The organism is Streptomyces sp. NPDC088350 (assembly GCF_044753545.1).
Lineage (GTDB): Bacteria > Actinomycetota > Actinomycetes > Streptomycetales > Streptomycetaceae > Streptomyces.
In genome coordinates this window covers 508,722-565,701 of sequence record NZ_JBIVNL010000003.1, presented here as the reverse complement: position 1 = coordinate 565,701, position 56,980 = coordinate 508,722, and the positions used below count along the sequence as shown (strand labels likewise).

50 protein-coding genes and 1 tRNA gene (2 of these 51 only partly in view) are annotated in these 56,980 nt (G+C 69.9%); 32 read left to right on the top strand and 19 right to left on the bottom strand.

Annotation, left to right across the window (positions count from 1 at the left end):
* The 4 genes in view from iolD to iolC are tightly spaced (at most 40 nt apart) and all read right to left on the bottom strand, a layout consistent with a single transcriptional unit that may run on beyond the window.
* Positions 1-354 carry the beginning of a 3D-(3,5/4)-trihydroxycyclohexane-1,2-dione acylhydrolase (decyclizing) gene (gene iolD, locus ACIQBL_RS12430; protein WP_401940037.1) on the bottom strand. 1,524 nt of this gene lie to the left of the window's left edge, so the window shows 354 of its 1,878 coding nt (coding positions 1-354); it begins with the start codon at positions 352-354; its stop codon lies beyond the left edge, outside the window.
* Positions 354-1,250 carry a 5-deoxy-glucuronate isomerase gene (iolB, locus tag ACIQBL_RS12425; protein WP_401940034.1) on the bottom strand — a complete coding sequence of 299 codons (897 nt, stop codon included), beginning with the start codon at positions 1,248-1,250 and terminating at the stop codon, positions 354-356. The genes iolD and iolB overlap by 1 nt, the downstream gene beginning before the upstream one ends.
* 14 nt (positions 1,251-1,264) lie before the next feature.
* Positions 1,265-2,143, bottom strand: coding sequence for a deoxyribose-phosphate aldolase (locus ACIQBL_RS12420; protein ID WP_401940031.1), 879 nt, complete (start codon positions 2,141-2,143; stop codon positions 1,265-1,267).
* Positions 2,144-2,183: 40 nt separating this feature from the next.
* A complete protein-coding gene (gene iolC / locus ACIQBL_RS12415) occupies positions 2,184-3,152 on the bottom strand; it encodes a 5-dehydro-2-deoxygluconokinase (RefSeq protein WP_401940028.1) in 969 nt (322 codons plus the stop codon).
* Positions 3,153-3,441: 289 nt separating this feature from the next.
* Here iolC and ACIQBL_RS12410 point away from each other — a divergent pair, with 289 nt between their 5' ends.
* Genes ACIQBL_RS12410 through ACIQBL_RS12390 form a run of 5 tightly spaced genes read left to right on the top strand, consistent with a single transcriptional unit; the run spans position 3,442 to position 8,430 of the window.
* A complete protein-coding gene (locus ACIQBL_RS12410; RefSeq protein ID WP_401940025.1) occupies positions 3,442-4,461 on the top strand; it encodes a sugar ABC transporter substrate-binding protein in 1,020 nt (339 codons plus the stop codon).
* On the top strand, positions 4,461-5,537 hold the full coding sequence (locus ACIQBL_RS12405; RefSeq protein ID WP_401940713.1) for an ABC transporter permease: 1,077 nt from the start codon (positions 4,461-4,463) through the stop codon (positions 5,535-5,537). The genes ACIQBL_RS12410 and ACIQBL_RS12405 overlap by 1 nt, the downstream gene beginning before the upstream one ends.
* A 5-nt stretch (positions 5,538-5,542) precedes the next feature.
* A complete protein-coding gene (locus ACIQBL_RS12400) occupies positions 5,543-6,457 on the top strand; it encodes an ATP-binding cassette domain-containing protein (protein WP_401940022.1) in 915 nt (304 codons plus the stop codon).
* A gap of 1 nt (position 6,458) precedes the next feature.
* A complete protein-coding gene (locus tag ACIQBL_RS12395; RefSeq protein ID WP_401940019.1) occupies positions 6,459-7,367 on the top strand; it encodes a sugar phosphate isomerase/epimerase family protein in 909 nt (302 codons plus the stop codon).
* Positions 7,368-7,410: 43 nt separating this feature from the next.
* Positions 7,411-8,430: a Gfo/Idh/MocA family protein gene (locus ACIQBL_RS12390; protein WP_401940710.1), complete on the top strand. Its 1,020-nt coding sequence runs from the start codon at positions 7,411-7,413 to the stop codon at positions 8,428-8,430.
* 66 nt (positions 8,431-8,496) lie between these two features.
* Here the strand turns inward: ACIQBL_RS12390 and ACIQBL_RS12385 are convergent, their stop codons facing one another.
* Genes ACIQBL_RS12385 through ACIQBL_RS12370 form a run of 4 tightly spaced genes read right to left on the bottom strand, consistent with a single transcriptional unit; the run spans position 8,497 to position 12,543 of the window.
* Positions 8,497-9,519 carry a Gfo/Idh/MocA family protein gene (locus tag ACIQBL_RS12385; RefSeq protein WP_401940016.1) on the bottom strand — a complete coding sequence of 341 codons (1,023 nt, stop codon included), beginning with the start codon at positions 9,517-9,519 and terminating at the stop codon, positions 8,497-8,499.
* Positions 9,516-10,520, bottom strand: a complete 1,005-nt coding sequence (locus ACIQBL_RS12380) for a Gfo/Idh/MocA family oxidoreductase (protein ID WP_401940013.1) — start codon at positions 10,518-10,520, stop codon at positions 9,516-9,518. Before ACIQBL_RS12380 ends, ACIQBL_RS12385 begins: the two co-directional genes overlap by 4 nt.
* Before the next feature lie 50 nt (positions 10,521-10,570).
* Positions 10,571-11,338, bottom strand: coding sequence for an SDR family oxidoreductase (locus tag ACIQBL_RS12375; RefSeq protein ID WP_401940011.1), 768 nt, complete (start codon positions 11,336-11,338; stop codon positions 10,571-10,573).
* 29 nt (positions 11,339-11,367) lie between these two features.
* Positions 11,368-12,543 (bottom strand): phytanoyl-CoA dioxygenase family protein, encoded by a 1,176-nt coding sequence (locus ACIQBL_RS12370; RefSeq protein ID WP_401940009.1) that lies wholly within the window; start codon positions 12,541-12,543, stop codon positions 11,368-11,370.
* A gap of 107 nt (positions 12,544-12,650) precedes the next feature.
* On the opposite strand from ACIQBL_RS12370, the gene ACIQBL_RS12365 reads away from it, so the two are divergent.
* Positions 12,651-13,682 carry a LacI family DNA-binding transcriptional regulator gene (locus tag ACIQBL_RS12365; protein WP_401940006.1) on the top strand — a complete coding sequence of 344 codons (1,032 nt, stop codon included), beginning with the start codon at positions 12,651-12,653 and terminating at the stop codon, positions 13,680-13,682.
* A gap of 6 nt (positions 13,683-13,688) precedes the next feature.
* Here ACIQBL_RS12365 and ACIQBL_RS12360 read toward each other — a convergent pair whose 3' ends face one another.
* Positions 13,689-14,033, bottom strand: a complete 345-nt coding sequence (locus ACIQBL_RS12360) for a cupin domain-containing protein (protein WP_401940005.1) — start codon at positions 14,031-14,033, stop codon at positions 13,689-13,691.
* A 123-nt stretch (positions 14,034-14,156) separates the two neighbouring features.
* Here ACIQBL_RS12360 and ACIQBL_RS12355 point away from each other — a divergent pair, with 123 nt between their 5' ends.
* Positions 14,157-14,669, top strand: coding sequence for a hypothetical protein (locus ACIQBL_RS12355; RefSeq protein WP_401940002.1), 513 nt, complete (start codon positions 14,157-14,159; stop codon positions 14,667-14,669).
* A 13-nt stretch (positions 14,670-14,682) separates the two neighbouring features.
* Here the strand turns inward: ACIQBL_RS12355 and ACIQBL_RS12350 are convergent, their stop codons facing one another.
* Positions 14,683-16,374 carry a helix-turn-helix domain-containing protein gene (locus ACIQBL_RS12350; RefSeq protein WP_401939999.1) on the bottom strand — a complete coding sequence of 564 codons (1,692 nt, stop codon included), beginning with the start codon at positions 16,372-16,374 and terminating at the stop codon, positions 14,683-14,685.
* A 182-nt stretch (positions 16,375-16,556) separates the two neighbouring features.
* Between ACIQBL_RS12350 and ACIQBL_RS12345 the strand changes: the two genes are divergently transcribed.
* The 3 genes from ACIQBL_RS12345 to ACIQBL_RS12335 are packed head-to-tail and all read left to right on the top strand — an operon-like array spanning position 16,557 to position 20,265.
* On the top strand, positions 16,557-18,293 hold the full coding sequence (locus ACIQBL_RS12345) for an FAD-dependent oxidoreductase (protein ID WP_401939997.1): 1,737 nt from the start codon (positions 16,557-16,559) through the stop codon (positions 18,291-18,293).
* Between the two features lie 26 nt (positions 18,294-18,319).
* Complete coding sequence (locus ACIQBL_RS12340) at positions 18,320-19,189, top strand: intradiol ring-cleavage dioxygenase (RefSeq protein ID WP_401939994.1); 870 nt, start codon at positions 18,320-18,322, stop codon at positions 19,187-19,189.
* Entirely contained in the window at positions 19,186-20,265 is a 1,080-nt protein-coding gene (locus ACIQBL_RS12335) for a maleylacetate reductase (protein ID WP_401939992.1), read from the top strand. The genes ACIQBL_RS12340 and ACIQBL_RS12335 overlap by 4 nt, the downstream gene beginning before the upstream one ends.
* On the opposite strand, the gene ACIQBL_RS12330 is transcribed toward ACIQBL_RS12335, so the two are convergent.
* A complete protein-coding gene (locus ACIQBL_RS12330; RefSeq protein ID WP_401939989.1) occupies positions 20,266-20,844 on the bottom strand; it encodes a TetR/AcrR family transcriptional regulator in 579 nt (192 codons plus the stop codon).
* A 144-nt stretch (positions 20,845-20,988) separates the two neighbouring features.
* Here ACIQBL_RS12330 and ACIQBL_RS12325 point away from each other — a divergent pair, with 144 nt between their 5' ends.
* From ACIQBL_RS12325 to ACIQBL_RS12310, 4 genes are all read left to right on the top strand, one after another.
* Positions 20,989-22,452 carry an MFS transporter gene (locus ACIQBL_RS12325; RefSeq protein ID WP_401939987.1) on the top strand — a complete coding sequence of 488 codons (1,464 nt, stop codon included), beginning with the start codon at positions 20,989-20,991 and terminating at the stop codon, positions 22,450-22,452.
* A 26-nt stretch (positions 22,453-22,478) separates the two neighbouring features.
* Positions 22,479-23,243, top strand: coding sequence for an NUDIX domain-containing protein (locus ACIQBL_RS12320; RefSeq protein WP_401939985.1), 765 nt, complete (start codon positions 22,479-22,481; stop codon positions 23,241-23,243).
* A 69-nt stretch (positions 23,244-23,312) separates the two neighbouring features.
* Positions 23,313-24,227: a YceI family protein gene (locus ACIQBL_RS12315; protein ID WP_401939983.1), complete on the top strand. Its 915-nt coding sequence runs from the start codon at positions 23,313-23,315 to the stop codon at positions 24,225-24,227.
* A gap of 60 nt (positions 24,228-24,287) precedes the next feature.
* Positions 24,288-24,361 (top strand) — tRNA-Pro (locus ACIQBL_RS12310).
* A 100-nt stretch (positions 24,362-24,461) separates the two neighbouring features.
* On the opposite strand, the gene ACIQBL_RS12305 is transcribed toward ACIQBL_RS12310, so the two are convergent.
* The 4 genes from ACIQBL_RS12305 to ACIQBL_RS12290 all read right to left on the bottom strand — a co-directional run bounded on the left by ACIQBL_RS12305 (position 24,462) and on the right by ACIQBL_RS12290 (position 28,865).
* Positions 24,462-25,454 (bottom strand): tyrosine-type recombinase/integrase, encoded by a 993-nt coding sequence (locus ACIQBL_RS12305; RefSeq protein ID WP_401939982.1) that lies wholly within the window; start codon positions 25,452-25,454, stop codon positions 24,462-24,464.
* Between the two features lie 112 nt (positions 25,455-25,566).
* Positions 25,567-26,322 (bottom strand): transposase family protein, encoded by a 756-nt coding sequence (locus ACIQBL_RS12300; RefSeq protein ID WP_401939979.1) that lies wholly within the window; start codon positions 26,320-26,322, stop codon positions 25,567-25,569.
* A 220-nt stretch (positions 26,323-26,542) separates the two neighbouring features.
* Complete coding sequence (locus ACIQBL_RS12295; RefSeq protein WP_401939976.1) at positions 26,543-28,192, bottom strand: S1 family peptidase; 1,650 nt, start codon at positions 28,190-28,192, stop codon at positions 26,543-26,545.
* Positions 28,193-28,346: 154 nt separating this feature from the next.
* Positions 28,347-28,865 carry a hypothetical protein gene (locus ACIQBL_RS12290; RefSeq protein ID WP_401939975.1) on the bottom strand — a complete coding sequence of 173 codons (519 nt, stop codon included), beginning with the start codon at positions 28,863-28,865 and terminating at the stop codon, positions 28,347-28,349.
* A 476-nt stretch (positions 28,866-29,341) separates the two neighbouring features.
* Between ACIQBL_RS12290 and ACIQBL_RS12285 the strand changes: the two genes are divergently transcribed.
* The 3 genes from ACIQBL_RS12285 to ACIQBL_RS12275 all read left to right on the top strand — a co-directional run bounded on the left by ACIQBL_RS12285 (position 29,342) and on the right by ACIQBL_RS12275 (position 34,723).
* A complete protein-coding gene (locus tag ACIQBL_RS12285) occupies positions 29,342-33,112 on the top strand; it encodes a polymorphic toxin-type HINT domain-containing protein (RefSeq protein ID WP_401939972.1) in 3,771 nt (1,256 codons plus the stop codon).
* On the top strand, positions 33,109-33,627 hold the full coding sequence (locus tag ACIQBL_RS12280) for a hypothetical protein (protein ID WP_401939969.1): 519 nt from the start codon (positions 33,109-33,111) through the stop codon (positions 33,625-33,627). The genes ACIQBL_RS12285 and ACIQBL_RS12280 overlap by 4 nt, the downstream gene beginning before the upstream one ends.
* Positions 33,628-33,964: 337 nt before the next feature.
* A complete protein-coding gene (locus tag ACIQBL_RS12275) occupies positions 33,965-34,723 on the top strand; it encodes a transposase family protein (RefSeq protein ID WP_401940708.1) in 759 nt (252 codons plus the stop codon).
* Between the two features lie 509 nt (positions 34,724-35,232).
* On the opposite strand, the gene ACIQBL_RS12270 is transcribed toward ACIQBL_RS12275, so the two are convergent.
* From ACIQBL_RS12270 to ACIQBL_RS12260, 3 genes are all read right to left on the bottom strand, one after another.
* Positions 35,233-36,024, bottom strand: a complete 792-nt coding sequence (locus ACIQBL_RS12270; RefSeq protein ID WP_401939966.1) for an ATP-binding cassette domain-containing protein — start codon at positions 36,022-36,024, stop codon at positions 35,233-35,235.
* A 2-nt stretch (positions 36,025-36,026) separates the two neighbouring features.
* A complete protein-coding gene (locus ACIQBL_RS12265; protein WP_401939964.1) occupies positions 36,027-37,091 on the bottom strand; it encodes an ABC transporter permease in 1,065 nt (354 codons plus the stop codon).
* Between the two features lie 94 nt (positions 37,092-37,185).
* Complete coding sequence (locus ACIQBL_RS12260) at positions 37,186-38,277, bottom strand: sugar ABC transporter substrate-binding protein (protein WP_401939961.1); 1,092 nt, start codon at positions 38,275-38,277, stop codon at positions 37,186-37,188.
* Positions 38,278-38,830: 553 nt separating this feature from the next.
* Here ACIQBL_RS12260 and ACIQBL_RS12255 point away from each other — a divergent pair.
* Together ACIQBL_RS12255 and ACIQBL_RS12250 are read left to right on the top strand one after the other, a co-directional pair.
* Positions 38,831-38,989 (top strand): hypothetical protein, encoded by a 159-nt coding sequence (locus ACIQBL_RS12255; RefSeq protein ID WP_401939959.1) that lies wholly within the window; start codon positions 38,831-38,833, stop codon positions 38,987-38,989.
* 205 nt (positions 38,990-39,194) lie between these two features.
* Positions 39,195-39,515 (top strand): hypothetical protein, encoded by a 321-nt coding sequence (locus tag ACIQBL_RS12250; RefSeq protein ID WP_401939957.1) that lies wholly within the window; start codon positions 39,195-39,197, stop codon positions 39,513-39,515.
* A gap of 201 nt (positions 39,516-39,716) precedes the next feature.
* Here ACIQBL_RS12250 and ACIQBL_RS12245 read toward each other — a convergent pair whose 3' ends face one another.
* Positions 39,717-40,745, bottom strand: coding sequence for a glycoside hydrolase family 43 protein (locus tag ACIQBL_RS12245; RefSeq protein WP_401939954.1), 1,029 nt, complete (start codon positions 40,743-40,745; stop codon positions 39,717-39,719).
* Positions 40,746-40,887: 142 nt separating this feature from the next.
* On the opposite strand from ACIQBL_RS12245, the gene ACIQBL_RS12240 reads away from it, so the two are divergent.
* The 13 genes from ACIQBL_RS12240 to ACIQBL_RS12180 form a co-directional block, all read left to right on the top strand.
* A complete protein-coding gene (locus ACIQBL_RS12240) occupies positions 40,888-42,705 on the top strand; it encodes an ABC transporter ATP-binding protein (protein WP_401939951.1) in 1,818 nt (605 codons plus the stop codon).
* A gap of 320 nt (positions 42,706-43,025) precedes the next feature.
* Positions 43,026-44,552, top strand: coding sequence for a glycosyl hydrolase family 28 protein (locus ACIQBL_RS12235; RefSeq protein ID WP_401939949.1), 1,527 nt, complete (start codon positions 43,026-43,028; stop codon positions 44,550-44,552).
* A 230-nt stretch (positions 44,553-44,782) separates the two neighbouring features.
* On the top strand, positions 44,783-48,028 hold the full coding sequence (locus ACIQBL_RS12230) for an alginate lyase family protein (protein ID WP_401940706.1): 3,246 nt from the start codon (positions 44,783-44,785) through the stop codon (positions 48,026-48,028).
* A 27-nt stretch (positions 48,029-48,055) separates the two neighbouring features.
* The gene (locus ACIQBL_RS12225; protein ID WP_401939947.1) at positions 48,056-49,306 is read left to right on the top strand and encodes an alginate lyase family protein; all 1,251 of its coding nucleotides are present in this window, start codon (positions 48,056-48,058) and stop codon (positions 49,304-49,306) included.
* A 116-nt stretch (positions 49,307-49,422) separates the two neighbouring features.
* Positions 49,423-49,536, top strand: a complete 114-nt coding sequence (locus ACIQBL_RS12220; protein WP_401939944.1) for a putative leader peptide — start codon at positions 49,423-49,425, stop codon at positions 49,534-49,536.
* Between the two features lie 67 nt (positions 49,537-49,603).
* Positions 49,604-50,488 (top strand): glutathione S-transferase C-terminal domain-containing protein, encoded by an 885-nt coding sequence (locus ACIQBL_RS12215; RefSeq protein WP_401939942.1) that lies wholly within the window; start codon positions 49,604-49,606, stop codon positions 50,486-50,488.
* Positions 50,489-50,893: 405 nt separating this feature from the next.
* Positions 50,894-51,877: an amino acid ABC transporter permease gene (locus tag ACIQBL_RS12210; RefSeq protein WP_401939939.1), complete on the top strand. Its 984-nt coding sequence runs from the start codon at positions 50,894-50,896 to the stop codon at positions 51,875-51,877.
* Positions 51,874-52,671 carry an amino acid ABC transporter ATP-binding protein gene (locus ACIQBL_RS12205; RefSeq protein ID WP_401939937.1) on the top strand — a complete coding sequence of 266 codons (798 nt, stop codon included), beginning with the start codon at positions 51,874-51,876 and terminating at the stop codon, positions 52,669-52,671. The genes ACIQBL_RS12210 and ACIQBL_RS12205 overlap by 4 nt, the downstream gene beginning before the upstream one ends.
* A gap of 66 nt (positions 52,672-52,737) precedes the next feature.
* The gene (locus ACIQBL_RS12200) at positions 52,738-53,766 is read left to right on the top strand and encodes an ABC transporter substrate-binding protein (protein WP_401939935.1); all 1,029 of its coding nucleotides are present in this window, start codon (positions 52,738-52,740) and stop codon (positions 53,764-53,766) included.
* 80 nt (positions 53,767-53,846) lie between these two features.
* Positions 53,847-54,590, top strand: a complete 744-nt coding sequence (locus ACIQBL_RS12195) for a GNAT family N-acetyltransferase (RefSeq protein ID WP_401939933.1) — start codon at positions 53,847-53,849, stop codon at positions 54,588-54,590.
* A 47-nt stretch (positions 54,591-54,637) separates the two neighbouring features.
* Complete coding sequence (locus tag ACIQBL_RS12190; protein WP_353963778.1) at positions 54,638-54,727, top strand: putative leader peptide; 90 nt, start codon at positions 54,638-54,640, stop codon at positions 54,725-54,727.
* Positions 54,728-54,803: 76 nt separating this feature from the next.
* Positions 54,804-56,024: an LLM class flavin-dependent oxidoreductase gene (locus ACIQBL_RS12185; RefSeq protein WP_401939931.1), complete on the top strand. Its 1,221-nt coding sequence runs from the start codon at positions 54,804-54,806 to the stop codon at positions 56,022-56,024.
* Positions 56,025-56,043: 19 nt separating this feature from the next.
* Positions 56,044-56,980: the 5' portion of an NtaA/DmoA family FMN-dependent monooxygenase gene (locus tag ACIQBL_RS12180; RefSeq protein WP_401939929.1), read on the top strand. The gene runs 437 nt beyond the window's last position; only the first 937 of its 1,374 coding nucleotides appear in the window; the start codon lies at positions 56,044-56,046; its stop codon lies off the right edge, out of view.

Genomic DNA, 56,980 nt, shown 5'->3' with positions numbered 1-56,980 from the left:
GAGGAGCAGGACCGGCAGGCGGTTGACCGTGGCGAGCGCGGCGCCCGTGACCAGGTTGGTGGCGCCCGGTCCGATCGAGGTCGTGACCGCCTGCGCGGAGAGACGGTCGAGCTGGCGGGCGTACCCAACTGCCGCGTGAACCATGGCCTGTTCGTTGCGGCCCTGGTGGAACGGCATCGTGTCCTCGCCCGCCTCCAGGAGCGCCTGGCCGAGCCCCGCGACGTTGCCGTGGCCGAAGATGCCCCAGGTACCGGCGATCAGCCGGTGCCGTACGCCGTCGCGCTCGGTGTACTGGACCGACAGGAACTGCACCAGGGCCTGCGCGACGGTCAGGCGGCGGGTGGGGGTGGTCATCAGGACTTCTCCGGTGCCGTGTAGAGGGGGAGTCGGGGGTCGACGGGCTGCTCGGGCCAAGTGCCGCGCACCCAGGCGTGATCGGGGTGGTCGCAGATCAGCCAGGACCGGTCGTCGTCGGGACCCGCCATGACGTTGAGGTAGTACATGTGGTGGCCGGGCACCGCCATCGAGGGCCCGTGCCAGCCGTCCGGGATCAACACGACGTCCCCGCCCCGGACTTCGGCCAGGACGTCCGTGTTGCGGCCCTGTCCGGACGGGGAGACGCGCTGGTAGCCGAGGCCCGGGGTGCCCTCGTGGTCGGCGAACTCGAAGTAGTAGACCTCTTCGAGGACGGACTCCTCGCCGGGCCGGTGCTCGTCGTGCTTGTGCGGCGGGAAGGAGGACCAGTTCCCGCCGGGCGTGATCACCTCAACGGCGATGAGCTTGTCGCACTCGAAGACCCCGGCCGCGCCGAAGTTGTTGACCTGACGGCTGCTGTTGCCGGTGCCGCGCAGCTCCACCGGCACCGACGAGGCCGGGCCGTAGCGGGCGGGCAGCCGGCGGGTGCAGCGGGCGCCGGTCAGCGCGAAGCGACCGCCGCCGGGCGACGAGATCGTCGTACGGGAATCCCTCGGGACGTACGCGAAGTCGCTCACGGCGGTGAACACGCTCTCGCGGCCGTGGAGTTCGAAGGTGGCGTGGCCGAAGTCGTCGGCGGCGGAGACCGTGCAGGCGCCGGTGAGCGGGAGGACGATCCACTCGCTGTCGTCGGTGTCGAAGGTGTGGGCGCCGCCCGGCGGCAGCTCCAGGACGCGCAGGCTGGAGTAGCCCCACGCGGCCGACTCGGGGGTGACGTCCACGACGTAGGGGCCGCCCAGGGCCTTGCCTGCGGGAAGGTGGTACGCGCTCGTCATGGTGTGCCTCCGGTTCACAACAGACCCACGGCGGTGTCCACCGCGGCTTCGACGCCGCCGTCGGCGGGGTACAGCAGGGAGCGGCCCACGACCAGGCCCTGGACGGTGGGCAGGCGCAGCGCCTTGCGCCACTTCTCGTAGGCGCCCTCCTGGTCGTCGCCGACCTCGCCGCCGAGCAGGACGGCGGGCAGCGTCGACGTCTCCAGGACCTCGGCCATGTCGTCCGGGTCGTCGGTGACGGGCAGTTTCAGCCAGGTGTAGGCCGAAGTGCCGCCCAGGCCCGAGGAGATGGCGATGGACTTGATGACGGCCTCGGCGGACAGGTCGTTGCGGACCTTGCCGTCGACCCGGCGGGAGATGAACGGCTCGACGAACAGGGGGAGTCGGCGTGCCGCCATGTCGTCGATGGCACGTGCCGTCGACTCCAGGGTGGTCAGCGAGCCCGGGTCGTCGTAGTCGATGCGGAGCAGCAGTTTGCCCGCGTCGAAGCGGAGGCGGGCGATGTCCTCGGCGCGGTGGCCGGTGAAGCGGTCGTCGAGTTCGAAGCTCGCGCCCTGGAGCCCGCCGCGGTTCATCGAGCCCATGACGACCTTGCCGTCCAGGACCCCGAGCAGGAGCAGGTCCTCCAGTATGTCGGCGGTGGCCAGCACCCCGTCGACACCCGGCCGGGACAGCGCGACGCACAGGCGTTCCAGCAGGTCGGCCCGGTTCGCCATGGCGCTGCGGCGGTCACCGACGCCCAGGGCGCCGCGCGCCGGGTGGTCGGCGGCCACGATCATCAGCCGGCCGCTGTCGCCCAGCAGCGGGCGGCGCACCCGGCGGGCCGCCGCCTCGGCGACGGCCTCCGGATGCCGGGCTCTGACCGTGACCAGGTCGGGGATGCTGATGCTCAAGAGAAGCTCCGTTCGGGGAAGGCTCGGGCGGTCACGTGGGTCAGCCGCCCACGCGTGCGCCGGCGAGGAGGTCCTCGACCTCGGACTCGGTGGGCATCGCGGTGGAGCAGGCGAGACGGGAGGCGACGAGGGCGCCGGCCGCGTTGGCGTACCGCATGGTCTTCTCCAGCTCCCAGCCGGACAGCAGCCCGTGGCACAGCGAGCCGCCGAACGCGTCGCCCGCGCCGAGGCCGTTGAGGACCTCGACCGGGACGGGCGGCACCTCGGCGGTCGTGCCGTCGCGGTGCACGGCCAGGACGCCCTTGGGGCCCTGTTTGACGACGGCCAGCTCCACGCCCGCGTCCAGCAGCGCCTGGGCGCAGGCGCGCGGCTCGCGGACGCCGGTGGCGATCTCGCACTCGTCGAGGTTGCCGACCGCGACCGTCGCGTGGCGCAGTGCCTCGGCGTAGTAGGGCCGGGCCTCTTCCGGGTCTGTCCAGAACATGGGACGCCAGTCCAGGTCGAAGACCGTGGTGCCGGCCCTGTCGCGTGCCTTGAGGGCGGCGAGGGTGGCGGAGCGGCTCGGTTCCTCGCTCAGACCGGTGCCGGTGATCCAGAAGACGCGGGCCTGGCGGATCGCGAAGTAGTCCAGCTCGTCGGTGTGGATCTCCAGGTCGGGCGCCTTGGGCTGCCGGTAGAAGTACAGCGGGAAGTCGTCCGGCGGGAAGATCTCGCAGAACGTGACCGGGGTCGGGTGGTCCGCGACGGGCGTCACCCAGCGGTCGTCCACCCCGAAGTCCTTGAGCGCCTCGTGCAGGTAGGTCCCGAAGGGGTCGTCGCCGGTGCGGGTGATCACGGCCGTCGTGCGGCCGAGCCGGGCGGCGGCCACGGCCACATTGCTCGCGGAACCCCCGAGGAACTTGCCGAAGGTCTCCACCCGGGCCAGCGGTACGCCGGACTGCAGCGGGTAGAGATCGACCCCGATACGGCCCATGGTGATCAGGTCGAAGGACTGGGCTGACTCGGCCATGCGCGACACTCCTCTGAGCTGCTGGGGGCGGGCGGGTCCCGGAAGACCGCCGACTCCCAGGTGTAGGACTCGGAGGGGCGCTCTGTCAATAGTTTGTACTTACATTCGGACCTGCTTGTGAAATGATGTCTTAACAAAGTATTGACAGCGGGCGCGACCGGGGATTGGATTCCGTCCCAGCGCAACAGCCGTGTTCCACGGCGAACGACCCGGGGCTGCGCAGGCCCCGGGCCCGGATCTCTGCGATCATTGCTCCCTTTCCCCTGAAGCACAGTGAGGTGCAGGAAAGATGGACCGTTCTTCCCACTCCCGTTCGCGCAGAATGGCCCCCTTCGTGGCGGTGGCCGCGGCAGCGGCACTGACCCTCGCCGGCTGCTCCAGCAGCTCGGGCGGCAAGAAGTCCACGGAGGACACCTCCGGCGCCTCGGCGGGCAAGGCCAGCACTCCTCGGATGACGGTCGCCCTGGTCACGCACCAGGCGCCGGGCGACACGTTCTGGGACATCGTCCGCAAGGGTGCCGAGGCCGCCGCGGCCAAGGACAACATCAAGCTGATCTACTCGGCGGACCCGAACGCGGGCAACCAGTCGAACCTGGTGCAGAACGCGATCGACCAGAAGGTCGACGGCATCGCGGTCACCCTCGCCAAGCCCGACGCCCTCAAGGACGTCATCGGCAAGGCGAAGAGCGCGAACATACCCGTCGTGGGCCTCAACTCCGGTCTCAGCGACTGGAAGAAGCTCGGACTGCTGGAGTTCTTCGGCCAGGACGAGACGGTGGCCGGCGAGGCGCTCGGCAACAAGCTGAACTCGATCGGCGCCAAGAAGGCCGTCTGTGTCATCCAGGAGCAGGGCAACATCGGCCTGACGCAGCGCTGCGACGGGGTGAAGAAGACGTTCAGCGGCTCGGTCGAGACACTCAACGTCAACGGCACCGACATGCCGTCCGTGAAGTCGACGATCACCGCGAAGCTGACGCAGGACAAGGCCATCGACTACGTGGTCGCCCTCGGCGCCCCGTTCGCGCTGACGGCCGTGCAGTCGGTGTCCGACGCGGGCAGCAAGGCGAAGATCGCCACCTTCGACCTCAACAAGGACCTGACGACCGCGATCAGCAAGGGCACGATCCAGTTCGCCGTGGACCAGCAGCCCTACCTCCAGGGCTACTTGGCGGTCGACTCGCTGTGGCTGTACAAGAACAACGGCAACTACAGCGGTGGCGGTGAGCAGCCCGTACTGACCGGCCCGGCCTTCGTCGACAAGACCAACGTCGCGGCCGTCGCCAAGTACGCAGCCAACGGAACCCGGTGATCAGCATGACCCAGCACGCCGAGCCGGCGGTGACCACACCGCCGGCCTCCGGCCCCAAGCCGACCGACGGCCGGACCGCCGAACGCCCGCTGGCCATCCGCCTGTTGGCCCGCCCCGAGGTCGGTGTCTTCCTCGGTGCCGCCGCGGTGTACGTGTTCTTCCTGATCACCGCGCCGCCGGTGCGCGAGGGCGCCTCGATGGCGAACGTCCTCTACGGGTCGTCGACCATCGGCATCATGGCCCTGCCCGTCGCCCTGCTCATGATCGGCGGGGAGTTCGACCTCTCCGCCGGTGTCGCGGTCATCACCTCCGCGCTCACCGCGAGCATGCTCAGCTACCAACTCACCATGAACGTATGGGTCGGTGTGATCGCCGCCCTCGTGGTCTCGCTGGGCATCGGCTTCCTGAACGGCTGGCTGGTGGTCAAGACCGGCCTGCCGAGCTTCCTGGTCACGCTGGGCAGCTTCCTGATCCTCCAGGGCGTCAACCTCGCGGTGACGAAGCTGGTCACCGGCAACGTCGCCACCGACGACATCAGCAACATGGACGGCTTCGGCCAGGCCAAGAAGGTCTTCGCGTCCTCGTTCGACGTCGGCGGCGTACAGGTGAAGATCACGATCGTGTGGTGGCTGGTCTTCGCGGCCATCGCCACCTGGGTCCTGCTGCGCACCAAGTACGGCAACTGGATCTTCGCCGTCGGCGGCAACAAGGACTCCGCGCGGGCCGTCGGTGTGCCCGTGGCGTTCACGAAGATCTCCCTGTTCATGCTGGTCGGTTTCGGTGCCTGGTTCATCGGCATGCACCAGCTGTTCTCCTTCAACACCGTGCAGTCCGGTGAAGGCGTCGGCCAGGAGCTGATCTACATCTCCGCGGCCGTCATCGGCGGCTGTCTGCTGACCGGCGGCGCGGGATCGGCGATCGGCCCCGTCTTCGGCGCGTTCATGTTCGGCATGGTCCAGCAGGGCATCGTCTACGCCGGCTGGAACCCCGACTGGTTCAAGGCGTTCCTCGGCGTGATGCTGCTCGGCGCCGTCCTCATCAATCTGTGGGTCCAGCGCACCGCGACCCGGAGGTGACCTTCATGACCGACAACACGACCGGCACCCACGGTGCGATCCTCGCGGACACCGCGCCCGAGGGCGACGACCATCCCCTCGTCCAGCTCCGCAACGCGGGCAAGTCCTACGGCAACGTCCGCGCCCTGCACGGCGTCGACCTCGCCGTCCGCCCCGGCCAGGTCACCTGCGTCCTCGGCGACAACGGCGCCGGCAAGTCCACCCTGATCAAAATCATCTCCGGCCTGCACCAGCACACCGAGGGCGAGTTCCTCGTCGACGGGCAGCCGGTGCACTTCTCCACCCCGCGCCAGGCACTCGACAAGGGCATCGCCACGGTCTACCAGGACCTGGCCGTGGTGCCGCTGATGCCGGTGTGGCGGAACTTCTTCCTCGGCTCCGAGATGACCAAGGGCCCCTGGCCCGTACGCCGTCTCGACATCGAGCGGATGAAGAAGACCGCCGACGAGGAACTGCGCAACATGGGCATCGTCCTGGACAACCTGGACCAGCCCATCGGCACTCTCTCCGGCGGCCAGCGCCAGTGCGTCGCCATCGCCCGCGCCGTCTACTTCGGCGCCCGCGTCCTCATCCTCGACGAGCCCACCGCCGCCCTCGGCGTCAAGCAGTCCGGCGTGGTCCTCAAGTACGTGGCCGCCGCCCGCGAACGCGGCCTCGGCGTCATCTTCATCACCCACAACCCGCACCACGCCTACATGGTCGGCGACCACTTCAGCGTCCTGCGTCTCGGCACCATGGAACTCTCCGCCGAACGCAGCGAGATCACCCTCGAAGAGCTCACCAACCACATGGCAGGCGGCACCGAACTCGCCGCACTCAAACACGAGTTGTCCCAGGTCCGCGGCGTCGACGTCGAAGAACTCCCCGAGGAGGAGGACCTCAAGGCTTCGGTGGCCACGTCTTCCGAAGGGACGTCCTGACATGCCCGACCGTCCCCTCCTGGACCGGATCCGGGTCGGCTCCGCCCCCGACTCCTGGGGCGTGTGGTTCCCGGACGATCCCCAACAGGTGCCGTGGGAACGGTTCCTGGACGAGGTCGCGCAGGCCGGCTACTCCTGGATCGAGCTGGGCCCGTACGGCTATCTGCCGACCGACCCGGCCCGGCTCACGGACGAGATCGACCGGCGCGACCTGAAGGTCTCCGCGGGCACGGTCTTCACCGGCCTGCACCGCGGCCCCTCCGTCTGGGACGCGACGTGGGAGCACGTCAGCCAGGTCGCCGCGCTCACCCGGGCGATGGGCGCGCGGCACCTGGTCGTCATCCCCTCCTTCTGGCGGGACGACAAGACCGCCGAGATCCTGGAGCCGCCGGAGCTGACCGGCGAGCAGTGGGCGCACCTCACCAAGGGCATGGAGCGCCTCGGACACGAGGTCAAGGAGGCGTACGGCCTCGACATCGTCGTCCACCCGCACGCCGACACGCACCTCGACACCGAGGACCACGTCGAGCACTTCCTCGACTCGACCGACTCCGAACTGGTCAACCTCTGCCTGGACACCGGGCACTACGCCTACTGCGGCGGCGACAGCGTCAAGCTGATCGAGACGTACGGCGAACGCATCGGCTATCTGCACCTCAAGCAGGTCGACCCGGAGATCCTCGCCGACGTCGTCAAGGGCGAGGTGCCGTTCGGACCGGCCGTACAGCGCGGCGTGATGTGCGAACCGCCGTCCGGGGTACCGGAGTTGGAACCGGTGCTCATCGCGGCGCAGCGCCTGGGCGTGGAGCTGTTCGCGATCGTCGAGCAGGACATGTACCCGTGCGAGCCGGACAAGCCCTTTCCCATCGCGGAGCGCACCCGCAAGTTCCTCCGTTCCTGCGGTGCTTGACGAACCTGGCGATCCTGACGAGCCGAAAGGACGGCCGATGGCCATGAACCCGCGCGACATGCTCGGAGTGGCAGTCGTCGGAACCGGAAAGATGGGGGCCGACCACGTCCGCAGGATCCAGGACGTGGTCAACGGGGCCCGGGTGACCGCCGTCGTGGACGTCGACGCCGAGCGCGCCAAACGGATCGCGGCCGGCGTTGACGGCTGCACCGCGTACACCGACCCGGCCGCGGCGATGGCGGCGGCCGACGTCGACGCGGTACTGATCGCCTCACCGGGCCCCGCCCACGAGGCGGCCCTGCTGACGGCCTTCGACCACGATCTGCCCGTCCTGTGCGAGAAGCCCCTCACCCCCGACGCGGCCTCGGCGCTGCGCGTGCTGGAGGCCGAGGTGCGCCTCGGCCACCGCAGGGTGCAGGTGGGCTTCATGCGCCGCTACGACGCCGAGTACATGAAGCTCAAGTCCCTTCTGGGAACAGGCCAGTTGGGCCGCCCGCTCATGCTGCACAACCGGCACCGCAACGCGGCCAGCCCGCCCGGCTTCACCAGCTCCATGCTGATCAGCGACTCCGTGGCCCACGAGACCGACGCGACCCGCTGGCTCCTCGGCCACGAGATCACGGCGGTGACGGTGCTGCGCCCGCGCCCCTCGGCGAGCGCCCCGGACGATCTCCAGGACCCGCAGTTCGTCGTCTTCGAGACCGACGGCGGCGCGATCGTCGACGTCGAGATGTTCGTCAACTGCGGCTACGGCTACCAGGTCCAGGCCGAGATCGTCTGCGAACGCGGCACCGCCCGCATCGGCGACGGCCACGCCATGGTCACCAACATGGCCGGCCGCTGGGGCGGCACCATCGCCCAGGACTTCATCGAACGCTTCGCCGACGCCTACGACCGCGAGGTCCAGACATGGGTCGACGCGACCCGCCGCGGCGAGGTCACGGGCCCGAGCGCCTGGGACGGGTACGCGGCGGCGGCCGTGTGCGAGGCGGGAGTTCGGGCGTTGGAGGAGGGCGAGCGGGTGGAGGTGGAGTTGGTGGAGCGGCCCGGCCTCTATGGATAGCCCGCAGCACGCGGAACGCCCGGACGAAACCGTCCGGGCGCCGCTGTGTTTACCCGCCGCGCGTTTTTACCGCAGCACCGACACGCGCGGCCTGGGCGCGAACCCCGCCCCCCGGTAGGCCTCGTCGATCAGTGTCATCGTCGCCACCGCGTCGTCCGGACCCAGCGGCAGGGGCGCGCCCTCCCTCAACCTGGCGGCGAACGCCTCCAGTTGATAGGTGTACGACGACCGTCGGCCCAGCCGCTCCGTGCGTGCGCCGTCCGTCGTGCGGACCACGATCCGGTCGTCCAGCTGCGGCAGCACGAAGTTCGGCGCGAACGCCTCGCCCCGGCTGCCGATGATCCGGCAGCTCATCTCCAGCTTGTCGTACGCCATGTGGCAGCGGGCGGAGCCCGTGGCGCCGCTCGGGAAGGCGAGGTCGGCGTCCAGCCACTCGTCGACGCCCGGGGCGCCCGCGCGTTCGCCGCCCCGCGCCGAGACGAGCCGGGGTGCGCCGCCCGCCCAAGGAGCCAGCATGCGCTGGGCGTGCAGGCTGTAGCAGCCCAGGTCCATCACCGCGCCGCCGGCCAGGTCGAGCGACCAGCGCGGGTCGGTGTCCGACGGGGACTGGATCGCGACGAGCGTCTCGATGTGCCGCAGTTCGCCGAGTTCACCGGAGGCCAGCAGCTCGTGCAGGCGCCGGGTGACGGGGTGGAAGAGGTAGTGGAAGGCCTCCATGAAGACCGTTCCGGACTTGGCGGCGGCCTCCCGTACTTCCGCTGCCTCCTCCGCGTTGCTCGCCGACGGTTTCTCCGACAGGACGTGCTTGCCCGCCGCGAGCGCGGCGAGGTTCCACGGTCCGTGCAGGCCGTTGGCGAGGGGGTTGTAGACGACCTCCACCTCCGGGTCGGCGAGCAGGTCGGCGTAGGAGTCCGCGACCCGTTCGACGCGGTGCGCGGCGGCGTAAGCCTCCGCGCGGGACCGGTCGCGCGCGGCCACCGCGACGATGCGGTGACCGGTCATCCGGGCGGGACCGATCAGGGAGTTCTCGGTGATCCGAGCCGCTCCCAGTACTCCGATGCGCAGTGGTTCCCGGCCCGGACCGCTCATGCTTCGCGTACCTCCTGGATGGTGACGGGGCGGTGCTCGTGGAGCGACAGGGTGCAGGCGTCCGCGATCCAGCCCGCCTCCAGGGCGTCCGCGACCGTGCAGGGGGAGGTGCGGGTGCCGGCCACGACCTCGGTGAACGCGGTGAGTTCGGCGCGGTAGGCGGCCGTGAAGCGGTCCATGAAGAAGTCGTGCGGGACACCCGCGGGGAAGGTCACGCCGGGCTCGACGGAGCGCAGCGGCAGCTTGTCCTCCAGGCCGACGGCGATGGAGTCCGTGAAGCCGTGGATCTCCATGCGGACGTCGTAACCCCGGGCGTTGTGGCGGGAGTTGGAGACCACCGCGATGGTGCCGTCGTCCAGGGTCAGGATGGCACCGGTGGTGTCGGCGTCGCCCGCCTCCTTGATGTACTCGGCGCCCCGGTTGCCGCCGACCGCGTACACCTCGGTGACCTCGCGGCCCGTCACCCAGCGGATGATGTCGAAGTCGTGCACGGAACAGTCCCGGAAGATGCCACCGGACGCGGCGATGTACGCGGCCGGCGGTGGCGCCGGGTCCAGGGTGGTCGAGCGCACGGTGTGCAGCTTGCCCAGTTCCCCGGACCGCACGGCGGCGCGCGCGGCGACGAAGCCGGCGTCGAAGCGGCGGTTGTAGCCGATCTGGATCGGCACGTCGCTGCCCTCGACGGCCTTGAGGACCTTGACGCCCTCGGCCATGGTCTTGGCGACGGGCTTCTCGCAGAAGACGGGGATGCCCGCCTCGACGGCGGCCAGGATCAGGCCCGGGTGGGCGTCGGTCGCCGCGGCGATCACGACCCCGTCGACCCCGGCGGCCAGCACGGCCTCGGGGGAGTCCGCGACCTCGGCGCCGAACCGCTCGGCGGCCTTCTTCGCGGCCTCCGCGAACGGGTCGGCCACGACGAGCGACTCGACCGAGTCGAGTCCGGAGAGGGTCTCGGCGTGGAAGGCGCCGATGCGGCCGAGGCCGAGGATTCCGATGCGCATGGGGACTCTTGCTTTCTTGAGAGGTGCGGGTCTGTCGCGGGTGCGGAAGGTCAGTCGAGGGCGCCGAGGACGTTCTGGTCCCAGTCGATCACCGAACCGGTGACCACGCCGGACCGCTCGGACAGCAGGAAGACGACGAAGTCGGCGATCTCGTCCGGCTGGCCGAGTTTGCCCATCGGCTGCCGGGCGGCGGCCTGGGCGACCCAGTCGTCCCCGGCGCCGTGGAAGGCCCGCTGGACGGCGTCCTCGCCCTCGGTGTCCGTCCAGCCGATGTTGACGGTGTTGATCCGGATCCGGTCGAAGCGGTGGGCGTGGGCGGCGTTGCGGGTCAGACCCGCGAGACCGGCCTTGGCCGCCGAGTACGGGGCGAGGTGCGGAGGCCCGCCGTGGGCGCAGGTGGAGCCGATGTTGACGACGGTCCCCGGTGCCTCGCGGGCGGTCATGTCGGCCACCGCCGCCTGCATCGCGAAGAACGGCGCCTTCAGATTGACCGCCAGGTGCTGGTCGAACAGTTCCGGAGTGGTGTCCAGCAGCGAGCCGCGTGACGTCAGCCCCGCCGCGTTGACGAGGCAGTCGACCCGCCCGTGGGCCTCGACGGTCCGTACGACGCTGTCGCGCGCCTGCGCCGGATCGGCGAGGTCCGCCCGTACGAAGTGCGCGCCGGTGTCCGCGGCGAGCTTCTCGCCCACGTCGGCGCGGCGGCCGGTGAACGCCACCACCGCGCCCTCGCGCACCGCCGCCCGGACGATCGCGGCGCCCACGCCCTGGCTGCCGCCGTTGACGAGGACGACCTTGTCGTCGAGAAGTCGAAGTCCCATGGTGTTTCCCAGTCCTCGGTGTCCGGTACTCAGCTCTCGCGCCGCTCGGCGCCGGCCCGCAGCTCCCCGCGGAGCGCGTCCGGGGCCCACCCCTCGCGCACCGCGCGGCGTACGACGTCGGCCTGCGAGGGCGGGGCCAGCCCCGCGACGGGCGGGTCGTTGTCGAGGTTGGTGGGGAAGGGGTAGCCCTCGGCACTGGCCGCGACGACCGTGTCCAGCCACTCCTCGCCCACGCCCTCGGCCTTGCGCCTGAGCAGCACCGGGAAGACCGCGTTGGTGACGGCCTCGCGGTCCACGGTCTCCATGGCCCGGCCGAACGCGGACGACACCTGGAGCAGGTTCGCCATGCGCCGCACGTCCGCCGTGCGGTTGGTGCCGGCCGCGTGGAACAGCGCGGGGTTGAAGAACGCGGCATCGCCCTTGGCGAGCGGGAGCTGGATGTAGTGGGCTTCGAAGTAGGCCTGGAATTCCGGGAGTCGCCACGCAAGATAGCCGGGCTCGTACTTCTGGGAGTGCGGCAGGTACATCGTCGGCCCCGACTCGACCGGCATGTCGCAGTGCGCGACGGCCCCTTGGAGGGTGAGCGCGGGGGAGAGGCGGTGGACGTGCGCCGGGTAGCCGGCGGCGGCCTCGTTGCCGAGGAACCCGAGGTGGTAGTCGCGGTGCACGGTCTGCGCCGCGCCGCCCGGGTGGACCACGTTGACCTGCGAGGTGACCTGGTAGCCGGGGCCGAGCCAGGCGACGGACACCAGGGCCAGCATGTCGTTCGCGTAGTAGTCGGCGAACGCCTCCGGGTCGTAGAGCGCGGCCTTCTCCAGCGCGTTCCACACCCGGTCGTTGGCCCCCGGCCGCGCGAAGTGGTCACCGGCGCCCGCGCCCGAGGCACGCTGCTCGGCGATCAGGGCCTCGAACACCTCGGTCGTACGGTCCACCACCGACAGGTCCGGGAAGGCGCCCCGAAGGACCACGATGCCGGGCCCCTCGGTGAACGCGCGGACCAGCTCGGCCTGCACCTCGCGGCGCTCGCCGGCCGCCACGGACTTGCGGAGCCGGTCGCTGTCGTAGACGAGGACGTTCCGCTCGACCGAGGAGGCGTACGGGAAGCCGGCCGGGTCGGTCGGCTGCTCGACGAGCGCGCGGAAGGCGTCGAGATCGCAGTCCCGCTCGGTGAGCCAGGCGGGGTGTGCTGCGGAGGTGAAGGACATCGTCGTCCCCTCGGGTCACGGAGTGGTGCGGCTCTGCCATTCTTGTCATGACAAACCCTTCGAACAACCGGCAGCGAACCATCAAAAACCCCTCAAGGAGACGAGCGGTGGGACATCCCTTCCCGATCAGGGAAATCGCACGTCAGGCGGGCCTCAGTGAGGCGACCGTGGACCGGGTCCTGAACGGCAGGGGCGGGGTCCGGGAGAGCACCGAGCGGGAGGTGCGGCAGGCCATCGCCGATCTCGACCGGCAGCGCACCCAGGTCCGGCTGGTCGGCCGCACATTCATGATCGACATCGTGATGCAGACACCGGAGCGGTTCTCCACCGCCGTACGGGTGGCGCTGGAGGCCGAGCTGCCCGACCTGCACCCGGCCGTCGTGCGCTCCCGTTTCCACTTCCGGGAGACCGCGCCGGTGAAGGAGCTGGTCGGCACCCTGGACCGGATCGCGCGGCGCGGCTCGCAGGGCGTCATCCTCAAGGCACCGGACGTCCCCGAGATCACCGCGGCCGTCGGCCGGCTCGTCACCGCCGGCATCCCCGTCGTCACCCTGGTCACCGACCTGCCCGCGAGCGCCCGTCTCGCCTACGTCGGCATCGACAACCGGGCGGCGGGCGCGACGGCCGCCTATCTGATGGGCCAGTGGCTCGGCGACCGCCCCGGCAACGTCCTGACCAGCCTGAGCAGCGGCTTCTTCCGCAACGAGGAAGAACGCGAGATGGGCTTCCGCAGCACCATGCGCGCCCGCTACCCGGACCGGGCGCTCGTCGAGATCACCGAGGGCCACGGCCTGGACGCCACCCAGTACGACCTCGTCCGCGCCGCCCTGGAACGCGACCCGGACATCCGCGCGGTCTACTCGATCGGCGGCGGCAACATCGCGACCCTGCGCGCCTTCGCCGACCTCGACCGCGAGTGCGCCGTGTTCGTCGCGCACGACCTCGACCACGACAACACCCGGCTGCTGCACGAGCGGCGGCTGTCGGTCGTCCTCCACCACGACCTGCGCCAGGACGTGCGCGAGGCCTGCCGCATCGTGATGCGCGCGCACGACGCCCTGCCGCCCGCGGGTCCGACCCTGCCGTCCGCGATCCAGGTCGTCACGCCCTACAACATGCCGATGGCGGGGGCCCGTTGAGGGTCGTCACAGATTGATCGCGTACGCCTTGCGCAGTGTCTCGTGCACCGTCCACGTCGTACGGTCGCCCTCGCGCAGCACGGCCATGTCCCCGGGACCGACCGCCAGGGTCTCCCCGCCCTCGACCTCGATGGTGGCCGAGCCGCTGATCACGACGAACAGTTCGTCCGCCTCGGTGTCGGTGACCACGCCCGGGGTGATCTGCCAGATCCCGCGGATCTGCCGCCCGTCCTCGGACTCCCACACGATCCTCCCGGTGACCTCGGGCCTGCCGGAGACGATCTGCGCCGGGTCGAGCGGCTCTGGTGCGAGCTCGGCGTCGGGGATGCGGACAACGAAACTGTGCGTCATACCGCGACCCTAGCCCGGACACGGGCGCCCCGGGCGTGGACACTGTGTGGGCTATCGCCCCAGGTGGGAGGACACTTCGTCGCGGAGTGGCGCCCCGGGCGGGGCCGGGCGATCGTGGAGGGCATGGCGCAGACCACGGCGACCGACCCCGGACCGCACCCGCACGAGACCCGGGAGAACATCCTCTTCGGCGGCGTCTACGGCGCCGTCCTGGCCTGCTCGATGGTCGCCGCGCTCACCCAGTACGGCCACACCTCCAGGGACAGCCGCAGCTACGACGCCCTGTGGCTCCTGGTGACCGCCGCCGCCTCGGCACTGGCCCACGGGTACGCCCACTACATCGCCGAGCGCACCCCGCACCGCCGCTGGGACGCCCTGCGCACCCTGCGCGACGAGTGGCCCCTGGTCGCCGCCGCGCTGCCCACCGTGCTGCTGCTCGCCGGGGCCGGCTGGGGCTGGTGGCCCGCGAACGGCGTCGAGTACGCGGCCTTCGTCCTCAACATCGCGCTGCTGTTCTGCCTGGGCCTGGTCACGGCCCGCTGGTCGGCACGGAGCTGGATCGCGGCCGTGGTCATCGGGGCGGTGGACGCGCTGCTCGGGGTGGTGGTGGTCGTGGCGAACGCCCTGATCAAATAACCCCGTTGGGCCTCTACGGCATGTCTCGGTAGCCGCGCAGCTTGCGATAGAGCGTCGCCCGGCCGATTCCCAACGCGGCAGCCGCCCGCGCCTTGTTGCCCCCGTGCCGGCGCAACGCCCCCAGGATCGCCGCGCGTTCGGCATGCTCCATCGGGCTGAGCCGCCGCGCCGCAGGGCCCTCCCGGACGGGATCGGGCAGCTCGGCCCGCCGCACCGGGCCGGTGACCCGCCGGTGTTCCGCCAACGCCCTGACGACATGGGCGAGTTCGGTGACGTTCCCGGGCCACGGGTGCTCCTCCAGGGCCCGCAACGCGTCCAGCGTCCAGGTGAGCGGCGGTTGTCCCGGGGCCGGACGCGGTGCCAGCACCGGCAGCAACTCCCGTACGTCCTCCGGGCGTTCGCGCAACGCGGGCACGGCGACCGACCGGGGTGCCAGGGTGTCCAGGAGCCGTTGGAAGCAGGGGCCCGGGGGAGTGCCGGGCGTGTAGGTGACCAGCAGGAAGACGTCGGGGTGTTCGTCGAGCAGCGAGTTGAGCGCGGCGACGTCCGGCTGGGCCAGCCGTTCGGCGTGCCGCAGGAGCAGCGGGCGACCGTCGGCCAACTCGCTGTATTTGACGCCGAGTTCGGGCGACTCGGCGGCATCGGCGACCAACGGCACCCGCTCGCCGAGCAGTTCACGGGCCAGCGCGGTCTTGCCCGTCCCGCGCTCGCCGGTCAGCAGCAGGGGCTCGTGCACCCGGGCCAGTTCGACCGCTCGGGCGACCGCGTGCCGCCAGGGCACCGAACCGCCCGCGAGCGCCAGCGCGGGGCGCGGAGACGGCGGCGGAACCTCGGTGGCACGCGCTTCCAGGACGGCCACGATCCCGAGGACGCGGCCCTCGTGCCGTACCGGAGTGATCCCGGCCGTGCACCCGGCGCCCTCGGGGAGCGCGATGTCGTAGGACTCCTCGTTCGTGCTCGCGCGTTCCAGGGCGGTCAGTACCTGGGGTGTGGCGAGGCGGACCGCGGCCTCGCTGACGAGGCGGTTGCGGCCGTCGAGGGCGACGACCGCGCGGGCGGGTCCGGGCGCGGCGCGGGTGTAGGCGTCGAGGAGTACCCGTTCGGCGGTGCGGGAGCGGGCGAGGAGTTCCGCCTCGACCGCCGCGGCCGTCGCCTCGGCGAGGGCGGCTCCCGGGTGCGGGCCGCAGCCTGCGCACAGGCCGGACGCGACGGTCACCGTGCCGAGCACCTGCCCGGAGTCCGGGGCGAGCAGGGGCACGCTGACGGCGGACACGTCCTGCCACACGTCGAGGAAGTGCTCGGGGCCGTGCACCTCGGCCCGGCGCCGGGTGCGCAGGGCGAGGGCCGCGCTGTTGTGGCCCACCTCCCGCTCGGACAGGTCGCGGCACCGGTCGTCGCCGGGCACCTCGCCCGTGGACCAGAGCACCCGCAGACGCTCGTCGGTGAGCAGTAGCGCCGAGTGGCCGAGCGCGGGCGCGATCCGCTCCAGCACGGGCCGCGCAGCCTCCAACAGGGCCGAGTCCGCCGGGAGTTCGGGCGCGGGGACGGACCCGTCGAGATCGTGCCGTACGCCGAAGAAGCGGGCGCGGCGCCAGGCGGCGAGGACCTCGTCCGGGACGTCGTCGGGCAGCGGACGGCCGGTCAGGAACCGCTCGCGCGCCTGGCGCAGCGGGGTGAGGGCGGGGGAGTGCTCCACGGTGGTCATGACACCTCTCACCGTATCGGGCCCGTGGCGGCAGCCGCCGGGGGGCCGAAACTGTCTCGTAATGAGACACCCGCGCAGGTCCGGGCCGCATCATGATCGTGAAGAGTCGGTGCCCTTCTCACCCCTGCCTCGCCCTTGCTTCACCCTGCCTCACCGCTGTCTCACCCCTGGAGCGTCCCGCCGTGCACGTTGTCGAGACCGACGTACTGATCGTGGGCAGCGGCCCGGCCGGCGCCTGTGCGGCCCTCGCGCTGAGCACCTACGGCGTGCCCCACATCGTCGTCACCCGCTACGCGCGCCTCACCAGGACGCCCCGCGCGCACATCACCAACCAGCGCACCATGGAGATCCTGCGCGACCTCGGCGTCGAGGACGAGGTGCTGGCCAAGGCGACCCCGCAGCACCTGATGGGCAACACCACGTTCTGCACCAGCCTCGCCGGCGAGGAACTCGGCCGGATCCGCTCCTGGGGCAACGACCCGCTCGTCCAGGCCGCCCACGACCTGGCCAGCCCGACCCGCATGTGCGACATGCCGCAGCACCTGATGGAGCCGGTTCTGATCGACGCGGCGATGGCACGCGGCTCGAACGTCCGCTTCAGCACGGTCTACACGTCCTTCGTCCAGGACGAGGACGGTGTCACGGTCACCGTCGAGGACCGGCTGCGCGGCGACGAGTACACGATCCGCGCCAAGTACCTCATCGGCGCGGACGGCGGCCGTTCCCAGGTCGCCGAGGACGCGGGCCTGCCGATGGGCGGCCAGATGGGGGTCGCGGGCAGCATCAACATCGTCTTCGACGCGGACCTGAGCAAGTACACCGCCCACCGCCCCTCCACCCTCTACTGGGTGCTCGCCCCCGGCGCCACCGTCGGCGGCATCGGCGCGGGCCTGGTGCGCTGTGTCAGCCCCTGGAACGAGTGGCTCATCGTGTGGGGCTACGACGTGAGCGCCGGCGCCCCCGACCTCACCGAGGAGTACGCGCTGTCCGTCGTACGGCAGTTGGTCGGCGACGACGACATCCCCGTGACCATCAAGTCGTCCTCGGCCTGGACGGTCAACGAGATGTACGCCGAGACCTACGCCAACGGCCGTGTCCTGTGCGCCGGAGACGCCGTGCACCGCCACCCCCCGTCCAACGGGCTCGGTTCCAACACGTCGATCCAGGACGCGTACAACCTGGCCTGGAAGCTGAAGCTGGTCCTCGACGGGACCGCCGCGCCGAAACTCCTCGACACCTACGACGCCGAACGCGCCCCCGTCGGCAAGCAGATCGTCACCCGCGCCAACAAGTCCATCGGCGAGACCGCCCCGATCTTCGAGGCGCTCGACGGACTCTCCCCGCAGACCCCCGAGCAGCTGTGGGCCAACATCGCCGCCCGCAAGGACGCCACCGAGGCCGCCGGGAAGCAACGGGCCGCGCTGCGCGAGGCGATCGCCCACAAGGTGTACGAGTTCAACGCGCACGGAGTCGACCTCAACCAGCGCTACACGTCCGACGCGATCGTCCCCGACGGCACGCCCGACCCCGGCTTCGACCGCGACCCCGAGCTGTACCACCGGCCCAGTTCCCGCCCCGGCGCCAAACTCCCGCACGCCTGGATCACCTCCGGCACCCGCACCGTCTCGACCCTCGACACGGTCGGCAGGGGCCGCTTCACCCTCCTCACCGGAATCGGCGGCGACGCCTGGCTGCGGGCCGCCGCGAAGCAGCCCCTCGACATCGCCACGGTCGTCGTCGGCCCCGGTCGGCAGTACGAGGACCCGTACGGCGACTGGGCCCGCCTGAGCGAGGTGTCCGACGGGGGTGCCCTGCTCGTCCGCCCGGACGGCCATGTCGCTTTCCGCCACGCCGACGCGGCCGGGAACGCCGAACAGTTGCTCACGGACGCGCTGCGACGCATCCTCGGGCACGGCTGACATTTCGCACTGGTGAGGGAGCCGGCATGACCACTGAAGTCACCGTCACGGACGAGGCCGTCGCGAGTCTGGGGGAGACCGCCGACCCCCGCCTGCGTGAACTCCTGACCGGCCTGATCCGGCATCTCCACACGTTCGCGCGGGAGACCCGCCTCACCCAGGCGGAGTGGGAGCGGGCGATCGGCTTCCTGACGGAGACCGGCCAGACCTGCACGGACACCCGGCAGGAGTTCATCCTCCTGTCGGACGTGCTCGGTCTGTCGATGCTGGTGGAGACAATCGCCGGAGATCGCGCCGACCGCGCACCCGGTTCGACCGAGTCGACGGTGCTGGGCCCCTTCCACATGACCGAGTCGCCGGTGCGTGAACTCGGCGCTGACATCGACCTGGTGGGCGGCGGCGAGCCGTGCGTGGTCAGTGGCCGGATCGTCTCCGGGGACGGCACCCCGCTGCCGGGCGCCGTCCTGGACGTGTGGCAGGCCGACGGCAACGGCTTCTACGACGTGCAGCAGCCGGACGTCCAACCCCCGGGCAACGGGCGGGGGTTGTTCACCACGGACGCCGACGGCCGCTTCTGGTTCCGCACCTGCGTACCGAGCCCGTACCCCATCCCCACGGACGGCCCGGTCGGCGACCTCCTCAAGGCGACCGGCCGCCACCCCTACCGCCCCGCCCACATCCACTTCATCGCCTCGGCCGACGGCCACACCCCCGTCACCACACACATCTTCGTCGCGGGCGGCGACTACCTCGACTCCGACGCCGTCTTCGCCGTCAAACAGAGCCTCGTCGAGGACTTCACCGTCACCGACGACCCGTCCCTGGCAAGGGAGTTCGGCATCGCCAACCCCTTCCGGCACGCCCAGTTCGACCTCGTACTGGAGCAGCGGTCGTGAAGGACTCCCTCGACTTCGCCTACGACGCCCAGCCCATGCGGGTCGTCTTCCGGCCCGGCGCCGCGCTGACCGCGACCGCCGGTGAGGCCGAACGGCTCGGTCTGCGGCGGGTGTTGGTGCTCTCCGGCGCCCGGGGTGCCGCCACCGCGCAGGCGGTCGCCGACTCGCTGGGGGAGGTGTGCGTCGGGGTGCACGCGGAGGCGAGGATGCACGTCCCGGTGGAAGTCGCGGACCGCGCGGTCGAGTTGGCGCGCTCGCTGGGCGCCGACGGGTGCGTCGCGGTCGGCGGCGGCTCGGCGATCGGCCTCGGCAAGGCGATCGCCCTGCGCACCGGCCTCCCGCTGATCGCCGTGCCCTCCACCTATTCGGGCTCGGAGATGACCCCGGTCTGGGGCCTCACCGAACAGGGCGCCAAACGCACCGGCCGCGACCCCGCCGTCCGGCCCCGCAGCGTCGTCTACGACCCCGAACTCACCCTGGAACTCCCCGTCCCGCTCTCGGTGACCAGCGGCGTCAACGCGATCGCCCACGCCGTGGAAGCCCTGTACGCCCCGGACACCTCGCCCCTGATCGCGCTGATGGCGGAGGAAGGCGCACGGGCGTTGGCGGGCGCGCTGCCCGAACTGGCCGCCGCGCCACGGTCGTTGGAGGCCCGGGGCCGTGCCCTGTACGGGGCGTGGCTCTGCGGCTCCTGCCTCGGCGCCACCACCATGGGCCTGCATCACAAGCTGTGCCATGTCCTCGGCGGCACCTTCGGCCTCCCGCACGCGGAGACGCACACGGTGGTGCTGCCGTACGCGCTGGCGTACAACGCGCCGGCCGCACCGGAGGCGGCGGCTGCCGTGGCCCGCGCGCTGGGTGCGAAGGACGTAAGGGCTGCCCCGGTGGCCCTGTGGGAGCTGGCCGGGCGGCTCGGCGCACCGCGCTCGCTCGCCGAACTCGGCCTGAAAGAGGGCGACTTGGCGACGGCGACGGCGCAGGCGGTGAGCCAGGCGTACGCCAACCCCCGGCCGGTCACCGAGGAGGGCGTACTCGCGTTGCTGCGGGCGGCGTACGAAGGAAGCGCGCCCGCCTAGTCAGTGGTTCGTGCGGACGCCGTCCAGCGCGATGGCCAGGACGCGGTCGCGCTGGGCGTCGTCCACGAACTTCGTCCCGGTGACCCCGGCCACCAGGCGCAGCAGGTCGTTGAAGTCCATGTCGGTGCGGGCCACGCCCGCCTTCTGCGCGCGCTCGAACAGCGGACCGCCCGCGGAGAACATCGACTCGCGGCAGGTCCCGAAGATCTCCGAGTCGTTGTCCAGCGCCTCGCGCACCGCCTGCTTGGTCACCATGTAGCCCGCGAAACGGTTCAGCCACGAGTTCAGTGCCTCCCACGGCTCCTGGTCGGCGACGGACAGGGCGACCTGGCACAGCGCGTTCACCTCGTCCGCGTAGACGCTCTCGAAGAGGGCCCGGCGGGTCGGAAAGTTGCGGTACAGCGTGCCGATGCCGACGCCCGCGCGGCGCGCGATGTCCTCCAGCGACGCCTCCGAGCCGTGCTCCGTGAAGGCCTCGCGGGCGGCGGCCAGCAGGGCGTCGTAGTTGCGGGCGGCGTCCTTCCGGTGCGGTCTCTGGGCCGCGACGATCTCGCTGACGGGAAACGGCTGGGCCGTCACGGGTGCCTCCCGGGGGCGGGCTGGGTTGAACCGGAGGTATGCCTCCGTTATGGTGGAGGGGTACCTCCACTTTAGCAGTGTGGGCGCGTCAGCCGCGGATCCGTGCGGCCGCACCCCGTTCGCTTGTTTTCGGAGAGGCTCTCCATGCCCCGCAAGTCCACCCGCCTCACCTTCGCGGTCCTCGCGACCGGTGCGGGCGTGTTCTCCATGCTGCAGTCGCTGATCGCACCGGCCCTGCCGACCGTCCAGCACGCGCTGCACACCTCCCAGTCCACCGCGACCTGGGTGATGACGGCCTATCTGCTGTCCGCCTCGGTCTTCACCCCGATACTCGGCCGCGTCGGCGACCTCGTCGGCAAGAAGCGCACTCTCGTCGCCGTCCTCCTGGCCGTGCTGGCCGGCTGTCTGGTCGCCGCGCTCGCGCCGAACATCGGCGTACTGATCGTCGCCCGGGTCGTCCAGGGCGTCGGCGGCGCGCTGTTCCCGCTGTCCTTCGGCATCATCCGCGACGAGTTCGAAGCGCCCCGAGTCCCCAGCAGCATCAGCAACTTGTCCGCCGTGATCGCCGCGGGCGGTGGCGTCGGCATGGTGGCCGCCGGTCCCATCGTGTCCGCGCTCGACTACCGCTGGCTGTTCTGGTTCCCCGTCGGCATCGTGGCCGTCACCACCCTCATCGCCCTGCGCTACGTCCCCGAGTCGCCCAGCCGCGCCGTCGGAAACGTCAACTGGCTCGGCGCCGTACTCCTCTCGGGCTGGCTGGTCGCCCTGTTGCTGCCGCTGAGCCAGGCCGGCCGCTGGGGCTGGGGCTCCGTGCGGGTCGTCGGACTGTTCGCCGCAGCCGTCGTACTCTTCGCGGCCTGGCTGTTCTCGGAGGCCCGCTCCCGCAGCCCGCTCATCGACCTGAAGGTGATGCGCCTGCCCTCGGTGTGGACCACCAACACCGCCGCGCTGCTGTTCGGCGCGGGCATGTACGCGATCTGGTCCTTCCTGCCCGGCTTCGTGCAGACCCCCGAGTCCGCCGGATACGGCTTCGGCGCCGGCGTGACCGCGTCCGGACTCCTGATGCTGCCGATGCTGATCGCGATGTTCGTCTCCGGTGTGCTCAGCGGCCGGCTGGAACCCGTGGTCGGTGCCAAGGCACTGCTCACCACCGGTGCCGCACTCGGCGCGGTCGCGTGCGGCATCCTCACCCTCTGGCACGACCAGCAGTGGCAGATCGGCCTCGTCGCGGGCATCTTCGGCTTCGGCATCGGACTCGCCTTCGCCTCCATGGCCAACCTCATCGTCGGCAGCGTCCCGCCCGAGCAGACCGGCGCCGCGACCGGCATGAACGCCAACATCCGCACCATCGGCGGCTCGATCGGCGCGGCCGTCACCAGCGTCCTGGTCACCGGCCACCTCCAGGCCTCCGGGCTGCCCTACGGCTCCGGGTACACCCACGGGTTCGCCCTGCTCGCGGTGCTGTGCCTGGCGGCGGCGCTGGCCGCGCTCATGGTGCCGGTGCGGCGGGCCGGCCGTAGCGGAGGAAAGACCGTCGGCGGCTCCGAGCCGGCGCTCCTGAAGGCGGAGGAGGAAGCGTCGGTGATGGCTCCCGGCGCCCTCAACTGACCCGGCCGGTGTGCCAGCATGAGCCGATGATCGAACAGAGCGCGCGGCGCCCCGGCGCCGAACTCCTGGACGTCCACCGGCTCCGCCTCGTCGAATCGGCCGCTCCCCGGCTCACCCCCGAGGAGCGGCTGGCCATGAACGAGGTGTGGGACGGGCTGGTGCGGGTCAACCCGAGTTTCTTCGACGGACCGGTCCTGGTGTGCGCGGGAGCGGACCGGGAGGGGCCGCACGACCTGACGGTCTCCTGGGCCAGGACGACGTACCGGCACTTCGCCCTGCGGCGCGTCCCGTTCTCGACCTCGTGGCTGCCGTCCTTCTTCGTCGCCGTCCTCCAACCGGCCGACGACGGAAGCCTGTTGGTCGGCCGGATGGCGAACTCAACGGCGGCACCCGGACGTTGGCAACTTCCCGGCGGCTCGCTCGAACCCCCCGAAGGCGACGCACCGCTCGACATGAGGGCCCTGCACCGCCACGCCGCACGGGAGTTGATCGAGGAGACCGGCATCGACACCCCGCCCGACGACCTCACCTTCTGGAACGTCACCCGCGCCGGGAACGGCGGCATCGGCGTCCTGTTCCGCGCCCCGTCCCTCCCGGCGGAACGGCTGCGCGAGCGGTACGAGGCCATGGCGGCGGCGGAGACGGCACAAGGCCGCGACCCGGAACTGGACCGCGTCGCCCTGATCCGTTCGACGGCCCAACTCCCGGACCTGACGGGCCCGCACGCGGACTATCTGGAGCCGATCGTCCGCCGCTACGCGGAGGCCGGTGGAACGGGTGTCTCGATGTGAGACACCCGTATCGCCGCCGGGGCCTTCAAGATCGGCAGGGTACGACCGCTGTGAAGAAAGGTGATCACCATGGCCCTCGCGCTACTCAGGCGCTGGCTGCCCCAAGGAGCCCCCGCCACGGCGTCGGGCCTCTCGCTCCCCCTTCCGCCCGGCGCGGGCGGACTCGGCCGTGAGATCGTCGACCCGATGGGCTCGCCCATGGCCGCCGCCGAGGTGACCGTGACGGCCCTCGACTCGCATCGCGTCGCCGCCTCCGGGACGACCGACCCGTACGGCTTCTTCCTCGCGGCCCTGCCGCCCGGCCGCTACAGCCTCCTCGTCTCGGCCCAGGGACTCCAGCCGCACCAGGAGACGGTCGAGATCACCGCCGGAACCGCCGAACCCGCCGAACGCGTCTGGCTCCAGCCCGGCCGCGCCCAGGAACTCCCGCCGCCCGGCACCTGGCTCTTCGACCCGCCGCACACCGCGATCCGCTTCATCGCCAAGCATGTCGGCATGGCCCATGTGCACGGCCGGTTCGAGCGTTTCCAGGGCGGTATCCAGATCGCCCAGGAGATGGCCGAGTCCCGGGTCGACGTCCGTATCGACGCGTCCAGCATCACCACGGGCAACACCACGCGGGACAACCATCTGCGCTCCGGCGACTTCCTCGACGTGGAGCGCTACCCGTACATCGACTTCACCAGCACCCGGTTCGCCTACCGGGGCGGCAGCAAGTGGACGTTGCAGGGTTCGCTGACGATGCACGGCGTGAGCCGCTCGGTGAACCTCGACACCACCTACCTCGGCACGGTCAACGGCGGCTACGCCGAGGAACTCCGCTGCGCGGCCCTCGCCACGGCCGAACTGCACCGCGAGGACTACACGTTGAACTGGCGAAGCATGCTCGCCCGCGGCATCGCCGTCGTCGGCCCCACCGTCCAACTGGAACTGGACATCCAGGCCATGTACCGCACCCACGACACCCCGACCCCACCGAAGTGACCCTGCGCATGCGGTAGGGTTAACCAGCGTGTTCACCCGGACGAACGGGTGCGGCACGAACGGGACGTGGCGCAGCTTGGTAGCGCACTTGACTGGGGGTCAAGGGGTCGCAGGTTCAAATCCTGTCGTCCCGACTGGAGACAGTCGCAGGTCAGGGCCGGTTTCGGAGGCATCCGAAACCGGCCCTTGATCATTCTTGGGGACCAGGTGGGGACCAGGGGGCCTTGACCGGGGTCAGCGGGTCACGACGATCGGGCTCGGCAGCGAGCGCGGTGCGCGCAGCACGCTGAGGTGTGCGGAGAGCGCAGCCCCGGCGGCCGTGATCTTGTGTACGTCGGGGTGCAGGTAGCGCTGAGTGGTGGTCAGAGAGCCGTGGCCGGCGATCCTGCGCAGGACGTGCACCTGGACTCCGGCGTCGGCGAACCAGGTCAGTCCGGTGTGCCGGAGGTCGTGGCGGCGCAGGTGCTCGTACCCGAGCTTGGTGACCACGTCGTCCCAGTGTGTGGCGTCGCGCAGGACGGCGGTGGAGATGCGTCCGCCGCGCGGACCGGTGAACAGACGGGCATCGGGACTCGGGCCGGCGGACAGGACACGCTGAGCGACGAGGGGGCGGATCTCCTCGACGATGGGAACCTTGCGGGCCCGCTTGCCCTTGGTGCCCTTGTCGGTCAGCCCACCGGGCGCGGGTGTGGTCTGGCGCCGCACGGTCCAGATCCACTGGGTGGTGTCGATGTCCCCGACGCGGCAACCGGAGACCTCGCCGATCCGTGCGGCGGTGCACGCGGCGAAGATGACCACGTCTCCCCAGCCGCGGTACTGGTCGTGGGAGGCGGCCACGAGCGCGTTGGCCAGCGCAATGAGGGTCTCCCAGTCGGGCAGGGCCAGTGCCCGTGGGTCGAGGAGTTCGTCCTCGGCCTGCTTGTAGAGCTTCTGCCAGCCGGTCACCTGGGCGGGGTTGACCTTGATGATGCCGTCGCGGACTGCCTGCTCCATGACGCGGACCAGGACGGCGATAGTGTTCTTCACCGTGGAGCGGCTGTGCTCGTCGGCGATCCAGTTCTGCACAGTGCGGTCGACGACACCATTGGTGATCATCCGTACCGCGAGGTGGCCCAGGGCGGGGACCACGCGCATCCGCCACCCCAACAGGTAGGGGTCCAGCGTTTTCAACTCCAGGCCGCGCAGGGCGAGGTCCATGTTCGCTTCACCGTATTCGGCGAGCTTCATGGTGGCCTGCGACGGGCTCAGGCCGGCCTCTGCGGCCTCGATGATGGCCTGGAGCCATTCATGGGCCTCTTCTTCGCTGTCCTTTCCCTCGGACAGTGAGCCTTTTCCAACCTCACGCTGATGGGTGGTGAAGGACGAGGACGGCCTTCGCTACGTTGGTGATTCGGTTGGTGCTGCAGCGGAGCTTCCGCAGGAGGCGCCAGCCCTTGAGGGTGGCGATGGCCCGCTCGCCGAGGCAGCGCATCTTGGCGTGGGTGGTGTTGTGGCGGCGCTTCCATCGCTTGAGGCGGCTGCCTCGAAACGGTACGCGGACGGGTCCGCCGGCGCCTTGATATGCCTTGTCCGCCCAGCATTTGAGTCCGGCGTCGGCGAGGGCTTCGATGATGCAGTGCTGCCGCGCGGCGGTGAGGTCGTGAGTCGAGCCGGGCAGAGCCGGCGAGGTCCAGAGCAGTCGTCCGAACGGATCGGCGAGGACCTGGACGTTCATGCCGTGGCGTTTGTGTTTCCCGGAGTAGTACGGGGTGTCGGCGGCGATGCGGTCGATCGGCAGCAGGGTGCCGTCGAGGATGACGAATGCCTTCGTCCGGATCGTTTTCATGGCCTCGGCCAGGGATGGGGCGAGGGCGGCCAGGGCCTCGACGGCTTCACGTATGTAGCGGTGGACGGTCGCGATCCCGATGCCGAACCCGGCAGCGAGCTGGGCGTAGGTGTCACCGCACCGCAGGTGGGCCAGGGCGGGCAGTGCCTGACGTGCGGCGGGAAGGCGCCGCCACCGCGTTCCGGTCTCCTGCCGCCGGGCTGCCAGTTGTCCGGTCAGGAACCGCAGGGTGCGGCTGGACAGATCAATCGAGGACGGGTGGACAAGCACGCGAAGCTCCTGGCGGACACGGGTGATCTTGGTCGAGAAACCGTCTGCCAGGAGCTTCGTCGTTGCGCAGGACAGTCCAACTCGCGGTCAGGCACCGCAGCTTGAAAAAGGCTCACTGACCGGACTCACTCCGGATCGCGGGATCACCCAGCGGCGATCGGGCCGCTGGAACAGGCTGACGGCACCGGCGTTGGCCCCCGGAGCCGTCAGCCGGACGGTCCTAGCCGGCGCTGCCGGTGAGGGCGACGCTCTGGGGGCTGCCGGGGTAGCCGATGACCTGTTCGGTGGCGTCCCACTTGCCGTTGGCGTGGCGCAGGGTGTGCTTGATCCTGCCGTCGGGGGTGACGACGGCGGTCTGGAATTCTCCGGACACCGCGGCCGCGCCGACGCTGACCATGGTGTCGGCGCCGAGCCTGCTGTTGAGGCTGCCGAAGGCGCTCCAGGTGCCGTCCGCCGCGCGGATGCCGTGCTTGATGCCGCCGGTGCTGTTGGTGAGGACGACCTGGAGGTCGCCGCCGATGCCGGCGAAGGCCATGCCGTTGACCGGGCCGATGTTGGTGGCGGCCTGGTTGATGTGGCCCCACTTGGACCAGGTGCCGTCGGAGTGGCGGATGGCGTGGTAGGCCTTGGTGCCGGAGACGACACCGATCTGGGTGTCTCCGCCGGTCGTCTGTCCGGTGGTGACCTGGGTGATGTCGTCGAGTGCGCCGAGCAGGTTGGTGACGTCGCCCCACTTCGACCACTTCTCGTCCGCGTCCTGGGTGGCGTGGTAGACCTTGCCGCCGGCGAGGCCGATCAGGGCCAGGCCGGGTCCGGTGGAGGTGACGGCGATCTTGGTGAACGCGGGTTTGGCTCCGAGCTCATTGGTCAGGTCGCGGAAGGCGTCCCAGCCGCCGGTGGGGCGCCGGTTGGCCTCGTAGACGTGGCCGTCACCGCCGACGGCGAAGATGTAGTTCTTGCCCTTGATCGCCGCGTCGGCCGCGTACGCGATGTCGGTGACGGTTCCGGCGACTTTCTGCACATCGGCGAAGCCGGTCCAGTCGCCGTTGCTATTCCGCATGCCGTGGTAGAGGCCGGTGCTGGTCTTGGCGAGCATCTGGGTGTTCCAACTACTCAGCGTGGAGGCGGTGTTCTCGGTGATCCAGGCGCGGATGTCGTCCACGCGGCTGGCGGCGGCGCCCGTGCGGGTCTCGTCCGAACCCAGGCAGCCGCCCTGCCATGAGTTGGTGGCGATCGCGGCAAGCTCGGAGCGGCCGTCCTTCTCCCGGAAGACGGGGGCTCCGGTGTCGCCCTTGCAGATGGGAGTCCCGTCGATGCCCAGAGTCGTTGCTTCCACGGTCTTGCTGGTGAAGACGGCCGAGTGCAGGGTGTCGGGGACCCAGGTGTCCTTGGTCCGTCCGTACCCGGCGCCCTTGAGCGCCTCGCCCGCGACCGGGGCACTGGTGGCGGGGTGCAGGAACGACAGGCCGTAGACCGGGGCGGAGAGTTTCGCCAGGACCAGGTCGCGGTCGGTCCGCGGTATCAGCTGGGTGATGTCGCGGACCTCGCCGGTGGCAGTGGTGAGATCGGTCCGGCCGATGGTCGCGGTCGACTTCAGCTTCGGAGCACCGGCCGGAAGGGACGTGGCCTGGGCCGGATCGTCGGCGAAGCAGCTCGCCGCGGTGATCATCCATTGGTTGTTGATGAGCGTGCCCGAACAGGCCCGCGCACCGTCACCGATGTCGATCTTCGCGGTGAAGTTGGAGGCCCCACTCGTGGCAGCGTCACCACCCAGTGCCTGCGCGGTGGTACCGGTGAGGGCTCCGGCGGCCGAGACCGCCGCGGTGAGCAGTGCTGCCACCCGCGCGGTGCGAGAACGCTTGCCAGACATATCTGTTCCTCATGAGTCTTCGATGGTCGGCGAACCGACGTTCGCTTCAGGTGAATAGGTGTGAGTGAGTGCGGTGAGGCCTTGACCGGTACGCCTCGGCGGCGTTCCGGAGCCAGGGGCGGGGAGGCCGTCGCACGGCTGCGACCTCGGGCGGTCAGCCGGTGACGCGGATCTCGACCAGGGTCGAGCGGAGGCCGGTGTCACCTGACTCGCCGACCGGCGTGAGGTCGTCCGCCGGGGCGTTGACGACGGTGTCCTTGCCCTCTGCGGTCAGCGTGGCCCTCACCGGATGGGCCTGGGTCCAGATGTTGAAGGTGTCGGGCAACTCAAGTGTCAGATAGCCGGACTTGGCGTTGGTCTTGAAGCAGTAGACGCCTGTGCGCGCCTCGATCGCGATGTCCGAGGCGTCGACGCAGTCGTTGAGGGTGGTCACGTCGGTGAGCCAGATGTGCCCGTCGCCGCGTTTGAGGGTGACCCCGCGTTCCTGCTGGACCTTGGCGGCGCCGGGGTAGCTGAAGTCCTCGACTGCGACCGGCATGCCGTCGGCGGTCGCGGCGGTCCGCGTGGCTGCGGGCGCGCTCTGCGGGAGGGCGAGTGCGGTGGCGCCAAGGCCCAGCACGAGGGCGGCCGTCAGACCGCCCAGAAGGGACTTCCGGGCACGGGGCGTCGACATGGATTCCTCACAGGTGGATGACATGTGGATCAAATGCGACGGCAAGGTAATCATGTTGCTTGGCTTAAGTAAAGTTCGTGTAATGTCCACCCCTGGATGCCCCGCGATACCCATCACCTGCGCGGCCGGCATTGCCCGACGGTGCATCAACTCCCGCAGGTGCGCCAAGACTTCACCGCCGCACGCGCCTCACGGCGATCCGCCCCAACCGGACGCGGGTCGCCATCGCGTCCATTTCCGGACGGCCTACGGTCGGTGGTGATTGATCACTGAAGGATCGTCAAGTGAAAGAAACCCTGCCTACAAGGCAAATGGGGCGAATACTCGAAATGCGGCGAAAGGTTCCACGGCGGGTGATAGGTCTCCGTGCTGCCTGCGCCACCGTGCTGTCCGCCACGCTCGCAGCAACGCTCCTGGGCACGGCTCCGGCTACCGCGGCGGACGAAGCCCCATCAAACGCGAACCGTGGCTTGGTAGTGGGCTACTGGCTCGATGGGGGCACGGGCATCAAGGAGGCTGCCGAGAAAGCACTCCTGGGCTCTGACGACGGCATTCGTCAGTTCCTCACGGACGCGCCCGCCATCCAGCAGATCGACGACCGGGTAGATGCCTCCCGTGTCGTGAACGCCGGCGGTCCGGCGGTACGAGAGGCCGCGAAGCGCGCGCTGGCGGGGACCCCCGCCGACATCGAGGCGTTCCTGGACAGCGGCTGGAAGGCTCCGTACGAGCAGGACCAGCGGGTGGAGGCCAGCCGCGTCGTGAACTTCGGCGGCCCCGGCGTGCAGGACGCGGGCAAGAAGGCGTTGCTGGGCACAGCCGCTGACGTCAAGCAGTTCTTGACGGTCGGTCAGTTCAAGGCGCGGGAGACCGACGACCGGGTCGAGGTCAGCAAGCTGTACAACTTCGGCGGCCCCAACGTGAAGGCGGCCGCCAAGCTCGCGCTGCGGGGCACTCCCGACGACATCGTCGAGTTCCTCGAAGTCGGCCAGTTCGTCGCGCGCAACCGTGACCAGGAATACGCCACGATCGCGCAGTTGACCGAGCAGGCGGAGAAGGCGGGCAAGCAGGCCGAAGAAGCGACGGAGAAGGCCGAGGAGGCGTCCTCCAAGGCGATCGCGGCCGCGGCACTCGCGCTGGAGGCCGCGCAGAAGGCGGCCAAGGAGACCGAGGCGGCGAAGAACGACGCGAACCGTGCGTCGGTGAAGGCCATGCAGGCCGCGGACGCGGCCCGCGCGGCGGCCGAGGCCTCGCAGCAGGCGATCGGTGCGGCGAACGCGGCCAACGCCTCCGCGCGGCGGGCGTCGCTGGCCGCGGCGCAGACCGCCAGCGCTGCCGCGGCGGCGGCCGAGGCAGCCGGCCGGGCCTCGAACGCGGCGTATGCCGCGAGCAAGGACAAGACCAAGGCGCAGGCCGCCCAGGACCGAGCCGCCGACGCGCGTAAGGCGGGCGAACTGGCGAAGAAGTCGGCCCGTGCCGCCGAGCAGGCCGGCAAGGCGTCGCTGGCCGCCGCGGACGCGGCAGCCGCCTCGCGCAGCGCGACCGGCAACGCCAACAAGGCCGCGACCGCGGCCGATCAGGCGGCCGACTACGCGGCTGCCGCCGGGGGTTCCTCGGCCGAGGCGCGCGCCGCTGCCGCGGAGACCCGCCGTCACGCCGCGGAGGCCGACCGTGCCGCCACCGCTGCCGAGGCGCTGGCCCGCAAGTCGGCCACCGCTGCCAACGAGGCGCGGGATGCCGCCAATTCGGCCGCCACGCACGCCGAGAACGCGGCGGACGCCGCCGACGACGCGGCCAAACACGCCGGAGAGGCGGCCGATCAGGCAGCGGAGGCCACCAAGCAGGCCGCTGCGGCCAAGCGTGCGGCGGACACCGCCACCGCAGCGGTCACGACCGCGCAGAAGACCTTCGCCATCGCCAGGGAGGCCGAGGCCGAGGACCTCAAGACACGCACCAATGCGGGCGTCGAGTCCGCGATGACCCACAAGGCCACCGCCGACACCTTCACCGTCGAGGTCTCCAAGACGGTGCTGGAAGGCCAGTCGATCGTCGACGACACCAAGACCCTGGCCGCCGACGCCGGCAAGCCCGGCGCCGACGAGGCAGCGATCGCATCCAGGGGGCGTGCCGTAGCGCTTCGGGCGATGCAGTACTTCGGCTCCTGGCGCAAGGACGCCGCCGCCCAGGCCCTGTCCGGCACAGACACCGACGTGATCGCGTACCTGAAGACGGGCTGGGACAAGGCTGTCGCGGACGAGACCCGCCAGCAGGTTTCCGACCTCGCCTCGGACAGTCCCTACGCGGCAGTGCGGACCGCTGCGACCGAGGCGCTCAACGGTACTCCCCAGCAGCTTCTCGACTTCTACACCAGCGGCCAACACCAGGTCGCCAACGCCGACTACCGCGTCGCGGTCTCCAAGCTCTTCAACGACGGCGGCCCTGGTGTCAAGGAATCGGCCAAGAAGGCGTTGGAGGACGGCAGCACCCAAGCACTGCTCGGCTTTCTCCACAACGGTCAGTACGCGGCCCGTCAGACCGACGAGAGGGTGACGGCGAGCAAGCTGTACAACGACGGCGGCCCCGAGGTGAAGTCCACGGCCAAGATCGCTCTGGCCGGGTCCGCGGACGAGGTCCACTCGTTCGTCGAAGCCGGACAGTACATGGCCGACCGCAAGGACCAACTCGCCGACAACCACATCGCCCAGGTCGAACGGCTCATCGCCGAGGGCCAGGAGATCGCGGCCGGCGCCCGCAGGAACAGCCACCTCGCCGCACAGGCCGCCTTCGAGGCCAAGGGCGCCGCTGCCGACGCCGAGAAGGCGAAGAACGACGCGGCGAAGAGCGCCACGGAAGCCGCGGGCTACGCCGCCGACGCCGACAAGGCCGCCGACCGGGCCGAGGTCAGCGCCACCCAGGCCAAGGCCTCCGCCACCACCGCGCGGGCCGCCGCCGACCGCGCCGACCAAGACGCCGCCGCCGCCGAGGAATCCGCCGCCCAGGCGGAGTTCTCCGCCGACTACGCGCAGACCTCGGCATACGAAGCGAAGGAGTCGAGCGACCGGGCACACGCCGATGCGATCGCCGCAGGCAAGAGCTCGGAGGCGGCGGCAAAGGACGCTTCCGCCGCATGGCAGGACGTGGTCACCAAGCGGGAGGCGGAACAAGCCGAGGCGCGTCGGGTGGCTGCGGAACGGCGGAAGAAGGAGCGGGAGAGCAAGCCCAAGTGCTACATCCCGGTGAACCGGGATAGCCTCCCGCCGTGCGCTCTGGCCGGCCAGGAACTCGTGTTTCCCACGATCGACCCGACGATGAAGGAAATCGCCTGGGAGATCCTGGGCCTCAACGACGCCAAGAAGTGCGTCGAGAATCCGCACCTGGGGCAGTGCGCCCTGGCAGCGATGAGTTTCCTTCCTGTCGGCAAGCTCAAGCTCCTCAAGAAGAGTGTCGAGGGTGTCGAGGGCGCGATCGACAGCAGCCGGGCCGCACGCCTGGCGCAGAAGTGCGCAGAGTGCTTCCTCGCCGGCACCAAGGTTCTCCTGGCCGACGGTTCGACGAAGAACATCGAGTCCGTCCAGGTCGGCGACGAGGTACTGGCCACTGACCCCGCCACACGGGAGTCAGGGCCGCACAAGGTCACGGATCTGATCGTCACCGAGGACGACAAGTACTTCACCGAACTTCTCCTCACCACGCCCCACGGCGAGAAGAGACTGACGGCGACCGAAGAACACCCCTTCTGGTCCGAGTCGGAGCAGGCGTGGGTCGGCGCGGCCGATCTGAAGAGCGGCATGACGCTGCGCACGGACGACGGCGACACCGTCACCGTCCAGGCCGCGCGGTTCTTCTACCAGCACGCGCGCACCTATAACTTCACTGTCGAGGGCCTGCACTCGTACTACGTGCTCGCCGGGAACGTCCCTGTCCTGGTCCACAACAGCCGGTGTCTCATCGCCGACGTGATCGGGCCCAAGGGCGAGAAGCTCTGGCTGCCCAAGGGGCGTAAAGCTGTCGCTGTCAGCGACAAGGGGAAGGGCTGGGTCTACGAGATCAAGAAGAGCGAGGCTGTCGCCAACGGCCTTGACCCCAAGGTGGCGTACGTCCGAGTGATGGATCCCGTCACTAAGGGCAAGTACCAGTATCCCAACGGATACGTGATCTACATGAACACTGACGGCCAAGCTATGAACCCAATTACGGGTAAGGTCGGCATCTCCAACGCTGACCCCTACAACCACATCCCCATCCCATGACCCGTATCGAAGACCTCTTCACTGGCGCCGCTGACGGCGCATCAGCGGACCCCATCGACTGGGATCCCCTGCAAGAGTCCGACGCCCTGCAGGAAGTCGGCCTCCTCGACTGCAGAATGTGTCCCCTGACCGGCCGTGCCGGGCTGCTCCTGGACATGCGTACAGCCCTGCAATACCGCACAGGGAACGCTGCGCTGCTTGTGGTACGCGGACTGCACTCCTTCCAATGGAGCGAAGAGCCGCTCGAGCGCACGCTGATCGCCTTCACGATCATGTCGAGCGCTCCCGCGACGTCCCGGCGCCTATGGCAGATGCGCATAGGCCTTTTCCCGGACGGTGAACTTTCCGTCAGCGGCAAGGCAGCGGACTTCCACCTCCTCGATGTCGACGGAACCCCGGAAGCTCCACCGGACTATTCTGAGCGCACTCTGAACGAGGTACGCAAAGAACTTCCCTGGTGGGATTCCGAGTGCACCGTGCTGCAGTCGTCCACCACGAGAAGCACAATGACATAGCGGTGCCGCCAAAGCGGCCCGCCGAGGCCTTGCCGCGGTGGGCCGCTTCACTGAGCTTCTTCGAACCGGTCACCCACCAGGTCATGGCCTGCGAAGCGTAAGGAGGGAGACCTTGAGTTCTTGATTGAGGCGGCGCGAGCGGATCAGGAAAATCCGCACGCTTTCCGCAATCCCAATAAATCCAGCGCGAACGCGGATGGCCAGTTAATCAACCCGGCGGCCGGAACCGCTCCCGGCAGATTCGGCCAGTGAGCCTTTTTCAAGCTGCGGTGCCTGACCGCGAGTTGGACTGTCCTGCGCAACGACGAAGCTCCTGGCAGACGGTTTCTCGACCAAGATCACCCGTGTCCACCCGTCCTCGATTGATCTGTCCAGCCGCACCCTGCGGTTCCTGACCGGACAACTGGCAGCCCGGCGGCAGGAGACCGGAACGCGGTGGCGGCGCCTTCCCGCCGCACGTCAGGCACTGCCCGCCCTGGCCCACCTGCGGTGCGGTGACACCTACGCCCAGCTCGCTGCCGGGTTCGGCATCGGGATCGCGACCGTCCACCGCTACATACGTGAAGCCGTCGAGGCCCTGGCCGCCCTCGCCCCGTCCCTGGCCGAGGTCATGAAAACGATCCGGACGAAGGCATTCGTCATCCTCGACGGCACCCTGCTGCCGATCGACCGCATCGCCGCCGACACCCCGTACTACTCCGGGAAACACAAACGCCACGGCATGAACGTCCAGGTCCTCGCCGATCCGTTCGGACGACTGCTCTGGACCTCGCCGGCTCTGCCCGGCTCGACTCACGACCTCACCGCCGCGCGGCAGCACGGCATCATCGAAGCCCTCGCCGACGCCGGACTCAAATGCTGGGCGGACAAGGCATATCAAGGCGCCGGCGGACCCGTCCGCGTACCGTTTCGAGGCAGCCGCCTCAAGCGATGGAAGCGCCGCCACAACACCACCCACGCCAAGATGCGCTGCCTCGGCGAGCGGGCCATCGCCACCCTCAAGGGCTGGCGCCTCCTGCGGAAGCTCCGCTGCAGCACCAACCGAATCACCAACGTAGCGAAGGCCGTCCTCGTCCTTCACCACCCATCAGCGTGAGGTTGGAAAAGGCTCACTGGGTCTTGTCGTGGAACCGTCCCAGAGTGCCGTCAGGGGAGTTGCCCCATGCGCCGTCTGCTCGTCCGCGCGGGATATCTTTGCGATAGGTCAACGTCCGTCGTCGACCCCAATGGAGTGGGGACCAGTTGGGGACCACACGGCACCCGCGACTCTGAACAGCACACGCGGGGACGCACGTTGAGCACCCTAGTTCTGCCTGATATGTGCAGGTAGTTCCTATGGCCCTCACTCCTGGGGGTCAAGGGGTAGCAGGTTCAAATCCTGTCGTCCCGACTCGATGGAGTCGCTGGTGAGGGGCGGTGTCGGAGGAATCCGGCACCGCCCCTTGATCATTGGTAAAGGCCCGTACCGGGCGGAGAGCGAGCTCCGCCCGGTACGGGCTGCTTGGTGGCGCGAACCGCGCTCAGGTCGCGCTGTGGGTGAGTGTCTCCGCCTCGGGACGCATACGCACCGGTTCACCCGCGACGGTCGGATCCGTGCCGGTCGCTTCAGGCATCGGCCTGGAGCTGGGCGAGTTCGGCCTCCAGGTCCGCCATGGCCTCGCCGCCGGCCATGAGGTCGGTGATCTCCTCGCGGGTACGCTCGCCCTTGCGGAAGTCGTCGGCCTTCTGACCGCGGATCAGGACGGCGAAGTGGTCGCCGACCATCATGGCGTGGCGCACGTTGTGGGTGACGAGGATGACCGCGACGCCCTTGGCGCGGGCCTGCATGACGATCCGCAGGACGTGCGCGGCCTCCTTGACGCCGAGGGCCGCCGTGGGCTCGTCGAGGATGAGGACGTTGGCGCCGAAGTAGACGGCCCGTGCGATGGCCAGGGCCTGGCGCTCGCCGCCGGAGAGACTGCCCACCAGCCGGCTGCCGTCCGTGACGCGGGTGATGCCGAGGGACTGCATCTCGCGTACGGCGATCTCGCCCGCCAGCTTCTTGTCGAAGAGCCGGAACGGACCGAAGCCCTTGGTGGGTTCGGCGCCCACGAAGAAGCAGCGGCCGACGCCCATGAGAGGGAAGGTGCCACCGAACTGGTGGACGGTGGCGATGCCCTGGTTGCTGGCGTCGCGCGGGCTGTCGAACTCGGTCTTCTCACCGTTGAGTTCGATGGTCCCGGTGCTGGGCTTGTGGAACCCGGAGAGGATCTTGATGAGCGTGGACTTGCCGGCGCCGTTGTCCCCGAGCAGGCACAGCACCTTCCCGGCGTGCACGTCCAGGGAGATGTCCTGGAGGGCGTGTGTACCGAGGAAGGACTTGCCGACGCCGGTGAGACGGAGAAGGGGTGTGGTCATGGTCAGGCCTTCTTCGCGGTGCGGGGCTTGTAGGACAGGGCGAGGCGGCGGAAGGTGTTGTTCATCAGGACGGCGGCGAGGATGAGGATGCCGAGGATCAGGCTCGCCCAGTCGGAGTTCCAGCCGGTGTAGTAGATGCCCTGGTTGACGATGGCGAAGGTCAGTGTCCCGAGGACGACGCCGATGACGGACCCGTATCCGCCGGTCAGCAGTACGCCGCCGATGACCACGGCGATGATGGAGTTGAAGACGAAGGACTGGCCGTTGGCGACCTGGGCGCCGTTGTAGAGGATCGTCTGGATCACACCGACGAGGGCCGCGCCGAAGCCGCTGGCCATGTAGAGCGCGATCTTGACCTTGTCGACCGGGATGCCGGTGGCGCGGGCGCTCTCCTTGTCCCCTCCGATGGCGAAGATCCAGTTGCCGTACTTCATTCCCTGGAGCACCACCGTGACCAGTACGGCCAGGCCGAGCCACCAGAAGATCGCCACCTCGAACTGACCGGCGATCATGTGCCCGAACAGGGCTTTCGACAGCGGGTCGGGGCTGATGGCGACGCTGGTGGTGCCGGTGGTGACGCGGGACAGGCCGAGGGTGAGACCGGCCAGCCCGGAGAGGGTGGCCAGCGTGACGACCAGGGAATGGACGTTGGTACGGGTGACGAGGATGCCGTTGATCAGGCCCGTCAGCAGTCCGAGCCCGAGGGCGCACAGGATGCCGACGAACAACGGTGCGCCCCAGTACCCGGAGACGATCGCCAGCGTCATCGAACTGCCGGCCAGAACCGAGCCGACGGACACGTCGAGCTCACCGGCGATCATCAGCAGGCCGACCGGGATGGCGATGATGCCCAGCTCCGCCGCGATGTTCAGCCAGCTCGCCGCGCCCGCCGGGGCGAGGAACTTCTCGCCTCCGAAGATGGCGAAGAAGACGAAGACGCTGAGCGTTCCGATGAGCGCGCCGACCTCGGGACGATGACGCAGCCGCCCCACGGGGCTCTCGGTCTGCTTCGGCGGGGCGACTGCGGTCTCTTTCTCGGCCGTCGCGTCGGGAAGTGAGGTTGTCATCGGAGTGGGTCACCTTCGTGGATCTCGATGTGGTGCGTGGGGAGGATCGGGGGAGAGGTGCCGGGCCCGGCCGGGCCCGACACCGGTGGGTGCGTCAGCGGACGCCGGCCTTCGTGCCGTTGATCGCCTCGGAGACGTTGTCCTTGGTGACCAGGAGAGGGCCCGTCAGGAACGGGTTCTGCGGGGGGAGAACCCCGTAGGACAGGTACTGGTTGGCGATCGAGACGACGTAGAAGCCCTGCAGATAGGGCTGTTGGTCGATGGCGAAGACCTGGGTGCCGGCCTTGATGCGGTCGAGCTGGCTCTGCGAGAGGTCGAAGGTGCCGAGCTTGACCTTGCTGACGGCGTTCGCCTGCTTGATCGCGGCGGCGGCGCTGTCGGCGTCCCCGACGCCGATCGTCACCACCGCGTCGATGCTGCTGTCCTGCAGGAGCGCGGCCTTGATCGCCTGCGAGACGGCGGAGGGGTTACCGAAGTTGGAGGAGGGCAGCGGCAGTTGCTTCGACGAGGAGCCCTTGCTGGTGGCCCCGTCCTTGATGCCCTTGCAGCGGGCCTCCTGGTTGGCGGAGCCGGGCACGGTGTTGACGCAGAGGATGTTCTTGGCGCCGTCCTCGGCGAACTTCACGCCTCCGGCCTTGCCCGCCTCGTAGTCGTCCGACCCGACGTACTTCAGGGCGCCGACCGCCTTGGCCGCATCGATGCCTCCCGCGTTGTAGGTGAGCACCGTGATGCCCTTGGCGACGGCCTGCTTGATCGCGGAGTTCTGGTTCGCGGGCACCCAGTCCGGCACGAGGATCGCCGACGGGTTCTGCGAGATGGCCGTGAGCGTCAACTTGGCGGCGTCGGGGCCGAGGTTGTCGTAGTTCTGCGGGCCGAGGTAGGTGACGGAACCACCCTGCGACTTCACCAGCTTCGCCGCGTCGTCGACCCCGCGCTTGACCGTGGACCAGAACGGGTCGTCGGACTTGCCGCCGATGACGTAGATGGAGATCTTGCCACCGCTCTTCGTGCCGGACGTGGCTCCGACCCCGGCCGACGCCGTCGCCTTGCCCGTGTCGCCGCCCGAGGCCTTGCCGCTGGCGCACCCGGTCAGTGCGGTCGCGGCTGCTGCGAGCACGCTCACCGCGCCCAGAGCTCTTCGGGACGGACGACGACCGAGCAGTCGTCGGGGCTGCTTGCGTTCCATGTGCGGGGTACTCCTTCAAGTGATTCCCGGTGGGCGTGCGCCCGGGCCGACGAGGCGGCATCCGAGGTGCACCCGGGCTTGCTCTCTGAGCCCTTGTCCTCTCGGGGCATGAGAGGCCAAGGCGTGGACTGAGGGGGGAGTCGTACGGCGTGAGCGCGGAGCGGTGCGGTTGTATACGCGGCGGGCCCACGCGAACCATGGCGACGGGTCGCCTGCCTGCACCCGCGCTGCCAACGGTGTGGCGTCGGGTGGCTGTCGTGCGGACGGCCTGTCGCCTGTTGTGGCAACGGTGATCCGGAGCAGAGGGTTGGGTGTGTCTCCGGAGTCGGAGACGCGTTGTCGAGAGCGAGCCATGCGGGTGGTATGGCGGCCCGTCATCCATAAGATCCGCATTTATTAAAGCGCTTTAAGCGGTGGGCAGAGCATGCTTGTGTTTCGAGGACGTGTCAAGGCTCTGTTCGTAATTGGGCGGCGCATCTTTAACCGGCGACGGAAGGCCGGAGCGGCTCGTGGACCTTCGCCGCGCTGCCGAGCGGGTTCGTGCGGAGGTGGGGTGAGGCTGCCCGACGCTCCCTGGACCGTGTCCCTGTTCCACGCCGGCGGGCGCGGCGGGCTCGTCAACCGGTGCTACGAACGGCGTCCCGACCGCGAGGACTTGACCCGCATCGAGCTCCAGGAGCGCGACCGCGGAGTCCGGACCCCGGCCGGTTGAACCGCGCGTGCGCGCGGACGTGCGCGCGGACGTGCACGCGGACTTCGGGCGTGCCACCCGCCGGGAAGGTTTGCCGTGACGACTCGCCTATGCCTCCTCCACGCGCACCTCGGTGCCGACGGCGCCCGGCTGTGCGGCTCGTGCACCGCTGGGGCGGTGACAGCCGGGTAGGGTCCGCGCACGCAGAGGCATCGGCGGACCGGTTGTGGCTGTCGAACACTCCACGGCTGCGCGGGGGGTCAACCCGCCGGCCGTACGGCACCCGGCGGCCGGGCGTTCCGTCGTGGCTCTCGACCCGGCCCACGGTGTGCACGGGGCCGAGGCGGACGGTATCGCGTCCGGGCTTGCCGAGGCGCGGCGCCCGCGCCGCAGTCGACCCGGCTGCCGGCGCCTTCGCACCCACCGCCCCGGCGAGCTTGTGGCCGTGCGCATCCGCTCGGTGCTCGGCACCCTCGACCGTGTCATCGCCCAGGCGTACGCGGGCGGGTTCCGCCCCCCGCGTGATCGGATTCCGCCCGCGCTGTGAGGCGTACCTGTGTCGTGGCAGCTGGCTATGGGAAATCGATTGCTCGCGGGTTGTGAGCGATGTGTCCTGCTCGGATCGTTGTCATGCTCAAGCCCCGGCGGCCGGGAAGCTCCTTGTTCTTTCGTGAGAGATATATCCCTTTTGTGTATATTTACCTTTCGCGGGCGCGTCGGATTGTGCGAGCCTCGACCCCGTGAAGGGTCAGCCGCCGCCGTCCAGGTCCGTCCGCTGCCCCAGCACCCGCAACTCCTGCCCCACCAGTTCCATCTCGTACAGCTTCCCCCGCGCGTTCTCGAACGGCCGGTGCAGGATCATCATCAGCCGGCCCTCGAACGTCCGGAACAGCATCCCGTGCCCGCTGTCCTCCCGCACCAAGGGCCGCCGCTGCTCCCAAGGGCCCTCGATCGCACCGGACTTGGAGACGGCGTAGGTCTGGACGTACCCGCCGGTGAGGGTGCCGTCCGCGCCGACCACGTTCTTCTCGTACGTCGACCACAGCATGAGCAGGGAACCGCCGGGGGCGCGGTGCAACTGCGGGCCGTCGGTGACGTAGGGCGGGAGTTGGTGCGGCACGCCGGCGGGGATCTGCTCACCTATCCAGGACGCGTCCGAGCCCTTGAACAGGAAGACGGGGTCGCCGATCGTCCCGGTCAGGTCCGGGGCCAGTCGGATCGCCTCCATCGTGCCGTCGACGGTCTGCAGCCACTCGTGCGCGTACACCATCCACGGCTGCCCGGACGGGTCGACGTACAACGTGCCGTCCAGGGTCATGAGGTGTTCGGGCGGGGTGGGGCGCGTGGGGTCGACGACCGTGAAGGGGCCCAGCAGGGATTCGGACACGGCCGTGATCGTGCCGCGCAGATGGTTCGCGAGCCGGAACGGCGTTCCCCACCGGCCGGTCGGCGGCACGGGGAGCGGACTGTCCTCGTCGTGCAGCGTGGTGAACAGGTAGTACCTGCCGCCCCATGCGTGCACCTCCGGCGCCCAACCACCGTCGCTCGCCCAGAGCTTGCTCTGTTCCGCCGCCAGAAACACCACGTCGGGGCGTGTCCAGTCGCGCAGGTCACGGCTGCGGTAGATCATCGTGCCGACGCCCTCGACGCCGGACACGGACGGGTCGTTGGACGTATAGAGGTGATAGGTGCGCGTCGCGTCGTCGGCCACGACGAACGGATCGTGCAACGGCATGTCGGGAAGCCGCATCGGCCCACTCACTGCATCGGTCGCCATGACGTCACCGTAGGGCCCGCAAACCCCGTGCGCATCACAGCTGTTGAGGGAAAAACGCTTGGACCGCGCGGGTGCCCACGCGGGACACTGCCACTTCCGGCCTGCCCTTATGCCGGGCTGCCGTCGACATCACGGGGTGGGGATGGGATCGCCTGAACCGCGCGTCGCCGGGCCGCGCAGAGGCTCGGTGTTACTCGCACTTCGTTACTACGGACGGGAGTTGGCCCGGCTCCGCCGCTGGACCGCGCCCGCCACACTGCTGCCGGCGCTGGGCAACATCGGCATCAACTACATCGCGCCGCTGATCGTCGCCAAGCTCGTCGGCAGGATCGCCGGCGACGCGGGAATCAGCGTCGGCGCGACGCTGCCGTACGTCCTCGGGTTCGCCGGAGTCCTGCTGCTCGCCGAGCTGTTGTGGCGGCTCGGGCTGCACTGCCTGAACCGGCTGGACGCCCTCGGCATCGAGCACCTGTATGTGATCGGCATGGACGAACTCTTCGCCAAGGACGCCGCGTTCTTCCACGAAAACTTCGCCGGGTCGCTCACCAAGCGGGTGTTGAGCTTCGCCTCGCGCTTCGAGGAGTTCGTCGACACGATGACGTTCCAGGTGGTGGGCAGCCTGGTGCCGCTGCTGTTCGGCTCGGTCGTGCTCTGGCGCTATCAACCCCTGCTCGTCGTGGGGCTGTTGGCGATGATCGCGTTCACCGCCCTGGTCGTGGCGCCCCTCATCCGGCGCCGCCAGGCACTCGTCGACGAGCGCGAGGAGGCCATCGCCCGGGTGTCCGGCCATGTCGCCGACAGCCTGATGAACATGGACACGGTCCGCGCGTTCGCCGCCGAGGAACGCGAGGCCGCCGAACACCGGTCCCGCGTCGCCCAGTCCCGCCGACTCACCCTCCGTTCCTGGGACTACGGCAACCTGCGCATCGACACCCTGGTCGCACCCCTGTCCGTGTTCACCAACGCGCTGGGGCTGCTGCTCGCCGTCGCGCTCGGCGGCGGAACGCACGGCGTCGAAGCGGTGGTCGTGGCCTTCACGTACTACAGCAACGCGACGCGGATCATGTTCGAGTTCAACCAGATCTACCGGCGCCTGGAAAGCTCGATGACCGAGGCCGCGCAGTTCACCGAGCTGCTGCTGGCCCCGCCGACCGTGGTCGACCCCGCCTCGCCCGAACCGCTGCTGCCCCGGCCCGCGTCCGTCCGCTTCGAGAACGTGACCTTCGCCCACGCGGGCGCGGACACCCTCTTCGACGGGCTCGAACTGACCGTGCCCAGCGGCACGAAGATCGGCCTCGTCGGCCGCTCCGGCGGCGGCAAGACCACACTCAGCCGGCTGCTGCTGCGGATGACGGACATCGACGCCGGCCGCATCCTCATCGGCGGCCAGGACATCAGCAGGCTGCGCCAGGCCGACCTGCGCAGCCTCATCGCCTACGTACCGCAGGACCCGGCGATGTTCCACCGCACCCTGCGCGAGAACATCACCTTCGCCCGGCCCGACGCCACCGAGGCCGAGGTCCGCCGGGCGGCCGAGGCGGCGCACGTCACCGAGTTCGCCGACCACCTGCCGGACGGCTTCGAGACGATGGTGGGGGAGCGCGGGATCAAGTTGTCCGGCGGACAGCGCCAACGGGTCGCGCTCGCCCGGGCGATCCTGCGCGACGCGCCGATCCTGCTGCTCGACGAGGCCACCAGCGCCCTCGACTCCGAGAGCGAGATCCTCGTCCAGGAGGCGCTGTGGCGGCTCATGGAGGGGCGCACGGCACTCGTCGTCGCACACCGGCTGAGCACCGTCGCCGGTATGGACCGGCTGGTCGTCCTCGACCGCGGCCGAATCGTCGAACAGGGCACGCACCAGCAGCTGTTGGCGGCCGAGGGCGCCTACGCGAAGCTGTGGCAGCACCAGTCCGGCGGCTTCCTCGACGACAGCCAGGAGCAGGCCGCCGACCTGCGTTGACGGCCCCAACGTCGTTCTGTTTCCCGGGACTTCGGCCCCGCCTGACGGACAACCGGTTTCTGGCCGACCGCGTTCCAGCGCCGTCCCGCCGAGGCCACCCAGTCTTTTCGAAAGTTCACCCAGGGTCTTGACGCCCTTTCCGAGCCGGAAGAGGCTCTGCCTCAACGCGCGACAACCGGTTTCTATCGGAGGCGTCGACCGACCGCACGACCCTCGCCGTCATGTCCACCTACGTCACCTGGGCCGGCATCCCGGTCGCGGGCTCGACACCGGCTGGAGCGCCCCGTAGGTGAAGGAGCCAGTCACATAAGGAGTCAGGTATGAACACGCCCCTGTCCCGTCGTACGGCCCTCCAGACCGCCGGTGCCACCGCCCTCGCCGCGGGCCTCTCCGGACTGACCGCCACCGCGGCCCACGCGAGCGGCCACGACTCCCGCCCCAAGCTGGTCACTTACCCGCGCCCGACGGCCATGCCGACCAACACCGGCTTCCAGGTGCGGGTCCGCACCGCCCCCGACGGCGCCTGGCAGACCCTCGACATCTACCGGCCGCAGTTCGAGGAGATCAACGCCAACACGGGGTCGGGCAAGGTCTACAGCTCGTCGATGGTGTACTTCGACTTCGACGGCCCGGTCGAGATCGAGGTCACCTACCTCAAGGGTGGCACCACCAAGGCCCGGGTGAGACCCGACGCGCTGGGCATCACGCCCGAACTCCTCGGCGACACCCTGCGGTTCACCCTCGACGAGCCGAAGGACGTCGTCGTACAGATCAACGACGAGACATTCGACGCCCTGCACCTCATCACCAACTCCGTGGACTGCACCCCGCCTTCGGCCGACGACCCGAACGTCCTCTACTTCGGCCCCGGCGTCCACACCGTCACCGGCAACGTCCTCACCGTCCCCAGCGGCAAGACCGTCTACCTCGCGGGCGGCGCCGTCCTGACCGCGCAGGTCTACTTCAAGGACGTGGAACGGTCCCGCCTCACCGGTCGCGGAGTGCTGTACAACAACCCCGGCGGCGCCATCCTCTGCGAGGGCAGCGAGAACATCCGGGTCGAGGACGTGATCATCCTCAACCCGGCCGGATACGCGGGCACGTTCGCCGAGAGCAGGAACGTCCGCGTCACCAAGGCGCGCGCGTTCAGTTCGCGGGGCAACGGCGACGGCTTCGACGTCTTCTCCTCGACCGGGATCACCTTCGACGGCTGCTTCATGCGCAACTCCGACGACTGCATCGCCATTTACTGCCACCGCTGGAACTACTACGGCGACACCCGTGACATCACCGTCAAGAACTGCACCCTGTGGGCCGACGTAGCCCACCCGATCAACGTCGGCACGCACGGCAACACCGACGCGCCCGAGTCCATCGAGAACCTCGTCATCGAGAACATCGACATCCTCGACCACCGCGAACCCCAGATGAACTACCAGGGCTGCATCGCCCTCAACCCCGGCGACTCCAACCTGATCAAGAACGTCCGCATCGAGGACGTACGGATCGAGGACTTCCGCTGGGGCCAGGTCATTTGCATGAAGGTCATGTTCAACACGAAGTACAACACCTCGGTGGGGCGCGGTATCGAGGACGTGTACGTCAAGAACCTCAGCTACACGGGCACGCGCGCCAACCCGTCGCTCCTCCTCGGCTACGACGCCGAACACGCCATCAACAACGTCACGTTCGAGAACCTGGTGATCAACGGGGTCGTCGTCGCCGACTCGATGAAGAAGCCGACCTGGTACTACACCACCGACGAGATCCAGTGGTTCTCCAACGAGCACGTCACCAACCTGAAGTTCCTCACGACCGCCGAGGCCGAGGCGGCAGCCGCGTCATGACGAGCCCTGCATCGCGCTCCGCTGGAGGTTCGGGGAGGGGGCGTCGGTCGGCTGCGGCGCCGTCGGGGCTGGTCGCGCCCCGCGGCGGAGCCGCTCATGAATACAGCCCCGCGCCCCTCTGGGGCGCTGCTGCCGAGCCGCAGTCGATTGCGTCGGGTTCGCTCAGCCGCCGGAGTTTCCTCGGCGCCGCCGCGGTCCTGCTGCCGGCCTCGGGCGCGAGCGGGCTGCTCGTGCCCGGCCGGGCAGCGGCGGCCCCGGACGGCACGGCGGTGGCCTTCACCCACCCCGGCCTCCTGCACACCGCCGCCGACCTCGCCCGCATGAAAGCTGCGGTCACCGCCAGGCAATCCCCGGTCTACGACGGCTACTTGGCGCTCGCCGCCCACGCCCGCTCCTCCTCCTCGTACACCGTGCAGAACACGGGGCAGATCACCACTTGGGGCCGCGGCCCCGCCAACTACCAGAACCAGGCCGTCGCCGACTCGGCCGCCGCCTACCAGAACGCCCTCGTCTGGTCCGTCACCGGGGACACCGCACACGCCGACAAGGCCCGCGACATCCTCAACGTCTGGTCCGCCTCGCTCACCGCGGTCACCGGAGCCGACGGCCCCCTCGGCGCGGGCCTCCAGGCCTTCAAGTTCGCCAACGCCGCCGAACTCCTCCGCCACACCGGCTACGACGGCTGGACCGCCGCCGACATCGCCCGCTGCGAGGAGTCCTTCCTCCGCGTCTGGTACCCGGCCCTGTCCTGCTACGCCCTCTACGCCAACGGCAACTGGGACCTGACGTCCCTTCAATCCCTGCTGGCCATCGGGGTGTTCTGCGAGGAACCGGCCCTCTTCCACGACGCGCTCCGCTTCGCCGCGGCCGGCGCCGGCAACGGCGGCGTCCTCCACCGCATCGTCACCGACGCCGGGCAGGGCCAGGAGAGCGGCCGGGACCAGGGCCACGAACAACTCGCGGTCGGCCTGCTCGCGGACGCCGCGCAGGTCGCGTGGAACCAGGGCGTCGACCTCTGGGGCTTCGACGACAACCGCATCCTCGCCAACGTCGAGTACGCCGCCCGCTACAACCTCGGCGGCGACGTCCCCTTCGTCCCCGACCTCGACCGCACCGGCAAGTACGTCAAGCAGACGGTCTCGGCCACCTCGCGCGGCACCCTGCCGCCCCTCTACGAGATGGCGTACGCGCACTACGCGGGCGTGCGCGGCCTCGACACCCCGTACACGAAGAACGCCGTCTTCCGCGGCACCGGCGGCGCCCGGGTCGTCGAGGGCGGCAACGACGACCTGCCGAGCTGGGGCACCTTCGCCTACGCCGGTGCCACGATGCCCTCGCCGGCCGTGCCGACACCGCCGGCCGGTGTCACCGCGATGGGCAACGACCGCTCTGTGAAGGTGACTTGGCTGCCGTCGACCTGGGCCGACTCCTACACGGTCCTGCGGGCGACGGATGCGGCCGGCCGCTACGAGACGATCGCGTCCGGGGTCGGGCAGCCGGCGTACACGGACCGGAACGTGCGGGCAGGACGGACGTACTACTACACGGTCAAGGCCTCCAACACCCTTGGGGAGAGCGGCAGTTCGATGTGGGCGGCGGCCTCCGCCGGTCTCCCGGGGCCCTGGGCGACCCACGACGTCGGGGACGTGAAGATCCCCGGTTCCGCCGCCTTCGACGGTGAACGCTTCGTCCTGGAGGCGAGCGGTACCGCCGACACCTACCGTCTCGTCCACCTCCCGCTGCGCGGCGACGGCACGGTCACCGCGCGGATCGTGTGGCCGCTCAGCTCGCAGTACTCCAAGATCGGCGTGACCGTCCGGGCCTCCCTCGACGCGGACGCGGCGCACGCCTCGATGCTGGTCCAGGGGCTGCCGCTGCACACCTGGAGCGGGGTGTGGACGGTACGGCCGACGGCGGGTGCCGATGTCTCCGCGACCGGCAGCACGCCCGTACCGCCCTCGCAGCAGCAGGCGATCACGGTGAACGCCGCTTTCCCGCTCTCCAGCCTCGGTTCGCTGCCCGAGTCGGCGACCCCGTTGGAGGCGCCGTACGTCGAGGGCGCGGGCGACGGCTGTCGGCTGCGGGAGCCGTACTGGGTGCGCGTGACCCGCAAGGGCTCACGCTGCACCGGCGCCATCTCACCGGACGGCGTTCACTGGACCGAAGGAGGCGGCTCCGACGTCGAGTTGGGACGCGTCGCGTATGCGGGCCTCGCCCTCACCTCCTGCCTCGGCGTCGACGAGGCCTACGCCGGGACCGGCACCGGCGCCTTCGACAACGTCAGCGTGATCTCCTCGTCCGGCGCGGTCTGGTGCGTGCCCCGCCCCGCTCGCGCCGCCACCGACCTGCGGGCCGTCACCGGCGCCGACGCCGTCGAGCTGTCCTGGACCGACCCGGACCTGTCCGCCCGCTTTGCCGTGCTGCGCGCCTCCCGTGCCGACGGACCGTTCACGTCCCTTGCCACCGGCGTCGGCCCGGTCGGCTTCGGCACCCGTGTCCGGTACGCGGACGCGACGGGGACGCCGGGATCGACGTACCACTACACGGTCGTGAAGACCAACGCCGGTGGCCACGGCCCGCGTTCAGCGCAAGCGCCGGCCGTGATGCCGACCCCGGCGCAGCCCCGACTCACCTCCGCCACTGCCGCGTTCACGAACCAGGGTGCCGCTTTCCGGCATCTGCTGCGGGCCTCGCACGAGCCCGTACGGTTCACCGCCGACGGTCTGCCCGGTGGCCTCCGTGTCGACCGGCGCACCGGTCTGATCTCCGGAACCCCCACGCAGACAGGGGAGTTCACGGTCACGACCACCGCCGCCAACGCCTCGGGGACCACCGCCGGCACCCTCGCCCTCACGGTCGGTACCGGGCCGCCCGCCCCGTGGACCTACGGCGATCTCGGCGACACCGTGCTCGACGACCGTGTCTTCGGGACGCTGGGCGTGGTGGCGATCGCCACGCCGGGCAGCACGTCGTACGACGGCGGGACCTTCACCGTGCGGGGCGCGGGCGTCGATCTGAACGCCAACGGCCAAGGAATGACAGGGCAGTTCGTGCGGCGGCCCGTCAGCGGTGACGGTGCGGTCGTCGCCCGGCTCGTCTCCCGGACCGGTGTCACGGCCGACCGGGTGGGGCTGCTCATGGCGAAGTCGCTGTCGCCGTTCGACCAGGCGGCCGGTGTCATCGTCACCGGCGGGACCACCGCTCAGCTCATGCTCCGCAGGACCGTGGCCGGTGCCTCCGCCTTCACCGGCGGCGCTGCCGTCACCCTCCCCGCCCTGCTGCGGCTGAAGCGGGCCGGGACCGCCTTCAGCGCGGCGCTGTCCACCGATGACGGCGTCACCTGGACCCCCCTCGCCGACGGAGAGATCCCCGGCTTCGGTGACGCCCCTTACTACGTCGGCCTGGTGGTCTGCTCGCGCAGCCAACCGGTCCGCTGCACCGCCGAGTTCGACGAGGTGAGCATCACGCCCACCTGATCCTCCAGGGATTGGAGATGCACAGCGATGAGCCGCACTTCCCCCCACGAGCACCTCCACAGAACCGAGTTGAGCCGCCGCGGTCTGTTGAGGACCGCCGGCGGTCTCACCGCCGCCGTCGCCCTCGGCGGCGCCACGGCGGCCACCGCCGCGCACGCGGCCCCGGCCGCCTTCACCCACCCCGGCATGCTGCACAACGCCGGTGACATCAACCGGGCCAAGGTCAGTGTCGCGGCGGGAACCGACCCCTGGCTGTCCGGCTGGAACAGACTGACCGCCAACTCCCATGCGCAGTCGACCTGGACGAACCGGGCCACGGCGACGATCATCCGAGGCGGCGACGGCCAGAACTACGGCCTGCTCTACAACGACATCGCCGCCGCCTACCAGAACGCCCTGCGCTGGAAGGTCGGCGGCACCTTGGCGAACGCCGTGTGCGCCGCGAACATCCTCAACGCCTGGTCGTCCACGCTGACTTCGGTCACCGGCAACGCCGACCGGTTCCTCGCGGCCGGTCTCTACGGCTGGCAGTTCGCCAACGCGTGTGAACTGATGCGGGATTACAGCGGCTTCGATCTGGGCGCCGCCCAGGAGCTGCTGGCGAACGTCTTCTACCCGCTCAACAACAGTTTCCTCACCCACCACAACGACGCCTGCATCACCAACTACTGGGCCAACTGGGACCTGTGCGCCATGGCGTCGATCCTGGCCATCGGGATCCTCAACGAGGACAGCGCCAAGTACGACCAGGCCGTCACCTACTTCACGTCGGGTGCGGGCAACGGCTCGATCGCGCACGCCGTGCCGTACCTCTCCACCGACTCCGACGGCTACGCGCTCGGCCAGTGGCAGGAGTCCGGCCGTGACCAGGGCCACACCGTCCTGGGCATGGGGCAGATGGGCGCGATCTGCGAGATGGCCTGGAACCAGGGCGACGACCTGTACTCGTACGACAGCCGCCGCTTCATGAAGGCCGCCCAGTACGTCGCGAAGTACAACAGTGGCGACGACGTGCCGTTCACCACCTACACCTGGGGCACCGGGCAGAGCTGCGCCCAGTCGTCCCAGACGGTGATCTCCTCGGCCTCGCGGGGCCAGATCCGGCCGGTGTGGGCGATGCTCCACTTCCACTACAACCGGCGCCTCGGCCTCGACGACAAGTACATCTCGGCCATGTACGACGACCTCGTCGCGCCCGAGGGCGGGGGAGGTGACTACGGCTCCGACAGCGGCGGCTACGACCAGCTCGGTTTCGGCACCCTGATGTACGCGAAGTAGCGGACCGGCATGTCCACGGGTCGGGCATCGGTATCCGACCCGTGGACGCCCTCTTGACCCCGGGCGACGGTGGATCGACACTCCAGTAGGGAATCCTAGTGAACAGGTAGGGAAACATGGGGCGCCTTGAGCCGGTCACCACCAGCCGAGTGGACCGTTCGCCCCTTCTGACCTCCCGCCGTCACATCGATCTGCTGCGGGTCTGCAGCGCGATCAGCCCTCTGCGCTGAGCCCCGTCCTCCGCACGACGACGCTTCCGCCGCGCGTACGTCCACGCGCCCGCACCCGGGGAGTCCCATGTCCATCACGCCTCTCGCCGCCGTCCCCTCGCCCCGGTCCGCCCCCCTGTTCCGGGGCCGGATCGGCAGCGACGCGCGCAGCGGGCACTACGCCGTGCCGCGCCGCTACCGCGTGCATCTGTCCACCGCCTGCGCCGACGGCCTGCGCATCGCCGTCACCCACAGCCTGCTCGGCCTCGACGAGAGCTGTCCGGCCGTGTTCCTGTCCGCCGTGCCGGACTGTCCAAGTGGTGGACACTCCGCGCTGCGCCCGCTCTACGAGGCGAGCGCGCATCGCTACTCGGGACCGGCCGCCGCGCCGGTGCTCAGCGACGACTGGTCCGGCCGGATCGTCAGCACCCACGCCCCCGACATCACGCGTGACCTCGCCCGGCACTTCGGCGAGGGCGGACCCCAGCTGTACCCGTGCGGCGCCGAGTCGGAGATCGAGGCCGTCGAGCGGCTCTGCGCGCAGGGCATCGAGGGCGCGGCACAGCGCGCCGGTGCGGCCGGTGTCGACCAGGAGGAGCGCGACGAGGCGCTCGGCCGGCTGCTGGAGACACTGGGCTCGCTCGACCGGTGGCTGGACGGCCGCGAGCACCTGATCCGCGACGAACTCACCGCCGCCGACGTCGAGTTGTGGGTGTCGCTGGTCCAACTCGACACCGTGCACCGCAACCACCTGGACGCCGCCGCCGTGCAGCGCATCGCCGACCACCCCCACCTGTGGGCCTACGCGCGCCGCCTGGCCGCGCACCCGGCCTTCGGCGCCCACCTCGACCTCGACGGCATCGCCCGCCGCCACCACGCCCGTTGCAGGGGCCTGGAGGCCGCCGGCGCCGCTGTCCAGATCCTGGACTGGGCAGCCCACGCGGCAGACGAAAAGGGAGCTTGCCGCAGCTGAGCGCGTTGTCGGGCCGTCCAACTGGTGGACGGTCGTTGACTTTCGAACAAACACCTGACTTACTACCGCTTCAGTGAGCACGAGGCCCGTCGGGGCCGGAATGGCAACGGTGACGGACATGTACGCAGCTTCGAGGACGGCGGCACGCCGCTTCCACGGCTGCGTACCGCCGTTCGTGAGCCCGCTCGTCGCCGACCGCGCCGTGGATCTGCTCCGCGTGAGCAGCGCACTGTGTACCGCACCGGGCTGCGCCCGCTGTCGAGGCTGACGACTTCCTCCAAGAGCTTCTGAAGCTCTTTCTGTTGGTTCTTCCAGCCCCCGGTCCGTGCGTTCCTCGCCGTGAGCGTCTCTTCCGTCACGCCCAGGTGCCGTGGTCCGGGGTTCCCCCTCCCGCCGGAGCCCCTCATGAGTGAACCCCCTGGCGCCGCCGTGTCCCTCGCCGAGGCACCGCCGCCCGCCGACACATCGTCAAAACCCCTCACCGCACAGCGAGTTCAGCCGCTGCGCCGACCCGGCCGGTGGATCGTCACGATGGTCGTGCTGGTACTGGTCGCCCAGTTCATCCACGGACTGGCGACCAACCCCTTCTACCAGTGGAGCCGCTTCGGCTACTGGTTCCTGCGCCCGACGATCCTCGACGGACTCGCCATCACCCTCGAAGTGGCGGCGCTCAGCGCGGTGTTGGGCCTCCTCGGCGGCATCCTGCTCGCCCTGGCCCGGCTCTCGAAGAGCCCCGTGCTGCGCGCGACGAGCTGGACCTATGTGTGGGCACTGCGCTCGATCCCGCTCATCGTGGTGCTGATCTTCCTCTACAACTTCAGCGCCCTGTACCAGACCCTCAGCATCGGCGTCCCCTTCGGCCCCGCCTTCTTCTCCTTCGACGAGTCGAAGCTCGCCACCGACATGGCCGTCGCCGTCGTCGGCCTCAGCCTCAACGAGGCGGCGTACGCGGCCGAAGTGGTCCGCGGCGGCATCCTCTCCGTCGACCAGGGCCAGCACGAGGCGGCCTCCGCCCTGGGCCTGCCGAAGAGCTACCAGTTCCGCAGGATCGTCTTCCCGCAGGCGCTGCGCTCCATCACCCCGAACTACGTCAACCAGCTGATCGGCCTGATCAAGAGCACCTCACTGGTCTTCTACGTCTCGCTGCTCGACCTCTTCGGCTCCGCGCAGACCATGGGCTCCACCTACCCCGGCGACATCGTGCCGCTGCTCCTGGTCGTCACCGTCTGGTACCTGATCCTCACCAGCGTCGTGTCCGTCATCCAGTTCTACGTCGAACGGCACTACGCCCGGGGCGCCACCCGCTCCCTGCCGCCGACCCCGATCCAGAAACTCCGCACCGGTGTCACCGATCTGCGGGCCCGCATCCGCAGGGAGGCCGCCGTATGACCACGCACACGATCGAACCGCTGGCGGACATCACGCCCGCCGCCGTGGAGGTGCACGACGTCCACAAGTGGTACGGCGCCCACCGGGTCCTGGACGGCGTCGACTTGACCGTGCGGCCCGGCGAGGTCACCGTGATCCTCGGGCCGTCCGGCTCCGGCAAGTCCACGCTGCTGCGGGTCATCAACCACCTGGAGAAGCCCGAGATCGGCTACGTCAGCGTCAACGGCGAGCTGATCGGGGTGAGGCAACAGGGCGGTCGGCTCAAGGAGTTGAGCGAGCGGGCCATCCTCGCCCAGCGCAGCCGGATCGGGTTCGTCTTCCAGAACTTCAACCTGTTCCCGCACCTGACCGTCCTCGACAACGTGGCCGCGGCACCCGTCGCCACCGGGAGGCTCGGCAAGCCCGAAGCCCTGGAGCTGGCCCGGGAGTTGCTCGGCCGTGTCGGTCTCGCCGAGAAGACCGGCGCCTACCCGAGGCAGCTGTCCGGCGGCCAGCAGCAGCGCGTCGCCATCGCCAGGGCGCTCGCCCTGCGCCCCGGCGTCATCCTCTTCGACGAGCCGACCTCCGCCCTCGACCCCGAACTCGTCGGCGAAGTCCTCTCCGTCATCAAGGACTTGGCGACCAGCGGCACCACCCTCGTCATCGTCACCCACGAGATCGGCTTCGCCCGCGAGGTCGCCGACCGGGTCGTCTTCATCGACGGCGGAAAGATCGTCGAGCAGGGTCCGCCCCACGAGGTCCTCGACAAGCCACAGCACGAACGGACCAGGGACTTCCTCAGCAAGGTCCTCTGAGCCGCACCCGCACTTCCACCTTCACTGCCCCTTTCACCAGCCCGAACACCGAGCCTAGGAACAGCCATGCCCACTCTCAGCCTTCGCAGCAGACTCACCCGCGGACTCACCGCCGGAACCGTCCTCGCTTCCCTCGCCGGCGGGCTCGCGGCCTGCGGCGGCGACAGTGACGCGGCCACCACGACCGGCAACGCAGCCTCCGGCACGGTCACCGTGGGCGCTCTCTCCCTCGGCGCCGCCAAGGAGGCGACGCTCAAGGTCGCCGAAGTGAAGTCGATCAGCGCCGAGTTGCCCAAGTCCATAGCGAAGAGCGGCACGTTGGAGATCGGCGTCGGCTTCCTGCCCGCCGGCTCCCCGCCCCTCGGCTACGTCGGCTCGGACCAGAAGACCCTCACCGGTTCCGAGACCGACATCGCCCGCCTGGTCGCCGCCGTCCTCGGCCTCAAGCCGGAGCTGAAGAACTCGACTTGGGAGAACCTCTTCATCGGCCTGGACAGCGGCAAGGTCGATGTGGCCTTCTCCAACGTCACCGACACCGAGGAGCGCAAGGCGAAGTACGAGTTCGCCTCCTACCGCGAGGACAACCTCGGCTTCGCGGTGAAGGCGAGCAACACCTGGAACTTCGACGGCAGTTACGAGAACCTCGCCGGCAAGACCGTCGCCGTGGGCGCGGGCACCAACCAGGAGCGGATCCTCCTGGAGTGGAAGAAGAAGCTGGCCGCCGAAGGCAAGAAGGCGCTCACCGTCAAGTACTTCCAGGACAACAACAGCACCTATCTCGCGCTGGCCTCCGGGAAGATCGACGCCTACCTCGCCCCGAACCCCTCGGTCGCCTACCAGGTCTCCTCGACCAAGGGCACGGCGAAGGCGGTCCGCAACGCGGGCACCTACTCCGGCGCGGGATCCTCCCTCCAGGGCCTGATCGCCGCCACCGCGAAGAAGAACAGCGGCCTCGCCAAGCCCCTCGCGGACGCCATCAACTACCTGATCAAGAACGGGCAGTACGCCAAGTGGCTGGCCGCCTGGAACCTCTCCAACGAGGCCGTCGCCAAGTCCGAGGTCAACCCGCCCGGACTGCCGCTCAGCGACTCCTGACCCACCCTCTCGGCAAGGGGACCCCGCCGCGTCCCGGCGGGGTCCCCGACCCGTGCGACCAGTACCGGAGCCGTCAGCCGATGTCTTCCACCGCCAATATCGAAACCACCACATCCACGTCCCACGTTCTGGACAACCCGGCCTGGGCCGCGCTCACCGGCCCGCACGCCCACTTCGCCGAGCGCGTCGGCCGCGCCGCCCGCTACCCCGTGGACGTGGCCGGCTTCCACGCCGTCACCGACCACGACGACCCGCGCGCCTGGGTGGACCTGGCCACTCTCGTCGGCCCCGGCGGCACCGCCGCGGTGCGCGGTGTGAGCGAGCCCCCGGACGGCTGGGAGATCGTCCGCTCCGGACAGGGTGTCCAACTCGTGGACACCGGGCTGCGGGCCGAACCCGACCCCGAGGCCGTACGCCTCGGCCCCGCCGACGTACCCGAGATCCTCGACCTGGTCGCCCGCACCGAACCCGGTCCCTACCTGCCCCGCACGGTCGAACTGGGCACCTACCTCGGCATCCGCCACGGCGGCCGGCTCGTCGCCCTGGCCGGCGAACGCCTCCACCCGCCCGGCTGGACCGAGATCAGCGCCGTCTGCACCGACCCCGACCACCGCGGCCGGGGCCTGGCCACCCGCCTGGTCCGCGCGATCGCCGCCGGCATCAAGGAGCGCGGCGAGCACCCCTTCCTGCACGCGGCGGCGAACAACACCAACGCGATCCGGCTGTACGAGTCGATCGGCTTCACCCTGCGCGCCCGTACGGCCTTCTCGCTCCTACGGTTCACCGGGCCGATCGCCACCGCCGATCCGGAAGAAACGGCATAGCCGTGCGGTTGCCCCTAACGAAGCCGGAATCCGTGGAGGTGGAGGACATGTGTGGCGCCGCTGTCCTTCACGTGCGACTTACCACGCGGCAGCACATAGACCTGCTGCGTGTCGCCGGCGCGCTCTGTCGCCCCTGACCCCGTTGCCCCAGCCGCCGTGCGCCCGCTTCCAAGGGCCGGCGATCTCGTACGGACCTCCAGGAAGGCACCACTCGTGTCATCGACCTCCCCTTCCCCCCTCCATCTCGCCGTCGCCCTCGACGGCGCCGGCTGGCACCCGGCCTCCTGGCGTGAGCCGGTGGCGCGGCCCCGCGACCTGTTCACCGCCGCGTACTGGGCCGACCAGGTCGCCGAGGCCGAGCGCGGCCTCCTCGACTTCGTGACCTTCGAGGACGGCCTCGGCCTCCAGTCCTCGTACTACGGCGGGCTGGACGGCCGCACCGACCAGGTCCGCGGACGCCTCGACGCCGTCCTCATCGCGGCCCGCATCGCACCGCTCACCAGCCACATAGGTCTCGTCCCGACGGTGGTGTCCACGCACACAGAGCCGTTCCACATATCCAAGGCGATCGCCACCCTCGACTACGTCAGCGCCGGGCGCGCGGGTGTACGGGTGCAGCTCTCCGCCCGGCCGCACGAGGCCGACCACTTCGGACGGCGCACCATTGAGCCGATCAGTCTGGAGAGCCTGCGGACCGAGGCCGGACAGGAAAGGCTCGCCGAGCACTTCGACGAGGCCGCCGACTACGTCGAGGTCGTACGCCGCCTCTGGGACAGCTGGGAGGACGACGCCGAGATCCGCGACGTCGCCACCGGCCGCTTCGTCGACCGCGACAAGCTGCACTACATCGACTTCGAGGGCCGCCACTTCAGCGTCAAGGGCCCCTCCATCACACCCCGCCCGCCGCAGGGCCAGCCGGTCGTCAGCTCCCTGGCCCACCAGACCGTCCCGTACCGCCTGGTGGCGCGCGCCACCGACGTCGGGTATGTCACCCCGCACGACACCGACGAGGCACGGGCCATCGTCGCGGAGATCCGCGCCGAGCAGGAGGCGGCGGGCCGCGCCGACGAGCAACTGCACGTCTTCGGCGACCTCGTGGTCCTCCTCGACGACGACCAGGCCACCGCAGCCGCCCGCCGCGAACGCCTCGACGCCCTCGCGGGGGAGCCGTACACCAGCGACGCCCGTATCTTCGCCGGGACACCCGCCCAACTCGCCGACCTGCTCCAGGAGTTGCAGACCGCAGGCCTGACCGGCTTCCGGCTGCGGCCCGCCGTCGCCGGGCACGACCTCCCGGCGATCACGCAGGGGCTGGTCCCCGAACTCCAGCGCCGGGACGCCTTCCGCCGCGCCTACGAGGCCGACACCCTGCGCGGCCTGCTGGGGCTCGCCCGCCCCGCCAACCGCTACGCCGCTGCCGCAGCCACCGCCTGAGCCGGAGGGACCGTACGACATGAGCAAGCCCCTGAAGCAGATCCACCTGGCCGCCCACTTCCCCGGCGTCAACAACACCACCGTGTGGAGCGACCCCGCGGCCGGCAGCCACATCGAGTTCAGCTCCTTCGCGCACTTCGCGCGGACCGCCGAACGCGCCAAGTTCGACTTCCTGTTCCTCGCCGAGGGCCTACGACTGCGTGAACAGGGCGGAAGGATCTACGACTTGGACGTCGTCGGCCGCCCCGACACCTTCACGATCCTCGCGGCGCTCGCCGCCGTCACCGAGCACCTCGGTCTGACCGGCACCATCAACTCGACCTTCAACGAGCCCTATGAGGTGGCCCGCCAGTTCGCCAGCCTCGACCACCTCTCCGACGGTCGCGCGGCCTGGAATGTCGTCACGTCGTGGGACGCGTTCACCGGCGAGAACTTCCGCCGGGGCGGCTTCCTGCCGCAGAACGAGCGCTACTCCCGCGCCAAGGAGTTCCTGGCCACCACCAACGAACTCTTCGACTCCTGGCACGGCGACGAGATCGTCGCCGACCAGGCCACCGGCACCTTCCTCCGCGACGCCAAGGCCGGCGCCTTCGTCCACCAGGGCCAACACTTCGACATCCACGGCCAGTTCAACGTCCCGCGCTCCCCGCAGGGCCGCCCGGTGATCTTCCAGGCGGGCGACTCCGACGAGGGCCGCGAGTTCGCCGCGTCCAGTGCCGACGCCATCTTCAGCCGCTACAGCACCCTCGACCAGGGCCAGGCCTTCTACACCGACGTCAAGTCCCGCCTCGCCAAGTACGGCCGCCGGGCTGACCAGTTGCTGATCCTTCCCGCCGCGACCTTCGTGCTCGGCGACACCGACGCCGAGGCCGAAGACCTGGCGAAGGACGTGCGCCGCCAGCAGGTCAGCGGCGCCACGGCCATCAAGCACCTCGAGTTCGTCTGGAACCGGGACC

Bases quoted from the DNA above. Each gene is read 5' to 3' on its own strand.
- ACIQBL_RS12410 (WP_401940025.1), top strand. From the start codon at position 3,442: ATGGACCGTTCTTCCCACTCCCGTTCGCGCAGAATGGCCCCCTTCGTG.
- ACIQBL_RS12395 (WP_401940019.1), top strand. From the start codon at position 6,459: ATGCCCGACCGTCCCCTCCTGGACCGGATCCGGGTCGGCTCCGCCCCC.
- iolB (WP_401940034.1), bottom strand. From the start codon at position 1,250: ATGACGAGCGCGTACCACCTTCCCGCAGGCAAGGCCCTGGGCGGCCCC.
- ACIQBL_RS12240 (WP_401939951.1), top strand. From the start codon at position 40,888: ATGGGATCGCCTGAACCGCGCGTCGCCGGGCCGCGCAGAGGCTCGGTG.
- ACIQBL_RS12355 (WP_401940002.1), top strand. From the start codon at position 14,157: ATGGCGCAGACCACGGCGACCGACCCCGGACCGCACCCGCACGAGACC.
- ACIQBL_RS12215 (WP_401939942.1), top strand. From the start codon at position 49,604: ATGTCCATCACGCCTCTCGCCGCCGTCCCCTCGCCCCGGTCCGCCCCC.
- ACIQBL_RS12350 (WP_401939999.1), bottom strand. From the start codon at position 16,374: ATGACCACCGTGGAGCACTCCCCCGCCCTCACCCCGCTGCGCCAGGCG.
- ACIQBL_RS12385 (WP_401940016.1), bottom strand. From the start codon at position 9,519: ATGAGCGGTCCGGGCCGGGAACCACTGCGCATCGGAGTACTGGGAGCG.
- ACIQBL_RS12200 (WP_401939935.1), top strand. From the start codon at position 52,738: ATGCCCACTCTCAGCCTTCGCAGCAGACTCACCCGCGGACTCACCGCC.
- ACIQBL_RS12260 (WP_401939961.1), bottom strand. From the start codon at position 38,277: ATGGAACGCAAGCAGCCCCGACGACTGCTCGGTCGTCGTCCGTCCCGA.
- ACIQBL_RS12210 (WP_401939939.1), top strand. From the start codon at position 50,894: ATGAGTGAACCCCCTGGCGCCGCCGTGTCCCTCGCCGAGGCACCGCCG.
- ACIQBL_RS12295 (WP_401939976.1), bottom strand. From the start codon at position 28,192: ATGTCTGGCAAGCGTTCTCGCACCGCGCGGGTGGCAGCACTGCTCACC.
- ACIQBL_RS12305 (WP_401939982.1), bottom strand. From the start codon at position 25,454: ATGAAGCTCGCCGAATACGGTGAAGCGAACATGGACCTCGCCCTGCGC.
- ACIQBL_RS12340 (WP_401939994.1), top strand. From the start codon at position 18,320: ATGACCACTGAAGTCACCGTCACGGACGAGGCCGTCGCGAGTCTGGGG.
- ACIQBL_RS12190 (WP_353963778.1), top strand. From the start codon at position 54,638: ATGTGTGGCGCCGCTGTCCTTCACGTGCGACTTACCACGCGGCAGCAC.
- ACIQBL_RS12290 (WP_401939975.1), bottom strand. From the start codon at position 28,865: ATGTCGACGCCCCGTGCCCGGAAGTCCCTTCTGGGCGGTCTGACGGCC.
- ACIQBL_RS12370 (WP_401940009.1), bottom strand. From the start codon at position 12,543: ATGTCCTTCACCTCCGCAGCACACCCCGCCTGGCTCACCGAGCGGGAC.
- ACIQBL_RS12325 (WP_401939987.1), top strand. From the start codon at position 20,989: ATGCCCCGCAAGTCCACCCGCCTCACCTTCGCGGTCCTCGCGACCGGT.
- ACIQBL_RS12270 (WP_401939966.1), bottom strand. From the start codon at position 36,024: ATGACCACACCCCTTCTCCGTCTCACCGGCGTCGGCAAGTCCTTCCTC.
- ACIQBL_RS12195 (WP_401939933.1), top strand. From the start codon at position 53,847: ATGTCTTCCACCGCCAATATCGAAACCACCACATCCACGTCCCACGTT.
- ACIQBL_RS12390 (WP_401940710.1), top strand. From the start codon at position 7,411: ATGAACCCGCGCGACATGCTCGGAGTGGCAGTCGTCGGAACCGGAAAG.
- ACIQBL_RS12315 (WP_401939983.1), top strand. From the start codon at position 23,313: ATGGCCCTCGCGCTACTCAGGCGCTGGCTGCCCCAAGGAGCCCCCGCC.
- iolC (WP_401940028.1), bottom strand. From the start codon at position 3,152: ATGGCCGAGTCAGCCCAGTCCTTCGACCTGATCACCATGGGCCGTATC.
- ACIQBL_RS12320 (WP_401939985.1), top strand. From the start codon at position 22,479: ATGATCGAACAGAGCGCGCGGCGCCCCGGCGCCGAACTCCTGGACGTC.
- ACIQBL_RS12220 (WP_401939944.1), top strand. From the start codon at position 49,423: ATGGGGCGCCTTGAGCCGGTCACCACCAGCCGAGTGGACCGTTCGCCC.
- ACIQBL_RS12360 (WP_401940005.1), bottom strand. From the start codon at position 14,033: ATGACGCACAGTTTCGTTGTCCGCATCCCCGACGCCGAGCTCGCACCA.
- ACIQBL_RS12205 (WP_401939937.1), top strand. From the start codon at position 51,874: ATGACCACGCACACGATCGAACCGCTGGCGGACATCACGCCCGCCGCC.
- ACIQBL_RS12265 (WP_401939964.1), bottom strand. From the start codon at position 37,091: ATGACAACCTCACTTCCCGACGCGACGGCCGAGAAAGAGACCGCAGTC.
- ACIQBL_RS12280 (WP_401939969.1), top strand. From the start codon at position 33,109: ATGACCCGTATCGAAGACCTCTTCACTGGCGCCGCTGACGGCGCATCA.
- ACIQBL_RS12245 (WP_401939954.1), bottom strand. From the start codon at position 40,745: ATGGCGACCGATGCAGTGAGTGGGCCGATGCGGCTTCCCGACATGCCG.
- ACIQBL_RS12400 (WP_401940022.1), top strand. From the start codon at position 5,543: ATGACCGACAACACGACCGGCACCCACGGTGCGATCCTCGCGGACACC.
- ACIQBL_RS12225 (WP_401939947.1), top strand. From the start codon at position 48,056: ATGAGCCGCACTTCCCCCCACGAGCACCTCCACAGAACCGAGTTGAGC.
- ACIQBL_RS12375 (WP_401940011.1), bottom strand. From the start codon at position 11,338: ATGGGACTTCGACTTCTCGACGACAAGGTCGTCCTCGTCAACGGCGGC.
- ACIQBL_RS12235 (WP_401939949.1), top strand. From the start codon at position 43,026: ATGAACACGCCCCTGTCCCGTCGTACGGCCCTCCAGACCGCCGGTGCC.
- ACIQBL_RS12380 (WP_401940013.1), bottom strand. From the start codon at position 10,520: ATGCGCATCGGAATCCTCGGCCTCGGCCGCATCGGCGCCTTCCACGCC.